We start from the raw sequence: 42,035 nt of genomic DNA, 5'->3' as shown, positions 1-42,035 counted from the left end.
ACCCGCGGCAGCTCTTGCTGCTCGCGAGCTTAGCGCCAGCGTCGGGGCGCCAGGACCACACGACTTCGCCGTCCGCGTTCATGCGCTCGTCAGTCGCACGCATCGCGTCCACCGCATCTCACCGCAACGTTCGTGACGATCGCGAGCCGCCCCTCTCTCGGGTGAGACGCGCCGAGTTAAATCACTGATTTGCCCGACGGCGAAAGCGGAATGTTTTTTCCGCAAGGGCTGGACGAGGCAAATCACATTGATTGGCTTAAGGAAAATCGCGCGAATGATATGGCGCCGTCATGCCCGGGCAAAAAGCGCGAAGCGCGTCTTCGCGCAGACGTCCCGGGCATCCACGTCCTTTGCCTCCGTGCACGGGAGAGACATGGATGGCCGGGTTAAGCCCGGCCATGACGGAGGAGAGGATTGCGCGAATGCGTCCCCCTGTCATTCCGGGGCGTCCGAAGGACGAGCTTCGCGCGCCCCGGAATGACGGAGAGAGCCGGCTGCGATCTCAACCGGCCTGCATCGCGTGGGCGGCGGCGGTGTGGCGGCGGATCAGGTCGGTAACATCGAGACCGGGGATGGCGCCGTCGATCACAGCCCAGTTGCCGCCGACCATCACGCGGTCGGCGCGGTGCGCGCCGCACAGCACCAGCGCGGCGAGCGGGTCGCCATGGCCGGAGAAGCGGAGTTCGTCGAGCTTGAACAGAGCGAGATCGGCGACCTTGCCGACGGCGATCTCGCCGAGCTCGGGACGGCCGACGCAGGCGGCGGAGCCCTTGGTGGCCCAGCGCAGCGCATCCTTGTGACTGACGCGATCGACACCATAGCGCGCCCGCTGCACCAGGAAGGCCGCGCGCACCTCCTGCATCAGATTGGAGCCGTCGTTGGAGGCCGAGCCGTCGACGCCAAGGCCAATGCCGACGCCGGCCTCCTCCATCTCGCAAACCGGACAGCAGCCTGACGCCAGCACCTGATTGCTGCAGGCGCAATGGCTGATGCTGGTCCCCGCCTTGCCCAGTCGCTTCATTTCGCCGGCGTTGAAGTGGATGCCGTGTGCGAGCCAGGTGCGCCCATTGAGCCAGCCGCATTGCTCGAGATAATCGAGCGGCCGGCAGCGATGCATCTGTTCACAGAACCGGTTCTCGTCCTCAGTTTCGGCGAGATGAGTGTGCAGGCGCACATCGAGCTTGTCGGCAAGCTCGGCAGTCCTCTGCATGAGCGAGGTCGTCACTGAGAACGGCGAGCATGGCGCGAGCGCGATCTGCACCATCGCATCCTCGCCGCGTTCGTGATGCTTTGCGACCACGCGCGCGCTGTCGGCCAGGATCGTATCCTCATCCTGCACGACACTATCGGGCGGCAGGCCGCCGTCGCGCACCGACAGATTCATCGAGCCGCGCGTCAGCAGCACGCGCAAGCCGAGCCGTTTTGCGACGGCCACCTCGATATCGACGGCTTCCTCGAGCCCGGCGGGAAACACATAGTGGTGATCGGTCGTCGTGGTGCAGCCCGACAGCAGCAGTTCCGACATTGCAACGGTAACACCGAGCTGAAGCGATTCCGGCGTCAGCTTCGCCCAAACCGGATAGAGCGCCTTGAGCCAGGGGAATAGCTCGCGGTCGAGGGCGGCCGGAAGTGCCCTCGTGAGCGTCTGGTAGAAGTGATGATGAGTATTGATCAATCCCGGCAGGACAACGTGTTCGCCTGCGTCGAACACCAGCGGCGAAATGGCGGTCGGCTCCTTGCCGCGGCCGACCAATTCGACGATCTTGCCACCCTGAACCACGACGCCGCGTTCGGCGCCTTCGGCTAAGATGGATAGCGGATCCTTGATCCAGGTCGGCTGCGTTTGGTCCATGATCCCACCATCTATCGAGAAGCACCGGCATTTGGCTTCGATGCAAGGACCGTCCCAATTGTGGCCAACGATTGGCGCCGGTCTTGCAAGGCTTCTTAAGTGAGCAAGACTCTTAAGCTAGGATGCATCCTGTTGAAAGCGTCGGCGTATCGATGGACTTGAACACGATTACGGAAGTCGCCCATCCGAAATCCCGGGCGCAACTGCCTGTTTGGACAGCAGGCGATGCTTGGCTGGCGGGCGGCACGTGGCTGTTCTCGGAGCCGCAGGCGCACTTAAGGCGGCTGATCGATCTCACCGACCTGAAATGGCCGGCGCTGACGATCGGCAACAGCGACTTCACCATCGCCGCCACCTGCACCGTGGCGCAGCTCGACGGCTTTGCCGGCCCGCCGGACTGGATCGCCGCACCCCTGATCAACCAGTGCTGCCGCTCGTTCCTCGCCTCCTTCAAGATCTGGAAGACCGCGACCGTCGGCGGCAATATCTGCATGTCGCTGCCGGCCGGGCCAATGATCTCTCTGACTTCGGCACTCGACGGCATCGCCACGATCTGGCAGCCCGATGGCGGGGAGCGGAAGCTTCCCATCACCGACTTGGTCACCGGCAGTCAGCAGAATTTGCTTCGACCCGGCGACCTGCTGCGGCAGATCGATATTCCGCTCGCGGCGCTGCGGCGACGCTCGGCATTTCGCCAGATCTCGCTGACGCCGGTCGGGCGCTCGGCAGCGCTCCTGATCGGAAGCATCGACAGCGAGGATGGCTTTGCGCTGACCGTGACCGCCTCGACGATACGGCCGATCAAGCTCCCCTTTGTCACCATCCCGGAGCAGGAGGAATTGCGCGAGACGATCCTGCAGCGCATCCCGGACAATCTGTATCACACCGACATCCACGGCAAACCGATCTGGCGCAAGCACATGACGCTGCGGCTCGCGGAAGAGATCCGCGCTGAACTCGGGGCGCAACCATGACCTTCGACATCAACGGCAAGACATTCTCGGAAACGCCGCGGGCCGGACAATGCCTGCGCACCTTCCTGCGCGACCTCGGGCATTTCGGCGTCAAGAAAGGCTGCGACGCCGGCGATTGCGGCGCCTGCACCGTGCTGCTCGACGGCGAGCCAGTGCATAGCTGCCTGATCCCCGCGTTCCGTGCCGAAGGGCATGCGGTCACCACCATCGAGGGATTTGCGCCTGACGGCGGCACCCATCCGCTGCAGCAGGCCTTCCTCGACGCGCAGGGATTCCAGTGCGGCTTCTGCACCGCCGGCATGATCCTGACCTGTGCGTCGCTGAACCAGGCGCAGCGGCAGGACCTCGGCGCCTCGCTCAAAGGCAATATCTGCCGCTGCACCGGCTATCGCTCGATCGAGGACGCGCTCGACGGCAAGACAAACATAGAGGACGCGGACGCAGGCACGGCTTTCGGCCGTAGCCTTCCGGCGCCGGCCGGGCCGCTCGTGGTGCGCGGAGCGGCGCGCTACACTTTCGATACCAAGTTGGAAGGCCTGCTGCACGTCAAGCTGCTGCGCTCGCCGCATCCGCACGCGAAGATCGTCAGGGTCGACAAGAGCGCGGCGCTCGCGGTACCCGGCGTGCACGCCGTGCTGACCCATGAGGACGCGCCAAAGCTTCTGTTCTCGACCGCGCGGCATGAGAAGGACTGGATGGACCCCGAGGACACCCGCGTCCTCGACGACGTCGTCCGCTTCATCGGCCAGAAGGTCGCCGCTGTCGTGGCGGAGACCGAGGCCGCCGCGGAAGAAGGCTGCCGCCGCCTCAAGGTCGACTACGAACTGCTGCCCGCAGTGTTCGACCCCGCGGAGGCGATCGCACCGCGCGCCCCGGTCCTTCATGGCGACAAGACGGTCGAACATCGCATCACCAACCCCACGCGCAACCTCGTCGCGGAAACGCATGGCGAATATGGCGACGTTGCGAAGGGCCTCGCCGAGGCCGCCGTCACCTATGAGGGGACGTTCACGACCCAGCGCGTCCAGCATGCCGCGCTGGAGACCCATGGCGGGCTCGCCTGGATCGACACTGAGGGCATCCTCAATGTCCGCTCCAGCACGCAGGTGCCGTTCCTGACACGGCGCGGGCTGTCGCAGATCTTCGCTCTGCCGCCCGATAAGATCAGGGTGTTCTGCGAACGCGTCGGCGGCGGCTTCGGCGGCAAGCAGGAGATGTTCGTCGAGGATATTCTTGCACTGGCCGCGCTCAAGACCGGACGCCCGGTCAAGCTGGAATTCACCCGCGAGGAGCAGTTCATCGGCACTTCGACGCGGCATCCGATGCGCGTCACGGTCAAGGCCGGCGCCGACAAGGACGGCAAGCTGACGGCGCTGCAGCTCGATGTGCTGTCCAACACCGGGGCCTACGGTAACCATGCAGGGCCGGTGCTGTTTCATGCGGTCGCCGAATGCATCAGTGTCTACAACTGCCCGAACAAGAAGGTCGACGCCGCCGTCGCCTACACCAACACGCTGCCGGCCGGCGCCTTCCGCGGCTACGGCCTGCCGCAAAGCCTGTTCGCCGTGGAAGCGGCGATCGACGAATTGGCAAAACAGCTCGGCATCAACCCGTTCGACTTCCGCCGCCGCAATGTCGTGAAACCCGGGGATCCCATGCTGTCGCCGCCGCCGTCCGAATATCATGACGTGCTCTATGGCTCGTATGGCCTCGATCAGTGCCTCGACCTGGTCGAGCGCGCGATGGCCGAGGACACGCCGCGATATGGATTGTCGGCGGAGTGGCTGGTCGGCGACGGCATGGCGCTGACGATGATCGACACCGTCCCGCCGGCCGGGCACCTCTCCGATTCCAAAATCGCGTTGCGCGAGGATGGTGGCTTCGAGCTGACGGTCGGCACCGCCGAGTTCGGCAACGGCACCAGCACGGTGCATCGCCAGATCGCGGCCAGCGCGCTGGCGACGACGGTCGATCGCATCGTCCTGAAGCAATCCGACACCGCGCATGGCGGCCACGACACCGGCGCCTATGGCAGCGCCGGCATTTTTGTGGCCGGACGCGCAACGCAGCATGCAGCGCAAAATCTCGCCGACGCGATCAAGGCGTTCGCGGCGGAGATGAGCGAAGCGGATGCCGAGTCATGCTTGCTGGACAATGAAACTGTTGTCTGCGGCAAGCGGCGGCTGTCCTTCGCCGAGCTGGCGAAAGCGGCGAAGGCGCGCGGCAACCTGCTCGAAGCCAGCGGCAGCGCGCATGGCACGCCGCGCTCGGTCGCCTTCAACGTGCAGGGCTTTCGCGTCGCCGTGAACAAGGGCACCGGCGAAGTCAGGATCTTGAAAAGCGTGCAGGCGGCCGACGCCGGCCGCGTCGCCAACCCCATGCAATGCCGCGGCCAGATCGAAGGCGGCGTCGCGCAAGCGCTGGGCGCCACACTTTACGAAGAGCTCGTGATCGACGACGGCGGACGGGTGATCAATCCGAGGTTCCGCGACTATCATTTGCCCTCTTATGCCGACGTGCCGCGCACGGAAGTATTCTTTGCGGAGACGTCGGATGCGGTTGGGCCGATGGGCGCGAAGTCGATGAGCGAGAGTCCATACAACCCCGTCGCCGCCGCACTCGGCAACGCCATCGCCAACGCCACCGGCATCCGCTTCACCAGCGCGCCCTTCAAGCCGGACCGTTTGTTTCCGGCGCTGCATGAGAAGTATGGCGCCGCGTAGGGTGGCCACGCTTACGCCGACGCTCGTGGACGGGTCGCGGCAAGTGAGTCGCTTTGCTCACCCTACGGGAGAGAACCCCTACCCCCGCCCCACCGTGCACTCGATCTGGCCGTGCGGCTCGTCAGTCGGCAGGAACACCTGGTTGTTGTTGTCGAGCCCGAACGCGGAGAGATTCATCGGGATGAAATGCATGTTCGGACAGGCCATGCTGATCTCGGAAATCTCCGGCACCGATGCGAGTGCGGCCTCGCCCATCCGGTAGAGGCTGTCCTGCACGCTCCAGCTATAGGTGGTCGAGAACACCTCAAGAAGCACATCGAGGATCTTCGCATTTGTCGCCGGATAGCTCACGGGTTTGCCCGACCATTTCCACGACGCCACCATGCTGGTCGCGCAGATGCGGTCGTGGGTCTCGGCAAGCGTGGTGTAGCGGTCCTTGACGTAGTTCTCCCAGCCGGACTGGGTCGCCTTCATGAAGGCGAAGCCGTCGATACCCGAGGCGAGCGCCGTCGGTCCGCCCCTGACAGCGGTGAGTTCGACGGTCGGCTTGCCGTTGCCGTCGAGCACGAAACTGTGCGGATGCGGCTTGCCACCGAAGCTCAGCCTGTTCCACCTGGTCTCGTGCGAGGTGATGGATACCGACGACACCTGCGGATAGGTGTCGAAATATTTCTGCGCCAGGACCTGGCAGAATTCTTCCGCCGAGAGCCCGGTATTCTCGCGGGCGACGACGTTGACGACGTTCTTGATGGTGTCGGTCGACACTGTGTTGGAATTGTCCGCGTGCGTATAGGTGCGGGCGAAATCGCCCTCGAGCATCGCCTTGATGTTGAGCTGGCTGACCTCGTGCCTGTCGCCATCGCGATGAATGCGCATCACGCGCACGCGGCCCTTACCGTAGCGGTTGTTGATCAGCGGCACGTCAAAGCCTCCACCGGTAAGTTTTGCGGGCGCGATCGCCCTGTCAGCGTAATAATGAGCAACGTTTGTGCCACCGGGCAAGCTGCAGGCACGGCAAAGTGAGTTGGTGTGACCTGCGATCGTTGCCACAATCTGCGCCATCCTTGCCGTAGCTTTCAGCAGCGGCGCCACGTGCCCAGGTCCTCATCCTGAGGAGACCGCGCAGCGGTCGTCTCGAAGGATGGCCGCGGGAGAGATCAGGGCCTCATGGTTCGAGACACGCTGCGCGCTCCTCACCATGAGGGGCGACGTCAACTGCCGCGATACGTCGCATAGCTCCAGGGCGTGACCAGGAGCGGGACGTGGAGATGGCCCTCGGGTTCGCTCACGGCAAAGCGCAGCGGGATGCGGTCGAGGAAGGGTGGATCGGAGAGCGGCACTTGCCGGCCGGCGAAATAGTCGGCGACGCTGAACAGGAGCTCGTATTTTCCAATCGGTACGGGACGGCCGCCGATCAGCGGCTGATCGGTGCGGCCGTCGGCGTTGGTTACCGCGCGCGTCACCACGCGGCTTGAGCCGAGATCGGACAGCTCGATCAATTCGACCGCGATGCCGGCGGCGGGCTTGCCGCTATGGGTGTCCAGCACATGCGTGGACAGGCGGCCATGTACGGCGAGGCGATCCTCGGCCGTCACGAGCTGGTCGAGCCGCAGCGCGGCGATGCGGCAGATCTCCTCGACCGATCGCTGCATCTCGGCCGGCACGTCGTTCGGCAGCCGCCGCTCGAAATCGCGCAGGATCGAATCCTTGGTATGGCGGCGGACCGAGACGATATAGGGAAAACCGAATTTCGTGCGATAGGCGTTGTTGACGCGCTCGAACGCGTCATATTCGGCATCCGACAACCGGTCGAGGCCGGCGCTGTTCTGCTCTGCATCGGATTCGGCGGTGAGGCCCGCGGCGCGCTGGGTCTTGTCGGCGAGATCGGGATGCGCCTTGATCAGCGCGAGCCGTAGCTCAGCCGGTGCGCGCTCCACCGCGGCCTTCATCGCCGTGAACAACACGTTGATGCCGGCGAACGGCCGCAGCAACGCCACTTCTTCGGCGATCCACGGCGAATGCTCGAAGATGTTGGCAAGCGCCGCGACAAATTCGTCGCGGCTCTTGTTGTTGAGATCGGCGATTGTGATCGACATCCGCCTATCCGATGCTGAAGGCATGTTCGGCGAACTGCTTGTGATGGGCGTACCAATGCTCAGCGATCTGCAGCCGGGTCGGCACCCAGACGCGGTCGTGCTTTCCGATGTAGTCGAGGAAGCGCATCAAGGCCGCGGCGCGGCCGGGGCGGCCGACCAGGCGGCAATGCAGGCCGATTGACATCATCTTCGGCGACGTCTCACCTTCGGCATAGAGCACATCAAAACTGTCCTTCAGATAGTTGAAGAACTGATCGCCGCCGCCAAAGCCCTGCGGGTTGACGAAGCGCATGTCGTTGGCATCGAGGGTGTACGGGATCACCAGATGCGGCTCCAAGCCCGCCGCCTTGATCCAGTAAGGGAGATCGTCGGCATAGGAATCGCAGAGGTAAGCGAGGCCGCCCGCCTCCATCAAGAGCCGGAGCGTATTGATCGAGGACCGCCCGGTGTACCAGCCGAGCGGCCGCGCGCCCGTCGCCTCGGTGTGCACGCGGATCGCTTCCGCGATCTCGGCGCGCTCCTCGCTCTCCGACATGTCCTTGTGCTCGACCCATCTAAGACTGTGGCTCGCGATGTCCCAGCCCGCCTCCTTCATCGCGGAAACGATCTCGGGATTGCGCTTCAATGCCATCGCGACGCCAAACACGGTGGTCGGCAATTTGCGTTCGCCGAACATACGCCAGAGCCGCCAGAAGCCGGCGCGCGAGCCATATTCGAACATCGATTCGATGTTGGCATGGCGCTGGCCCGGCCAGGGCTGCGCGCCGAGCACATCCGACAAGAACGCTTCCGAGGCGCTGTCGCCATGCAGGATGTTGTTCTCGCCGCCCTCTTCGAAATTCACCACGAACTGCACGGCGATGCGGGCATTGCCCGGCCATTTCGGATCGGGCGGGTTGCGGCCATAGCCGCGAAGATCGCGCGGATATGCTTCGGTCACTAAACTTCCTCGAAACGAATCTTCTGCGCGCCCTTCCAGAGCACGGTCTTGCCGAAGGTAACGAGGTTCTCGAGCCCCGACGTCAGCGTGATGAAATGGTTGCCGGCGAGCTGACCCATCTTGCTTGCGAAATGCACGCCGCCATAGGCGAGCAGGATCTCGGTTTCGCTGATGCCGCCGGGATAGAGGATGATCTGGCCGGGCGCCGGATAGCTGGTGTGGTTCTCATAGGAGACGCCAAAGTCGAGATCGCCGAGCGGCATCCAGACCCCCTCGCCGCTCCAGCGGACATGGATCGCCTGGCTCTCGAACGGCATCGCCTTGCGAAACGCTGCAACCGTCTTCGGCGCCAGCGCCTCCTCAAAGCGCGCGTCGAATTTGAAGTCACCGGCATGGACAATCAGTTTGCTCATTGATCTCTTCTCTTGAATCTCTGCTGTTGTGTAGCTGGGAACCGCCTCTCGCTACCGCATTGCAGCGCGGCATCGGAAGCAAGGACCATTCCAGAGGCAGCGTTGGCCTAGTTTCTCCGATCGTACGACCAGCCGAACAGGCCGCTGCGCTGCGTCTCAGGCTCGGGCGGCGGCGCCTCCTTGGCCTCGGCCTGCGGCGGCGGTGCAGGCGGCGCCGGCAGGTTCTCGCATTTCAAGGAGTAGACCAGTTCGCCTTTCGCAGTGCGGCCGATCGGAGCGCAATCGTCCGCCCGCGCGACCGCGCCTTTTGTCGCACCTTTGGTCTCCTTCGGCGCCAGTTGGGTCTGCGCCACGGCCAGCGAGGAGACTGGCGCGGCGACCAACAGCAACACTGGTAAAAACTTCTTCATCGGCCTCACTCGTTGGGAATCCTTTGCCTTATTGAACCGGACCGGCACCGGTCAGTCCATGATAGCGCGAACCGCCTGTAATACCTGCTGAATATTTAGCCGTGACCAAGAAATTTGCTCGCCGCTTCGTGATAGGCGCAACCGTACTAACCGTCAGCGCACATCGCTATCTCCCTCTTTAGCGCTGAGGTGCGAGCCGCACAGGCCTCGCAGACGAAGCGTAATAAAGCCGGGAGAACCACATGAAGACATTCCTCACCATCTTTGGGTCAGTTTTGATTATTGCGTCATCCGTCCAGTTCGCTGCGGCAGCGCAGCGTCCTCACCACTACAAATCGGACCGCGTCGTGGTGCGCCAGCAGCCGTGTCCCTGCAATTCCTATGCGGCCTGGCCTGCTCCGTCCCCTGAGATGTACGACTACCCGCCGAGCGTCTTCACTGGTGGCTGGTCGGCACCCGCCGGCCGCTGAGCCGATCGAGGCTGAACGCAACAAAGGCCGGCCGCGAACATCGCGGTCGGCCTTTTCGTGTAACATGACCTCGCAACCTTCAGACGGGAGAGAATGATGACGACAGCGACATTGCGCGGGCATGTGGCACTCGTGACCGGAGGTTCGCGCGGCATCGGTGCCGCGATCGTGCGCGCGCTGGCAGAGCAAGGCGCGGCCGTGGCGATCAACTATCGCGAGCGCGCGGGCGAAGCGGATGCGCTGGCAAAGGAGATCACGGCCGCGGGCGGAAAGGCGATCGCGATCGGCGCGGATGTTTCGCAAGGGCCGGCGGTTGCGGAGCTGGTGCAGCGTGCCACCGCCGAGCTCGGCCCGATCGACATCCTCGTCAACAATGCCGGCATCGCGATCACGCGCGGGGTCGACGATCTCACCGAAGCCGATTTCGATTCCACCATCGCGGTGAACCTGAAATCGGTGTTCCTGTGCACGCAGGCGGTGCTGCCGGCGATGCGCGCCAAGCAATGGGGCCGCATCGTCAACATCTCCTCGGGAGCGGCACGCGGCGCCGGCGCGATCGGGCCGCACTACAATGCATCGAAGGCCGGTATCGAAGGATTGACGCGCGGCTATGCCGCACGCCTTGTCAAGGAAGGCATCACCGTCAACGCGGTCGCGCCCTCGCTGATCGAGACCGACATGATGAAGGGCCAGCCAAATCTGGTCAGCCGGATTCCGCTCGGCCGTTTCGGCACCGCCGACGAAGTCGCGCAGGCCGTCATGATGCTGATCGGCAACGCCTACATGACCGGCCAGACCGTCGCCATGAGCGGCGGCATGGCGTTCAACTAGGCAGTAGACTCATGAACGGCAGCCAACCAGGTACTGCGATGGCGAGATCGAGATCGTAGCGAACTCCCCTTGGCCTCTACCTGGTCCGAGGCTCTTTTGCGTTTTGAGTTTCCTCGTTTGTAGGCTTGAGCATCGCTTTGAGCTGTTCTTCGAGCGATCGCGGCGAAATTCCGAGCACGGCAAATCCTGGCCGGCTGCCCGAAGCCGTCGTGTCGATCTGCATAAGCTCAACCTGATTGCGCGTGAGCGGCGGGTGCGGCAGGATTTCACCGAGGCCTGCGACGGCATGCCAGAAACCAAAGGGTATGCGCACCAAGGCCGGTCGCAATCCTGCGGTGCGCGCAATCGTCCGCAGGAGCTCCTCGTACGAGTAAATGCGCGGACCGGCCAGTTCGTAGATAGGATACGGTCTTTGTGGTTGCCGCAGGACTTGTGCGATCGCCGCGGCGACGTCGTCCACGTGCACCGGCTGAAGCCTCGTCCTGCCGTCGCCGAATAGCGGATAAGCCGGCAACGTCCGAAGCAGCCCAAGAATTGTGGTGAGAAAGGTGTCGTCCGGTGCGAACATGACCGCCGGGCGGATAACGACTGCGCCAGGGAATGCGGCTTGCACGGCCGCCTCACCCTCACCGCGACTGCGAATATAGGGCGAGCGCGAGGCGGCATCAGCGCCTATTCCCGATAGGTGCACAAACCGTTTGGTCCCGGCCCGCCGTGCCACAGCAGCGATCCTGGCGGCCGCTTCGACGTGCACCGAATGATATGTGTCGCCTCCATGCTCGAGGTACAGGCTGATCGCGTTGATGACGCCGTCGGCACCCGCAATTGCAGCCTCTATGGACCGCTCGTCATGTGCATCGGCGACGATCTGCTCCACGTTGTCACCTTCGGTCCGCGCGGGATGCCGCGAGGCCATACGCACTGTAACGGTGGAGTCGCTCAAATGGCGCACGACGCGACGACCAACAAAGCCCGTCCCCCCGAACACGGTCACGCGGTTCATGGCCTGGCCCATCCCACGATCCTGTGCGACGCTCTTCATTGACCCGCCGAGCGCCGCGCGCACCACCTCAGCGGCCTGCGCCGGCGAACTGCCTTTGTTGAGATGATGTGAGATCACCTCAATCAATATTTGCGCTGCAGGGCCGACCGCTTGCCACTCGATCCTGGCTTCATCGATCAGCGGCTGCGCTTCATTATAGAGCGCTTGTGCCTGTTCGATGATCGGATGTGCCTTGTTGAAAAGATCGATCAGCGCCCTGGTCGCTGGCAATGACTGTTCAATTTGCTCAAGCTGCGCATCGCTGAGACCGGAAGCGTGACCAATGACCTCAATGAGCAAGTGTTTCAGCATTGCGCACTCTCCTTCTGGCGGCCGCGCTCGCCACCCAAAGTTCCCATGAAGCCGCCGAGTTCTACAAATCGGCCGCAACAATTCTGAAGGGTCTATGAATGCACCGTTCAGTCAACATTGCAAAAACGGAGCTGATAATCCGCAGGAGCATTTTGCCACGACGGACGAGGCACCAAATGAAGCGGCTTCTGATGATCGGACTTGCCTGCTGTGCCTTTGGGCTCGCGCCAACGACGCCGGGGTCGGCTATGCCCGCGGCAACGCCTTATACGCTGGGCGGCGCCGATGGGGCAGTGATTCAGGTCAGAGGCGGACATGGACATGGGCATGGGCATGGGTGGGGCCATCACGGCGGTCGCGGCCACCACTACGGCTGGTATCGGGGCCGCCACCATGGCTGGCGGCATCATCGCCATTGGTGGTGATTTTTACCCGAAGGCCAAAAAGGGGCTGCAGTTGGTGGCCCGCTTTTCCGCTCAATGTCGCAATCAAGGAGTTTCGCAGTTCGGTCGCATCGCTGATAGAACCAGTTGGGAGCCGATGAGCGGACCTTGGTTGCGTGGGAGGAAGGTCATGACGACTTCCATGTCGAAATTCAGGTCAAAGTTCACCGCATGCGCTGCCGTGCTGGCTTGCGCGATGGTCCTGTCGGTCGCGGCATATGCCAGAGGCGGTGGTGGCCACGGCGGCGGCGGTGGCTTTCACGGCGGTGGTGGCTTTCACGGCGGCGGCTTTCACGGCGGTGGCGGCTTTCGTGGCGGCGGCTTCCATGGGGCAGGCTTCCATGGGGGAGGCTTTCGTGGTGGCGGCTTCCACATCGGCGGAAGACACTTCGGTGGCGGCCGTGGATTCGCCGCAAGACCTCATTTTGCCCCGCGGGTAGGCCGTTCGTTTGCGCGGCCGAGCTTCCATGGCGGCCGTTCGTTCAGCCAGCGATCGTTCGCGCCGCACAACAGAACCGCAGCGGTCGGCGCCTCGGCGCTAAGGGCGAGGCCCGTCAACGTGGCGCGGAACGCCAACGCCGTGCGGCGTTCACTGAACGCGCGCCCGATCAACCGGGCGCTGAACAACACCGGCGCGCTGCGCGATCCGCGCACCCGCGCGTTCATCACCGCGAGCGTGGCCACGGCGGCGTGGCATGGTGGCAACTGGTCGTGGTGGCGCCACCGCAATGGCGGTTTTGGGTGGGTCGGCCCCTTGTTCTGGCCGTTCGCTTTCTATGACATTTATGATTACGCTTTCTGGGGCTATCCCTATGATGATGCGTTCTGGGGCTATGGCTACCCGGACCTCTATGCCGGCATCTTCGGCCTTTACGGCTACGACGACCTGATGGGCTATGCGGGCTATCTGCCGGGCCATGCCAGCCGGCGCGGAGGCAACCTCGACACCTATGCCTATGCGCCGTCGAACGGCCGGACCAATCTCGCGCAAATGTGTGGCGACGATGGCCGCGTGATCGCTGGGCTGCCGATCGAGGCATTCCAGAATGCAATCCAGCCGAACGAGGCACAGCGCGCCGCGCTCGACGAACTCGCCAATGCTTCGGAAAAGGCCGCTGCAGGCCTCAAGGCCTCCTGCCCCACCGACGTTGCGCTCACGGCCCCAAGCCGGCTTGCAGCGATGCAGCAGCGCATCGAGGCGATGATCGTCGCGGTGCAGACGGTGCAAGGGCCGCTCGATAAGTTCTACGGCCTCCTGAGCGATGAGCAGAAGGCGCAGATCAACGCACTTTCCATTACGCGCCAGCGTCCGGGCCGGACCGCGGCGAGAGCCGGCCCGGCTGGACCAGCCTGCGATGTGACGCAACCGACGCTGAGCGAGTGGCCGACCGCCACAATCGAGCAATCGGTCAGGCCGACCGACCAGCAGCGCCGATATCTTGACGCGCTTCAGGGCGCCGCTGCCCAGGCTGCGGACACGCTGAAGGCATCGTGTCAGATCCGGCCGGAGGACGCGCTGACGCCGCCGGCACGCCTCATAGCCGTCGGCCAGCGGCTCGACACGATGCTGCAAGCGGTGAAGACCGTGCGCAAGGCGATGGATGACTTCTATGGATCGCTGACCGACGAGCAGAAAGCGGCCTTCGACGCGATTGGTCCGCAGCAGGCTGGCGGGCGCCGACACGTCCGCGGGCGGGCGTCGGCGGACGACGCGCGGTGGGGTCGCCTAGGATAAGTCTCCGCGCCTCGCGGACGTAGCCTTCGTCCGCGTCACGCCGAGGGTTTATGGGTACGCGGCCCAGCGAGACGGATGCGATAGCTCAGCGATCGGCTCGCACCGGGCGCGATCTGCATCAGGCCGGGCTTGCCTGTGAACTCACCGTCAAAATCCACCGGGCTGGCATAGCCGTGCCACGGCTCGATGCACAGGAACGGCACGCCGCCGGGCTTTGACCAGATGCCGAGTTCGCGGAAGCCGTCCCACGCAACTTCGATCGACGGCCCACGATCGGCGGCATAGCGCACCGAGGTGCTGGCGAGCTGGTCGAGGATCACAGCGTCATCGTCGAACAGCCGCTCGGAGAGTGCGAGCGTTCCGCCTTCGACCGGGGATGGCTGCGCGTCCGGCCGCATCAGACCGCCCTCGAGCCGGCGGATCGGCGCGGGCTCGTCATCCGGGAAGGTCAGCATGTAGGCTTGCTTCGCAAGGCCCGGAAGCAGCGGCCAGCCGAACGCGGGGTGTCCGCCGAGCGACGCCGGCAGCGTCTCGTTGCCGGGGTTGGCGATCTCGAACGTCACCTCCAGATCGGCGCCCCGTGCCGCGTACGTCACCTCCAGGCGGAAGGCGAAGGGATAGCTGGCGCGGGTCGCATCATTGTCCACGAGCACCAGCTTGCAGGACGCGTCCTCGCGCGAGACCCATTCAAACCGCTGATCGCGCGCAAAACCGTGCTGCGTCATGGGGTAGGTCTTTCCCTTGTGGCGCAGCTCGTCGTTCTTCAGCCGCCCGACAATGGGAAACAACAGCGGCGCATGTCGCGGCCATTCCGGCCCAGCCTGCCACAACAGCTCGAGCCCGTCCGCACTCTTCAGCGAACACAGCTCGGCGCCAGCGGCCTTGATCGTCGCGGTAATCGCGTCACTAGCGATGATGTGGGTGTCCGTGCTCATGTCTGACCTCGCGGGAAAGCGCGCCAATCCCTGTATATTTTTTGGGCTGACGATGTCGAGACTTTCATCTTGCCGCGACAATCGCGGTTATGTGAGCCTCCCCGGGACAGCCGCTGTTCGGAAGCGAATTTGCGGCTGTTCCGATGCGAGCAGAGCTCGTTCCAAGAAAGTCAGGTCATGTTCAAACGGCTGTTGTTTGCCTTCCTCCTTACCACCGCAAGCGTCGGCACCGCGATGGCGCAGGAATCGCCGAAGATGGGAGGCGTGATCAACACCGTGATCCAGCCCGAGCCGCCCGGCCTGATGCTGGCGATGATCCAGAACGGCCCGACCCAGATGGTGTCAGGCAATATCTTCGAGGGGTTATTGCGCTACAGCCCGAAGCTGGAGCCGCTGCCCGGCCTCGCGGAAAGCTGGACGGTCAGCCCGGACGCCAAGGTCTACACCTTCAAGCTCAAGCCTGATGTGACCTGGCATGACGGCAAGCCGTTCACCTCGGCCGACGTGCTGTTCTCGATCGACATGTTGAAACAGACCCATGCGCGCGCCCGCAACAATTTGTTGCAGGTGGAGAAGGTCGAGGCGCCCGACGACCTCACCGTGGTGTTCACGCTCAAGGAACCGTTCGGACCGTTCCTCGGCATTTTCGAGGTCGGCTCGATGCCGATGATCCCGAAGCATCTCTATGCGGGCACCGACTTCAAGACCAACGCTTACAACAATGCGCCTGTTGGCACCGGTCCCTTCATGTTCAAGGAATGGAAGAAGGGCTCGTTCATTCACCTCGTGAAGAACCCAAACTACCACGAGAAGGGCAAGCCCTATCTCGATGAGATCTATTGGCAAATCATTCCCGACGCCGCGGCGCGTTCGGTGGCGTATGAGACCGGAAAGGTCGACGTGTTGCCCGGCGGCTCCGTGGAGAATTTCGACGTGCCGCGCCTGTCGAAGCTGAAGAACACCTGCGTGACCGGCGCGGGCTGGGAGTTCTTCAGCCCTCTCGCCTGGCTGTGGCTCAATAACCGCCAGGGTCCGACCGCGAACAAGAAGGTGCGTCAGGCGATCCTGTATGCGATCGACCGCAACTTCGCCAAGGACGTGATCTGGAACGGGCTCGGCAAGGTCGCAACCGGCCCGTCATCCTCGGCCGTCAAGTTCTACACCGACGACGTGCCGAAATATGACTTCAACCCCGCCAAGGCCAAGGCGCTGCTCAAGGAAGCCGGCTACAATGGCGAGAAGGTCCGCCTGCTGCCGCTTGCCTATGGCGAGACCTGGCAGCGCTGGGGCGAAGCCGTGAAGCAGAACCTGCAGGACGTCGGCATGAACATCGAGATGATCGCAACCGACGTGCCCGGCGGCAACCAGAAGATCAGCGATTGGGATTACGATATCGCCTTCACCTACCTCTATCAGTACGGCGATCCAGCGCTGGGCGTCGGCCGCAACTACGTCTCCAGTGCCATCGCCAAGGGCCAGATGTTCAACAATGTCGAGGGATATTCGAACCCCGAGATCGACAGGCTGTTCGCTGAAGGTGCGGTCGCAACACCCGACTCCAAGCGCAAGGAAATCTACGAGAAAGCGCAGAAGATCCTGGTTGAGGATGTGCCGGTTGCCTGGATGCTGGAATTGCAGTTTCCGACCATCACGCGCTGCAAGGTGAAGAACCTCATCACGACAGCGATCGGCGTCAATGACGGCTTTCGCGACGCCTGGATCGAGAAATAACGATCTCGAATGAGATCATGTCAAATTGCGTCCGCGATGGACACTGTGCTCCCTCTCCCGCTTGCGGGGGAAGGCTAGGCCAGGTCGGGGGCATCTTCGCGTATTCACACTGTCCGATCGTGGGAAAGAGCCAACCCGCAATAGCCTATGGCGACGCCGCTAATGGCCTGAATTTACTTCCGCTTTCGGCGGCATAGCGGACATGGCCGGGCTGGCTGCCATTTCGCGCGAATGTGAAGGGTTTCGGATGCCGGCCGCCGAATACGCGGCGCCGTCTATCAAGCGGCCGGCGTCCGAAAGCCTTCCCAAAGGAGGAAACCGCGCTGGGGGGACGTAGGACGATGCCGCGTGATCGAGCTAAGTCGTGTCAAACAACCTTCAGACGATCAATAGGGTCGTCGATGGGGGGTTTAATGTTTGGCGGCACTCGTACTTTCAAGGACTTGGCCGTAGTAAAAATACCACACCACACAATCTAAACGTGAGTTCTTCGATATTCGAATCTCATGAGGCAAACTGATCTCTATCAATCTGGAAAGCCTCCGGAGCCACTGAGCCGAAACTGTTTTGAGTTGCTCGTCAAGAGCATCACGCCATTTGTAACTCTGCTTGCGTCGAGATTCCTGGACTGGGTCCAACAAGCGCGATGGTGCACACAATCACGGTCGAGAATGCCGGTTTCGAGTTGGCTCTTGTGCAATGGGGATGCTTCGCCACGAACTTCCAGATCGGCAGACCCTCGATCATCCGATCATTGCCAACGGGCTAATTGCACCGCTCATCACGATGACCTGTCGCCTATTGCTTCGCCGTGTCGCCAGCCGCGGCGTTCTACCGCGCGAGCGGTTTAGTCCCCTGACCCAAAGCGGTCATAAATCGGCGCGCACCATAACTCTGACAGAGTCCCCAACATCGCGATATAATCCAATCCCGCCCTGCCCGGTTGGGAGGGCGAATGCAATTCCAGCAACTGAAACGGAGTGAGTTAGTTAGGAGGTGTCAAATGGACGCTACTCGACGTGCTCTTTTAGGCGCAGCCGCGCTTGGCGCTAGTGGGCTCGCACTGATGCAGAACGCGGCTGGAGCAGCCGCAAACGATCGGGGCAATCCAGGCGACGGCGGGTATGGCCGAAACGCAGTGCAGCTTCCGCCGGGCGCCAAGGTCGCGTACCACGACCCAAAAGACATTGAGGCCATGCCGAACTTCAAGTATCCGCTCGACGGCAGCGTTCCGAAACTTACATCGGGCGGCTGGGCAAAGGAATCGACGGAACATCAGCTCCCGGTAAGCAAAGGGATCGCGGGCGTTCACATGTTCCTTAACCCGGGAGCATCGCGCGAACTACACTGGCATGCCATAGCAGCCGAATGGGCCTTCGTCATTGACGGCCGATGCCAAACAGTGGTGGTCGAGCCTTCGGGCGCGAGCGAGATCAACAACTACGAGCCGGGCGATCTTTGGTACTTCGCCAGGGGCCACGGCCATTCGATCCAAACCATCGGCGACAAGCCTTGCCACTTTGTTCTGTCCTTCGACAATGGTGCGTTCTCCGAGCACGGTACCTTTTCGATCACCGACTGGATTGACATTACGCCGAAGGACCTCGTGGCAGCCAACTTCCATCTGCCGACGGACTTGTTCGACGCCTTTCCCAAAGGAGAGACCTACATACAGGCGGGGCCGATTGTGCCTATTTCGCAAGCGCTCGACGCGCCCTGGCCGAGGGAGTCGACACACAAATTCAGGCTGCTGCGAGACCAAAAGGCAGTACGTGACTTCGAGGGCGGCACGTTTCGCCTCGCCTCCGTTGACGAGTTCCCGGCCTCCAAGACCATGTCCGGCGGCCTGATGATCATTGAGAAGGGTAAGCAGCGCAATCTGCATTGGAACACCAATGCGAACGAATGGCACTACTATCTGCGCGGCAAAGGGCAGGTCGCGTTGTTCGGATCGGGCGGGCGCGGCAAGGTCACTGACGTCAGTCCGGGCGATGCGGTTTACATCCCTATGGGTTTCGGCCACGCGATCAGGAATGTCGGAGACGAAGACCTTGAAATCGTGCAAACGTGGGACAACGGCAAATTTGAGGAGATCGACCTCGACCATTGGGTGCGGTCGAGCCCAAACTATTTGCTGGCGAACAATTTCGGGGTCGTGCCCGAGTCCACGATCGGCAAGATGAAACAGCCCTAGAAGCCATAAGTCGGTTCAGGGCAGCTTGGGAACATTCATGGGTTAGGTGCGAAGTCTGCTCCTGTGAAGGGTTTCGGATGCCGGCCGCTTGATAGACGGCGCCGCGTATTCGGCGGCCGGCGTCCGAAAGCCTCCAAAGGAGGAAACCGCGCTGGGGGGGGGACGTAGGACGATGCCGCGTGATCGAGCTAAGTCGTGTCAAACAACCTTCAGACGATCAATAGGGTCGTCTATGGGGATTGAATGTTTGGCGGCACTCGTACTTTCAAGGACTTGGCCGCAGTAAAAATACCACACCACACAATCTGTGAGTTCTTCGATATTCGAATCTCATGAGGCAAACTGATCTCTATCAATCTGGAAAGCCTCCGGAGCCACTGAGCCGAAACTGTTTTGAGTTGCTCGTCGCGCGCCAAGGGCGATGCGAATGGAGGAAACGATTGCTGCGAATGCTCCACCTCGCGAAATGCGCCCCTGCGTTTTTGATGTGTGCTGCCTTGTTGTTGGTGAGTCTGCCTCTGGGGATGACTACCGCTTGGGCGCAGTTGCGCGGCCATGGCGGGCCGGTGCGGGCATTGGCGATTTCGTCTGACGGACAAACCGCGATCTCAGGAAGCTTTGATTCAACCGCAATCCGCTGGTCGCTGACGCTCAATGCGGCCGAACAGGTGCTGCGGTTCCATGCCGGCGCCGTCAATGCAGTCGTGCTGCTGGGGGACGGGCGCACCGCGACCGCAGGCGCCGACGGGCGCATTGCAATCTGGAGTCCCGGCAAGGCGGAGCCCGATTCCGTCTTGGAAGGCCATACGGCGCCGATCGCCGCCCTCGCGCTGTCGCCCGACGGCACAACACTGGCTTCCGCGTCGTGGGATCATACGGTTCGGTTGTGGCCGCTCGCGGGCGGTGCGGCGCGTGTGCTCGAAGGGCAAACTCAGAACGTCAATGGCGTTGCATTCGCTCCGGACGGTCGCACAGTGGTCAGCGTGAGCTACGATCAGAGCGTGCGCATCTGGCCGTCAGCCGGCGACACGCCGACCGTTGTTGCAATGCCGAGCCCGCTCAACGCTGTGGCAATCGACAGCAATGGCGAAATCGCGACCGGCGGCGCCGATGGTAAGCTATATTTTCTGACAGGAGCCGGTGCAGCTGCGGGTGAGATCGCAGCCGGCCCGAGACCAGTGACCTCGATTGCGATCTCGCCGGACGGCGCGCTGGTAGCTGCCGCGAGCGTTGGCGGATCGGTCGCAGTGATCGATCGCAAGACGCGCACTCTGGCGCGCAAACTGGCCGGTCCCGAGCTGCCGGTCTGGTCGGTCGCGTTTATGCCGGACAGCCGCACCCTGCTCACCGGTGGCGCCGACAACATCATCCGCCGCTGGAACGTGGTGACGGGAGATCCTATCGATCCACTTCTCCTGGAGACGACGGGAGATCCGCTGGCCGCCTATGCCGGCGACCATGGTGCGGAGGTGTTTCGTGCCTGTGTGGCCTGCCATACCCTTGGCGCCGAGCAAGCCAACAGGGCGGGCCCAACCCTGTCCGGCATTTTCGGCCGACGGATCGCAACCGTGCCGGGCTATAATTTTTCCGAAGCACTCAAGCGCCTCGATATTGTCTGGACGCCGGAGACGGTTTCCAGATTGTTCGAGGTCGGACCTTCGGCCTACACCCCGGGCACCAAGATGCCCGAGCAGCGCATTGGCTCGGCACAGGACCGCGCCGCACTGGTGCAATTTCTCGAGCGCGCGACAAAGAGATAGATGCTTGATAGGATACGTGGAGATTACAGTACGATGAACGCCTGCAAATCATCGCTCTGCCGGATTTTCCGCTGTTCAGCTCCATCGCGGTCGGCGACGCCATATTCCAATGGTGAGTTGGCAGCCTTCGAGAATCATAACCGACACGAGCAGCGCAAACGCGGCGATGACTAAACACCACCCTGCCATCGCACACACCTGCGAACCGCGTCCTTGCCACGCATACGCCGTTGACTCGGGTCCTGCCCGGTAGGTGTGAAAGAGCTGTTCGAGTGTTGTCTCAGCTTCGGGAGCGCTGGTCGATTCTCGGATGAAAGATCAATGGCGGTTGGTCCGTAGAGAGGCGGCTCCAAATAACCGCCTCTCTCCCTACGTCTATAAACAGCGCTCAACGCGCACGGCGACCGCCGCACCTCAACAACCCTTACCTCACCCCAAGATGCTGTCATCCCAGCTTGAGGTGAGGGCAAGACGAAGATGGACGACGAGAGCCCAGACGCTATTGATTCACGATGGTCCCGGTCGCGTTGAAGTCCTTCTTCTTATCGTACCCGGAGTCGCGTAGATTTCGGAAATACAGGTCGCGGTCTCCGCTGCTCATACCGCCCTGCCAGCCGGCCGGAGCCGGACCCGCAAATGCGTTCGAGTACATCGGACGGGCATAGGCACCGTAAGCGCCGCCTCCATAGTAGCCTGTCCCTGCGTAGTAAGGGCCGCCTCCCCATCCCCAGGCGGGTGAGGTGGCACCGACCGCCGCAGCCGTTCCGATTGCCGCGGCGGTTCCGACCGCCGCGGCGCCGGCCATACCGGCACCGTATGCGGCCCGCCGCGTTTGCCGACGCGCAACACCCGCAGCGCTCACAGGCGTCAACGGGCGACCGACCCGCGCCTGGGCGCTCTCGACCGACAGCGTCACTCCGCGCTGTTCAGACCAGTTGAATGAAAGCAGCGCCGCACAGGCGAAGGCCGGGATCGCAATGGCAACTTTTGTCACAGTGGTCTGCGTCATATTGCTTCCTCCATTTTTTCTGCCCCATTTTTTCGACGTCTTGTGGTTGGCACGCATTGGGTGGGTCAGAGAGATTGCCCGCACAGAGTTGAAGCAATGAAGGTTCAACTGGAAAAGCTTGTACTCGACGGGATGAGCCGGCATCGGCGTAAATCTCTGCATGTTGGTACGGCAACAGCAGACTACTTGCAGGACCGCCATTATATACTTCTGCGCTTCAGAATCCGGCGAAAAAACTGACAGTGAGACTGTCATACTTCGAGCCTTGTTGAAGTTTCGAGGTACTTCTTCGGACCGTGAGCCATCTCAGAACTTTGCCGAAAGACATCCTGAAGTTTGAAGATACCCAAAGACACGTCGTCGTTCCGGATGTTTGTGTCGTCTCGCGCCAATGTGATGCAGGCGGCTAACGCACCGCGCGACACTGTTCGCGGGTGCGACGCATTGCTGCTTGATCTGGCGCAATGTCTATTTGACAGCCCGCCGTCAAAAACCATTTGATCGAGGCAGGAACCGCCGGACGAGGATTCGCGGGTCCTCATCCGGGACGTGAGCCACTTATGAAGCGATCGAAAAGGTCCGCGAAGGAGCGTATTTTCCGCCCCAAGCGGACCCGTGCACGGCTGAGCGGAGAGATGCCCTGCGCGACCGTGTTTCGTCTCGTGGGCTCCGCCTGCCTCGAAGACGTCAAGGCTCATCATCGCGGCGCCCGTAACGGCGACACCGTCGCCGTGCATCAGACGCGTGTGGCGCTGACCCGTTTTCGCGCGGCGATCGCTTTCTTTGAGCCCATGGTGCAGGATTCCGAATGGCCGCGCCTGAAGTCCGAATTGAAATGGCTTAACGGATATCTTGGCGCCACGCGCGACCTTGATGTCGCGATCGGGAACGCTCCCCGCGAACGGCTGTTCAGGACAGCCCGGGCCGAGAGCCAGCGCCAGTTGAGACGGGCGCTGACATCAGATCGCTATCGCCGCTGGTTCAAGGACATGGTCGATTGGGTCAACCATGGCCCATGGTCTCATATGAGCGAGCACCGCCTGGTGCGGCTCCGCGCATCGCGGGCCTCCGAGTACCACGCGCGCCGGCTCGCCGGCTGGCATGAAAAGCTCGTCAAGAAGAGCCGCGGCCTGCAGGGAATGAGCGGGCGCAAGCAGCACCGCGTTCGCCTGGCCAGCAAACGGCAGCGCTATGCGATCGAGTTCTCCGAAGACGTGCTGGCAAAGAAGGACTTCGCCCCATGGCGCGCGATCGTGAAGCAGCTACGCAAGGCGCAGCAGATTCTCGGCGAACTGCACGACGCCGAGGCTGCGCGGGCGCTTGTGGCAGGCCTACAACAGCGCGTCGGGACGCGCCCTGCGGGCCGCCAGCGGAAACCGCTCGAGCTGCTGGACAAGAAGGAAAAACAGCGGCTGCTGCGGCGCGCTGCGGTCGCATACCGGAGGATTGCAGCCTAAAGTTTCGGCTCTGATTGAATCAAAACCGAAGCTCTAGATTCTAGTTTTGACGCGTTTTCTTCACGCGAACCGGTATCCACGTCGCTCGAAAACGCTCTGGACGGGATTCTGCGGTCAACCCCGTATTTGTCCGGGCAGGATTGTTGATCGAGCGCATTTTCTTGCCCTGCTCGATTCGGCTAGTTTGCATTCAAGAAACTCGCATTTCTCCTGGTTGACACCATGCCCGACGGTTCTTCGACGGCCCATCTCTATCGCCCCAAGCTCATGACCGCCCTGGGCGAGGGCTACAGCCTCGACAAACTCCGCCAGGATGCCGTTGCGGGCCTCACCGTGGCCGTGGTCGCGCTGCCGCTCTCGATGGCGATCGCGGTGGCCTCCGGCGTGACCCCGGAACGGGGGCTTTTCACCGCCATCGTCGGCGGTTTTCTGGTCTCGGCGCTCGGCGGAAGCCGATTTCAGATCGGCGGACCGGCAGGCGCCTTCATCGTGCTGGTGGCGGCGACCGTCGCTCAGCTCGGCGTCAACGGCCTGTTGCTGACCGTGCTGGTGTCCGGCGTGATGCTGACCCTGGTCGGCGCGACCGGTCTCGGCTCGCTGATCCGTTACATGCCGCATCCCGTGACCGTCGGCTTCACCTGCGGAATCGCGGTGACCATTTTTGCGAGCCAGATCACGGACCTGTTCGGCCTGACGCTTGCCGGTCCCGAGCCGGGGTCCCTGCTCGCAAAGCTGATTGTGCTTGGCCGTGCGCTTCCGACCCTGAATTGGGCCGCACTCGGCATTGGTGCCGGGACGGCGGCGATCATCTTCGCGGTGCGGCAGTGGCGGCCGACCTGGCCGGGAATGCTGATCGCCATTGCAATCGCCTCGGTCGTGGCGCTGGTGCTGCAACTGCCGGTCGAGACCATCGGCACCCGTTTCGGTGAAATCCCGCATAGCCTGCCGGCGCCGCAGGTGCCTGATATCTCCTACGACCTTCTGCTGAAGGTTTTGCCGGCGGCGTTCTCGTTCACGCTGCTCGGCGGCGTCGAGAGCCTGCTGTCGGCAAAAGTCGCCGACAGCATGACCGGTCGCAGGCACCGTTCCAACATGGAGCTGGTCGCACAAGGCATTGCCAACATCGCCTCCGCCTTGTTCGGCGGCATCAGCGTCACCGGCACCATCGCGCGCACGGCAACCAATATCCGCGCCGGCGGCCGCAGCCCGCTCTCAGGCATGCTGCATTCCGTCTATCTGCTGCTGTTCATGCTCGTGGCGGCCCCCCTGGCGCGCTACATCCCGCTCGCGGCCCTTGCCGGCGTGCTGGTCGTGGTGTGCTGGTACATGGCGGAGAAGGAGGAGTTCGTCCGCCTGGTGAAGGACTGGCGCAGCGGCGTGGTGCTGGTGCCGACCTTCGCACTGACGATATTCAAGGATCTCACCTTCGGCATCGTCGCTGGATGTATCCTCGCCGTGCTGTTCGCACGGCTCGGAAATCCGCAGAAGCCTGAGGACGCGTAGAGCGCGGCTCCGAGCTCCCCGTCATTGCGAGCGAACGAAGCAATCCACCTCTCCGCTTGTTGCGGCATGGATTGCTTCGTCGCTTCGCTCCTCGCAATGACGGGCAATCAGCCCAAGCGCATGCCAAAAAGATGATCGGCGGTGGGACTTCGCATCGACCGGACGTCCGCCTATATCAAACCCTCTTGTATTATGCCCGTCATTCAAAGCCAGGGGAACATATCATGGCCAGCCCATCCATTCTCGAACCGACGGCGCCGCAGGGCAGCGTGCTGATCGCGGGCGTCGGCGCGTCCCAGGGGGTGGGCGCGGCGATCGCTCGCCGGTTCGCGGCGGGCGGGTACCCGGTCGCAATCGCAGGCCGCAATGCCGAAAAGCTCACGGCAACCGCCGCGGAGCTTGCTGCCGCCGGCGCCAAGATCGCCCATGTCGTCGGCGATGTCTCCAAGCCCGCCGATGTCGCCCGCTTCGTGGCGGCGGCGCAAAAGCTCGCGCCACTTGCGATGGCGGTGCACAATGCCGGCTCGAACCGGTGGGCGCCCTTCCTGAAGATAAGCGAAGAGCAGTTCGAGTCACATTGGCGCGAGCATGCGCTCGGCGGTTTTCACCTGGCGCAGGCGGCAATCCCCGCGCTGCTATCGCGTGGCGGCGGCACGCTGGTGTTTACGGGAGCGAGCGGCTCGCTTCGCGGCAAGGCCCATTTCGCCCCCTTTGCCGCCGCCAAGGCCGCGCTGCGCGCGATGGCGCAGAGCATCGCGCGGGAATTCGGATCCCAGGGCATCCATGTCGGCCATGTCGTGATCGACGGCGGCATCGCGGGCGATCGGCTCATGAGCCTGCGACCGCAATTGAAGGAGGAGCGCGGGCCGGACGGCCTGCTCAACATCGCCGCCATCGCCGACGCCTATTGGGTGCTGCACCATCAGCACCGCAGCGCCTGGACCCTCGAACTCGACCTCCGCCCCTGGGCGGAGTCGTTTTAGCGGTGTTCGCTCGTAGCCCGGGTGGAGCGCAAGCGTAACTCTACGATGCCCATGCAGGCGTCCCGGGTTACGCGTTCGCTCCACCCGGGCTACGGCCGCACAAGACCTCTACGTCATGCTTCCCGGCATGAAGCAGCGGATCGTGATTCCCGTGGTGCCCTTCATCGGCCAGACCATGGTCCGGCCAGCGCGGTTCGGCTCGGTGATCACGGCCTCATCCGGCACCATGATCCATTGTCCCTCCAGACGGACCCGGTAATGCCCATCCTTGGACTCCCAATCCGGATCGGCCACCGCGACGCCGTCGGCGTCCGAGCAGCAAGGGCCGAGTTTGCTCTTCAGGCTATCGAACCAGGGTTTGAGTGGCGAGTTGGAATAGCGCCCGTCATCGCGGGCCATCGAGGCTCCCGCTGGAACGACGAGGAGAATTGTCAGGATTGACGTCCGAACCAAATTTTTGCGAGCCATGTCCGTGCCGTGACAAGATGCCCGTCCCCAGCTTTGACAAACTGGGAACTCGGCACAAAGTTCCATTTATGGACCCGATTGGGACAGCTCTCCACAGGACAGGCGTGTCAGCGCTGGACGGCACAGCCTTCGAGGAACAAAGTCGCGCAGGCCTCAGCGCGGCGCTCGAGTTCGGCACGGTCGGGCGGTGCTTCACGGCCGAACAATACAGCACGCTGCGGCGCGAAGACGACCATGCCAAGCAGCATGCCGGCCGCGGCCTCCGGATCGATCTCCCGAAGCGCGATCAGGCCGCGCTCCTGTTGCGTCCGCAACCAGTTTGCCAGCGTAGTCACCGTTCGCCGCATCGCACTCTTGTAGAAGCTCTCCGCTATATCGGGGAATTTGTCGCTGTCGGCGAGGACCAGGCGCTGCAGCGCGATCACCTCGCCATCCAGGATCAGTTCGGCGCAGGCAAGACAGGCCTCGCGTAACGCACCTTTGATGTTGCTGCCGTCGCAGGCGCGCAGCCGCACGCCCGAAATGAACCGGTCCATCCGGTCCGCGACCATCCCCTCGAACAGGGCCTGCTTGCCGGAAACGAGCCGGTAGAGCGTCTTCGTCGAAACGCCGGCGCGGCGCGCCACGTCATCCATGCTGGTCGCCGCGAAGCCGCTGGCGGCGAATTCCCGCCGCGCGGCATCAAAGATCACCATCCGCGTCTCGTCATCGGAACGCAGCGGCGGCCTGCCCCGGCTGCGACGCTCGGGTGCCGCAGCGCCTTTGTCCGCTCTGCCCTGTCTTGTCGTGACCGTCATGCCATTGAGCCATGCTTTAAGATGACGCCTGTCATTCCATTGACAGACCCAATATGGCGCCTATTTTGGAAAATATCAAGTTTCCTAATTGCCTCATGCCCGTGACCTGGAAATTATCCAGTCTTGGCAAGGGGATAGAAAGTCAGGAGGGCCGTCATGAACCAGCATTCCCCGACGCTAGAGGTCGAACGCCCGCTCTCGGCCGCCGAAGTGCAGCGGCTCGCGCCGACGCCGGAGCCGGTCGTACCCGCCCCGGTTGCCTCGGCATCGATCAAGGGCAGGCTGCGGCGGATCGCTTTCGCGGGCATCGCCGTCGCCGCGCTGTCGGGCGCCGCCTGGTACGGCTGGGACTACTGGACCGTCGGCCGCTTCCTCGTCTCCACCGATGACGCCTATGTCAAAGCCGACAACACCACGATCGCGCCGAAGGTGTCGGGCTATCTCAGCGCGGTGCTGGTCGGCGACAATGAGCGCGTGAAGGCCGGCCAGGTGCTGGCGCGGATCGACGAGCGTGATTTCAAGGTGGCGCTGAACCAGGCCAAAGCCGATGTCGAAGCCGCCCGGGCCGCCATTGCCAGCAAGCATGCGCAGCTCGACGTCCAGCAGGCGGTGATCGAGGCCGCGAAGGCGACGCTCGACGTCGACACCGCGACGCAGACCTTCGCCGCGCAGGAGAACAAGCGCTACACCGACCTCGCCACCACAGGCTATGGCAGCGTGCAGAACGCGCAACAGGCGCAATCGCGCCACGCCAGCGCGCAAGCCGCCGTCCAGCGCGACATCGCCAACCTCGCTTCGGCGCGAAAGCAGGTCGAACTGCTGAAGGCGGAGATCACGCAGGCGGTGGCGGCGACCGCGCGCGCCGAGGCCATCGAACAACAGGCCGAGCTGAACCTCGGCTACACCACGATCACAGCGCCGATCGACGGCGTGGTCGGCAACCGCACGCTGCGCGTCGGTCAGTTCGTGCAGGCCGGCACGCAATTGATGTCGCTGGTGCCGGCGACCGGCGCCTATGTGGTGGCGAACTTCAAGGAGACCCAGCTCACCGACGTCCGCAAGGGACAGAAGGCGGACATTTCCGTCGACATGTTCCCGGGCCAGGTCGTGCACGGCCACGTCGATTCACTCGCGCCGGCCAGCGGCCAGGAGTTCGCATTACTGCCGCCGGACAACGCCACCGGCAATTTCACCAAGGTGGTGCAGCGCATCCCCGTGAAAATCCTGCTCGACTCCACGCCCGTCGAATTGCGCCCCGGCATGTCGGTGATCCCGACGATCGATACACAGTCGCACAGCGACGCCTTGCAGCAGCCAGTCGCAACGCCGAAGCCAACGACTTCGATTGCTCAGAGGTGACGTCATGTCGGACCTCACATTGTCGGCCACAGCCCCCCTGCCGCGTGCGGCTGTCGACCCGAACCGGGCCAGCGCCACGGTGTGGATCTCCATACTCGCGGCGATGATCGGCGCCTTCATGGCGATCCTCAACATCCAGATCACCAACGCCTCGCTGCTCAACATCGAGGGCGGCATCGGCACCGGCGTCGACAACGGTTCCTGGATCTCGACGTCATACCTGATCGGCGAGATCGTGGTGATTCCGCTCACCGACTATCTCAGCCGCGTGTTCTCGTTCCGCAACATCATGATCGGCCACGCCACGCTGTTTGCCATCTTCTCCGTCGCCTGCGCCTTCACCCATGACCTGCCATCGATGATCGCGATGCGCGCGCTGCAAGGCTTTTTCGGCGGCGTCCTGATCCCGATGGCGTTCACGCTGGTGTTCACCAAGCTGCCCAAGGCGCAGCAACCGATCGGCCTTGCGATGTTCTCGATCGCCGTGACCTTTGCGCCGGCGATCGGCCCGACCATCGGCGGCTATCTCACCGAGAACTACGGCTGGCAGACCATCTTCTTCGTCAACGTGGTACCGACGGCGGTCATGGTGACCATGCTCTATTTGACTCTGGAACGGCAGCCGATGCAGCTCGGCCTCTTGCGCGAGGGCGACTGGCTCGGGATCGCGACCATGGCGATCGGCCTCTCGGCGCTGCAGACCGTGCTGGAGGAAGGCAACAAGGACGATTGGTTCGGCTCGCCCTTCATCGTGAAGCTTGCCATTGTCGCCGCGGTCAGCCTGTCGCTGTTCGTGATGATCGAACTCGTCGTGGAGAAGCCGCTGATCCGGCTGCGGCTGCTCGCCCAGCGCAGTTTCGGCTTCGGCACGATTTCGGCCGTGTTCGTCGGCTTTGCGCTGTTCGGCTCGGTCTATCTCTTGCCGGCCTATCTCGGCCAGGTGCAACTCTACAACGCCGAGCAGATCGGCCAGGTGCTGGCGTGGACCGGCCTGCCGCAGCTCATCCTGATCCCGCTGGTGCCGAAACTGATGCAGCGCTTCGATGCCCGCTATATCGCGGCCGTAGGGATGGCGCTGTTCGCGGCAAGCTGCTTTATGAACACGCAGATGTCGCTCAACTATGCCGGCGACCAGCTCTTCGTCCCCAACATCATCCGCGCTATCGGCCAGGCCTTGATGCTGGCCCCGCTCAGCGCCGTGAGCCTCGGCAGCGTCGCGCCGCAGGATGCAGCGGCCGCTTCCGGCATCTCCAACATGATGCGCAACCTCGGCGGCGCGATCGGCACCGCACTGCTTGCGACCATCGCCACCAAGCGCGAGCAGTTCCATTCCAACATCATCGGTCAGTCGGTCGACCTCGCCCGCGAGGAGGTGCGTCAGCGCCTCGCCGAGATGACGAACTACTTCATGGCCCACGGCATGGCCGATCCGGCAGCCGCAAGGCACCAGGCGATCATCGCGCTCGGCAACGCCGTGAAACGCCAGGCGCTGGTGATGGGATACAGCGATACATTCGCCGTGCTGGGCTTCGTGCTCGTGCTCGCCGCCATCGCGATTCTCTTGACCGGCAAGCCGAAGGGCGGCGGCGCCGCCGGCGGCGCGCATTGAAGATTGCCGTACTCCTCTCTCCCGCGAGCGGGAGAGGTGACCTCGCGGCCTACACCGCGATCGGCACGAAGTGGTTGATCGCGACCAGGATCATCAGCGCCACCACGCCGATGCAAAGGCTCCAGCCGATCAGTTGGTTCTCGACCGGCAGCAGTGGCTCGCCACACATGCTACGAACCCGGCAGCCTTGTCTTGCGGTCATGATCCGTCCTTTCATGTGCGGTCAGAATGCCGTTCGATTGTCGGGGCGTCGCCGCCGCTCGATCAGCGCCCGTGCTGCGCGTTCCGCGGCGCGGGCCGAGCCGAAATGGCCGCCCTCGAGACTGTCGAACGCGCGTTCGGAAGAGAAGAAGCGGAAGCCGCGCTCGTCACCCACGACGATGCCGGCGGTCTGGTTGGAAACTTCGATGACATAGGCTTTGGACATGCGTGCTCGTTCGCCGCTGCTGCGGCGCTCCCGTCTGATTCATGGTTGAGGTCGGTAACTAGGCGGGAATCAGCAACAGGCTCCGGTCGCCGCCGAGACACAGCGACGGGTCATGCGCTTGCGCATGTCGCCCACCACTTTCCGGTCTCTTGCTCTCATGCGGTAACCCCGAAGCAGCACAATCTGCTGCATCGAATATCCCGGGAAAGCCCGTTTTGGTCAATGAAATGGCTATCCAAATTTTTGAAGCACGGCGCGGGGCGCCTTCTACGCCGATCATCAAAAATGGACGGAATGATCCCGCGCCGCTCGCGCGCCTATCCAGCGAACACGATATCCGCCACGACGGGGAGATGATCCGAGTAGCGCCTCGCTTCGCGATCGGTCCAGGCTTTGAGGATGTCGCCGTCACGATCGACATAGATGCGGTCGAGACGAAGAAGCGGCAAGCGGGAGGGAAAGGTCCGCAGCCGTGTCCGCACCGGACAAGATCGGACCAGCACGCGCCGCACCGATTTCACCCAGAACCAATCGTTGAAATCGCCGAGCACGATGGTCCGCGGCGCCTTGGCGAGATCGGCCAGCGCCAGCGCCTGGGCGTGCCTTTCATGGATGCTCAATCCAAGATGCGTCGCAACGACCGACACGTGACCGAGGGGTGTATCGACCGTTGCGGAGATCGCGCGGCGCGGCTCGCGTTCCTGATAGGATACGTCGGTGATGATGGGGGAGCCAATGAAAGGATAGCGGCTCAGGAGGACCTGACCATAATCGCCATCCTCGGTGACGATCGAGCGCGCTTCCACGCGATGCACGCCGATGACGCCGACGAGCCGCAGGAACGGATCCTCCGTCGCACCACGCGAATCGATCTCCTGCAGCGCCACGATATCGGGCGACCATTTTCGTAAGATAGAACAGACGCCATCGAGGTCGAACCTGCTGTTCAGGTTGAACGTGCCGTGCACGTTCCACGTCATCACCCGGATCACGTCGGTCATCTGCGCCGCCCGGCAAACCATGTCACGACGAATTGCGCTGCCAGGCAGAGCGGCAGCCAAATTGCGATGATCAATCCAAGCTGCAGCGCGCCCCACCAGGAGGCGTGCCTCGCAAAGTCCGCAATCTGCGCACCAAGCGCGGCCATCGCGATGATCCCGGGCGCCATGCCGAGCGCGGTTCCGATCAGGAAATCGGTCAGCCTGAGACGGCTGGCGCCGGCCAGCACATTGATCACTGAAAATGGCGCCACCGGCACCATGCGAATCATCGCGATCGCGAGCACGCCTTTGCCGATGATGCGTTCCTGGACCCGCAGGGCGCGACGTCCGAGCATCGATTGCAGGCGCTCCTGGCCAAGAACGCGCCCGATGAAGAACAGCAATGTGGCGCTCGATAGCACGCCGATGGCAGCCGCGACAAACCCTTTGACGGGCCCAAGCGCGGCGGCGGTCGCGGCGATCAGGACGACGACAGGGAAGATCACGAGGCCGCCGACGAGGAACGCAAGAACGGCAGCCGGCGGACCTAGCGGTGATTGCGCATATTTTCCGATCAAGCCCGCCACGTAACCGACATCCGTATAGCTGCTCAGGAACGAGTAACGCCAGGCCAGCGTCAGCAGCACGAGCGACGCGATGATTCCCAGGACGCCCGCCATCGTCCTTGCCGTCCACGTCCGATCCGCCGCGCGCTGCAGATCGAGCGGCTCCTTCGGATCGGCGATCGGCTGCAGGATCTCGGTGAACGGACCAAACCGGGCATCCTCCAGATCCACGGGAAGCAGCACCTTCTCGGCGCGCGATGCGGCATGCGCGTCAAGGAATTCAAGCAGACATTCCTCATTGGCCGCGATCGCGCTTTCGCTTAACCCGCAGTGATGCGCGAGCAGCCGATGGCGGACATTGCGGATGAACCGGCGATGTCCGTCATCGGTGGCCTCGAAGCACAGGTCGCATTCGGTATCCGCCCCCATCGAGCGGTTGTTGATATTGGACGAGCCGATCCGCAGGAATTCATCGTCGATCGTCATGAGCTTGCTGTGGACCATGACGGGAACAGCATCGTCATTGTCTCTTGTCAGCGGATAGAGCATGCGAATGCGCGAGGCGACCTCGGCGCGATGGAACGGAGCGACAAAGTCGCCGCGACCGCTTTGCATGGTCCGCGACTCCAGCCATGATGCGTGCCGCTTCGGGGTGACGATCAGGACGCGCAGCTCCGGTACCTCGCGCATCCGCCTTGCGAGCGCCTCGGCGATCTCGGCTGAGCTGGTGAACTGGTTCTCGATGTAGATCAGGTTTTTTGCCGTGGCGATCGACGCGTAAAACAGCCGCTCGACCTCGTGCACCGGGGGCTCAAAGCGCGTTCCGAGTTCCGTTCGCGCGATGCCGAGCGGAATGTTTTCGGCTTGCGAAGCGACCGAGTCTGGCCATCGCTCTGCATGGTAGATCGCGATCGGCATCGTGCCGCAGCCCGCCGCGTTCCAGCGCCGGATTGCGAGTTCGCCAAGCGCTCTCGCCGCGGCGCCATCCACCATGCACTGCACGTCGTGGAACGGCGGATAGGCAACACCGACCGGATCCTTGCGGAAGGAATGATGTAGCGCATGTTCGGATGTGTCCCAGCGCCGGATCGTGAGGTCGAGCCCGCCGACGAAGGCGAGCGAATTGTCGATCACGACGAATTTCTGGTGCTGCGCCGAGCCGAGCGGCAGGCTGGAATCCAGGCAGATGTGGACGCGGTTGGTGGGGCTGGCCAATTTCCTGGCCGAATGGCGCTCCCGCTCCCGCGCATAGAGTGCCGCGAAATCCCAGACCAGGATGTTGATGTCGAGATTGTCCTTCTGCTCGACCAGGGCCTTGAGGAACGGACCAAGCGTATCTGGCAAGCCGTCGTCGGCCACGCCGGATGGCCCGACAAGCGGAGTCTCGGAGTGGATGTCCCACCCGATGATGAAGACCTGCCTCTCGGCGAGCAGCAGCGCCTCCCGCAAGACACCAAAATATTCCGCGGCGTCGTTCAGGACTGCGACGCGACCGGCGTCGCATTTTCTCCAGATGGTGTCGCCCGGAACGAGTACGGATGAGCTGCGGGGCAGCAATATTGTCTCGGCCGATTGCACCTTCTCCATCCGAACGTTCATCTGCTCCCACCGCTCGGTTGAAACGCCTCAGCGGAAGTCAGGTTCCTGCCCGGGTGATGACCCATTGGGGTGGCGAGCGCCGATGGTCGGGCATAATGCGGGAAACCAAGCGTTTCGCGGCCTGGCCTTGCCAGTCGCTGGCCAGTCATTATGTCGCAGTTAAGTCTACCAACGCCTGCCCGTCCGGGCCGGCCCTCCCCTTTTCTAAAGATTGGAAGCTCGCGGCGCGCTGCGCCAAGCCGTGCCAAACCGGAATATGACAATGACCACATCGCTGGAATTTGGGCTCGATACCTTTGGCGACGTCACCCGTGATGCCGCCGGCGCACCGCTGCCGCATGCGCAGGTGATCCGCAATGTCGTTGACGAAGCTGTTCTTGCCGACGAGATCGGGATCGATTTCATCGGCCTTGGCGAGCACCATCGCGCTGATTTCGCGATCTCCGCGCCCGAAGTGGTGCTGGCGGCGATCGCAGCACGCACCAGGCGAATCCGGCTCGGCTCCGCCGTGACGGTGCTGAGCTCGGATGATCCGATCCGCGTGTTCCAGCGCTTTTCGAGCGTCGATGCGGCCTCGAACGGCCGCGCCGAGGTGATCCTCGGCCGCGGCTCGTTCACCGAATCCTTTCCCCTGTTCGGCTTCGACCTCAACCAGTACGAGGCGCTGTTCGAGGAGAAGCTCGACCTGTTCGTCGAATTGTTGAAGCAGGAGCCGGTGACCTGGCAGGGCAAGCTGCGCGCCCCGCTGAACAACCAGCTCGTGTTTCCACAGGTCGAGCACGGGCGGCTGAAAACCTGGATCGGCGTCGGCGGCAGCCCGGAGTCGGTGGTGCGCACCGCACGCTATGACCTGCCGCTGATGCTCGCGATCATCGGCGGTGACCCCAAGCGTTTCGCGCCCTATGTCGAACTCTACCACCGCGCCTTCAAGCAGCTCGGCCGCCCGGTCAAGCCTATCGGGGTGCATTCGCCGGGCTATGTCGCCGACAGCGATGAGCAGGCGCGCGAAGAGCTGTTCGCCGACTACAAGGCCATGCGCGACCGCATCGGCAGGGAGCGCGGCTGGCCGCCGATGGGCCGCGACGAGTTCGTGCGCGAGGCCGACCACGGATCGCTCTATGTGGGCTCGCCCGAGACGGTCGCACGAAAGATCGCCGCTACCGTCAAGGCGCTCGGCATCGCGCGCTTCCAGCTCAAATACTCAGCTGGCCCATTGCCGCATGAAAAGCTGATGCGCAGCATCGAGCTCTACGGTCGCAAGGTCGTGCCCCTGGTCCGCGATATGCTGGCGTAGGGGCCAGAGCATTTTCGAGCGAAGCGGACACCGGTTCGCGTGACGAAAACGCGTCAAACAAGAATCTAACGCTTCGGTTCTGATTCCGTCAGAACCGAAGCGCTAAGACTTGGCATAAGGCTGCCGCCGCGGGCCGATCGGACGCCGTAGCCGCGACGACAACGATGGCGAGCTCGTGCCCGCGTCGGCAGGTTCGGGACGCGACGCACGCAATGAGCGGACTTGCGGTTTTGCTTCCGGCTCCCTGCGTGCTGCGCAATTGCTGAGCGCAGCCGCGACTTCCGACGTGACAAGCGGCCAATGCACGACGTCGCTGATGCCGGCGGCCACCAAAGTGTCGGCGCCGATCTCCTCGGTCGATCTCGCGGCCAACACGATCGCAAGCTGTGGCGCCGCTGCATGCAGCGCCGCCGCCGCTTCCAGCGACGCCGCCGTCGATCCGAAATAGCCGACGATCGCCGCATCGAACCGGTCGGGCTTGGCGCTGCATGCGGCGCACGCCGCCGCAGCGGTGCCGAATCCAACCGGCTCGTAGCCGATCGCCGCCAGCGTTTCCTCGTCCCGCAGCAATCGCGCCTGGTCGCTGGTGACCATCATCACGGTCTCGCCTTTTCCCACCGGCAGCATCGCCGGCTTGATGTCCGAGATCGGCGCGGCCATCGCCACGCAAGGCAGCCAAACCTCGAAGCGGCTGCCCTTGCCGGGAACGCTCTGCACGTTCATCGCCCCGCCATGCTCATGTACGATCTCGCGCACCGTCGCCAGTCCCAATCCGTTTCCGGAAGAACGGGTGGTGAAGAACGGCTCGAAGATCCGCGCCAGTGTCGCATCGTCCATGCCGCGGCCGGTATCGGTGACCACGATACAGACATAGCGGCCCGGCTGAAGCGTGTCGTGACTGAGCGAACGGATTTCGGTGATTTCGCGGATGTCCATCGCTATTTCGACACGGCCGTGATCGCCGATCGCCTGCGCGGCATTGTTGCAGAGGTTGAGGATCACCTGCTGCAACTGCGCAGGCTCGCCCGACACGATCGCGGTCGCCAGCGGCTCGCGGATCGCGAGATCGACGTTACCGGGCAGCGAAACGTTCAGCAGCGAAACCGCTTCCGTCACGAGGCTATGCGCACTGAGCGGCCTGCGCCGCGCGTCGCGGTGCCGTCCGAACAGGAGGATCTGCTCGACCAGGTCGCGCGCCCGCTCTGCCCCGCGGCGGATCGCACGGAGATTCTGCGCGAAGCGGTTGTTCTGGCCGAGCTGTTCCTCGATCACTTCGGAGTGGCCGAGGATCCCGCCGAGAATATTGTTGAAGTTATGGGCGATGCCGCTTGTGAACGTGCCGATCCGCTCCATGCGGCGCGCCTGCTGCAGGCGCTCCTCGAGGCGCCATCGTTCCCGTTCCATCGCGTGCCGCCCAACGGCGTACATGATGATATCGAGCGCCATGCGCAAAAGACTGAGTTCGACGGTATCCGTCACCCGGCAGGGGCGGCCAATCGTGTCAAAACCCAGCGCGACGCTGGTGCCCTCCTGGTCGACGCCGGTCACGCAGGCCCACGCACCGAGGCCAACATCCATCAAGGCCCTTCTGTCTGCGCCGACCGGCAACGAATTGACGTTCGGGACGTGGACCACACCGTCCACGGTGGGCGCGAATCGAGCCGCAAGTGCCGGCGCGCCTTCCGGCCAGCCGGGAGGAAAGTCCCTGCCCGCCCTCGACCACCCGTACAGCCGAGGGGTAGTCCCGGACCACACAACATAGGTACGATCGCAGCCGGTGCACAGCATCAAGTCGGCAAGGGCCCGTTCGATCTCGCCATCCAGGTTCTCGGGCAGCACGTCGATGAAGCGCATCGAAATGCCCGCGATCACATGCTCAAACGTCGCGCGGCGTTCAAGCGCCCTCGCATGCGAACGCACGCGAAGACCGAGGTGCACCAGGAACGCGACAAGGACCAGCGATGTCACGTAGAGCAGCCAGCGAAACTCCCGTGCCGTGGTTCTCGACTCGTTTTGCCGCACAAGGAGCAGACTGCGGAGCTGATCCTGCTCAAGCCTCGGCTGGATCGCCCGCATCTCCTTCAGCACGCCATCGACCGCGGGCAGCAAGCTCTGGAGCAGCCGTCCATGCGCCAGCAATGGTCCGATGACGTCGCCGTCGAACGGGCGTGCCTGATTGGCGAGGCTGTCCAGCCGATCCTTGACCTCACGCACCGCACTGTCCGACGTGTCGAGGGTGAGCTGCAGCATCGCCGCCGCGGCGGCGCTGATCGAAGGCCCGAGATCGCCCGCCGTCGCGTGAAGGCTGAAGCGCTCGAAGAACGTCAGCGAATTGTGCAGGAGTGCATTGTCGCTCTTGAATCGGTCAACGAGCTCCTCCTGTCGCGCAAGCGACGCCTCAAGGCGGCCCACCGCTTCGCTCGTTTCGGCGTCGATGGCCGCCGACTGTCGCAAGCGGTCGAGCGATTTGTGCATCGCATTGATCTCACGGACCAGCGGATCGTAGTTGCGCAGGGTGCCGGCGCGCGCGGTGAAAACGTCGCGATAGAGCGAGCTGTCCAGCATTGCAAAACGCTCAAGCTCGGCGAGCGCGCGATCGAACTGCTCGGCCTCCGGATTGATCGCGCGCAGCGACAGCCAGGTCAGCAGCAGGACGAGCGCGAATACGATCGCCAGGGCCCGAAGCGGCGTCATGGCGGCGATCCCTTGACGGGTATGCCACGGTAGTTTCCGGTCAGCGTCTGCAGGAACGCGACGAGCGCGGTGACCTGGTCATCCGTCAAGCTGCGGTCGAGCTGCGCCGCCGCCATCTTGCGCACCGCCTCCTCGAGCGTGGCCGCACTGCCGTCATGAAAATAGGGCGCCGTCGTCGCCACATTGCGCAGGCTCGGCACGCGGACGACATCAGGCTTCGCGTGGACCAGCGGACGGAATATCCCCTGGCGCTGGAACAGATTGCCACCGATATTCACTCCCTGGTGGCAGGAAATGCAACCAAACGACTTGAATATTTCGTAACCGCCAAGCTCCGCGGCTGACAATGCGGACGTATCTCCGGCGAGCCAACGATCAAAGCGGCTTCCCGGCGTAATCAGCGATTTCTCAAAGGTCGCCAATGCGTCGAGGACGCACGCGCGGTCCGGCGCGCGGCCGTAGGCGGCGCGAAATTGTCGCACCATTTCGGGATCGGCATTCAGCCTGGCGACGATGTCCTCCATGCTGGTCGCCATATTGGCCGGATTCTCCAGGGACGATTCGGCCTGCGATTCGAGCGTGCGGTAATTGCCTTCCCAGTTCAGGCGGAAGCTGAGCGCCGCGTTGAAGATCGTCAATGTATCAAATGGAGCATCTGAACCGTCATGTCTCACCATCGCGGAATCGCGGCTGGCGCCATTGGTAGTGATGTCATGACAAGAGGAGCACGCCAGCTTCCCATCATTCGACAGGCGGGTGTCCGCAAACAACCGCTCTCCGAGCGCAAGCTTGAGCGGATCGGTCGCGGTAGGCTCTGGAATGGGCGTGATCGGCTCCTGATCGGCGATAGGAATTGGGCGCGAAGCGGGAGCGGTCGGGATGGTTTGCGTGGCTGCACCGGTGGCGATCAAGAGGAGCGCTGCGCAAGCCCATGGCGGCCAGCGGCGCGCACGCAGCATTTCCGGGAGAGCGGAGGCCTGCGCAGCCGCGAGATTCATTCGGCTTCGCCGATATCCGACCAGCGACCATAACCGCATCATTGCCGACGATTCCCGCGGCTTTCCAGGTATGCGATGTTGCTATTCTCGGCATCGCCGCGGCTTTCGAGGCTTCGCAATTCGATGATGGCAGGCGGATGGTGGCCGCGCAGCTCGTCGGGGTCCAGCGCGTAAGGATACATGCCTTGCGCGTAAGCGGCGCACCCCTCCAACACCTGGGCGACCGTCCAGGACATCAGCGAGAGAATGACGCTGTGGAATGCAACGTCGCTGCAGACGGCGAACGTCCCGACGGCTTTCAGCATCAGCCTTGAGGGCCACCACAAGGCATCATTCACGGACGGCCGCTCGCTGGCGGGACTTGCGTGCGTCGTCACCGCGCGCATCGGGTACCGGCGCACGACGCTCGTGCGACGGTCGGTCCGCCATCGGCTGGCGGGCAGTTTCTTCCTGTCCAACTTCATTGACATCTCCCGAGGATTTTTCACCCTCGTGAGATTGCCGTTTGCATGTTGCGACAGCATTCCAGCCCCGGAATTAAGGGCTACCATTGTAATGGAACCCGCTGCGCCCGCGGCCCCGACTGCGAGATGCGTCGAAGCAGAACTTGCGACCATCCGCCGCACGGCGCGATTGGCCATCGTCAGAGCCGCTCGACCGAAAGCGCGAACACATAGCCGACGCCGCGTTCGGTCAGGATGACCTTCGGCGTGCTCGGATCGCCTTCCAGCTTTCGGCGCAGACGCAAGACCTGCACGTCGATGCTGCGGTCGAAGACATCCTCGTGCACGCGGGTGGCCTGCAAAAGCTGCTCGCGCGAGAGCGGCCGTTGCGGCGCGTCGAGGAAGGCAACCAGCAGCGCGTATTCGCCCTTCGTCAGCGCCACCTGCGTGCCGCTCGGATCGGAAAGACGCCGGCTGCGCCGATCGAGTTGCCAGCCGCCGAATCGATAACGGCCTTTCTCCGGATCGCGCGGCGCGGTCTGTCCGGTCTCGCGCCGGCGCAGCACCGCGCGGATCCGTGCCAGCAGCTCCCTCAGGCCAAATGGCTTCGTGATGTAATCGTCGGCGCCGAGCTCCAAACCGACCACGCGATCGATCTCGTCGCGGCGATGGCCGGTCGTGATGATCACCGGCACGTCGGAGTGTGAACGGATTTCGCGCAATAGATCGAGACCATCTTCCTGGCCAAGCCGCAGGTCGAGGATGACGAGATTAGGTTCGCGCGTAACCAAGAGACCAGTGACCTCGTCCCGCCCCGACGCGGACAGCGCACGAATGTCGTGCTCCTCGAGATAGTTCATCACGAGGTGCCGCATGGTGCGATCGTCCTCGACCACGAGGCAGGTCGGCTGGCCGCGCTCCGCACTCGGGTTCTGATCGGACCGCACGTTCGGATCGGATCCGTTTCCACCGGCTCCGTTTGCTTCACTACGTTCGGGCCGACCATTACGGTTAGCCGCGGCAATTGCGGCATTCAAATTCATTTGCGTCACTCCCGACGCCCCCTGGCCGCGGGGTATAGAGCACAGTATTGCACGCCACAGCACACATTTCAGCGAGCGCATCCGGCATCAAATATCATTGAATGCGTCGGTGACGACGCTGTCCTTCACAATGTTGTGGCCGCGCTGAACCAGAGCATGATTCGGAGGCACTCAACGCGTCGACGCTCCTCGGCCCGTTCTATCTTACAGTCTTAGAATCGTTCAAATCAGCCGACCCTTGATTGGGCTTCCCTTCGCTCCCGTTGAGCGAAGCTCTGCTGTTCTGAGGCTCAGCTTTCTGCTCGTCCGATAGCTCGAACGGCGTCCGAGTGGCTGCGGCGTTCGCCAACGTGCGCTTTTGCAAAAATGCCTCTGCACAAAAATCATCGCTCCGATTTTCGAATGACCGTATTGACTGGATTGCTATCGACGGCTGCGGCGCTAGCGTCCGTCAGCTCTTCGTGAAGACCTCGCCGATTGCTTATTCGTTACTTCTCACGGTCCATACCAATGTATGACACCATCGTGAGACAAAGCGGTCCATATTGTTAGCCATCCGATAGTCGACGCCAGTCGAGCTTGAGATTTCAGGAGGCCAGATATGTCGTGCCATCCCGCCCAGCTTCTTAGAGAACGATCCGTATCGATATCCGCTGCCGAACTTTTGGATAACCGTTCTGCAGTCCAGCAATCGCCAGAGCACGCAGCACGGCCGGATACCCCGGTCATTGGCATCGATCTCAAGCATCTCGGCGTTTCTGTACGCGTCGTGCCGAATGCAGGTGCGCCTGAGACCGAGCGCGCCCTTCAAATCGAAGGCGTGGGAAGGAATGTCGAGGCGTCACTGAGCTTCGATAGTCTCGTGAGCAAGGCAATCCGGGAGATGCCGAAAGCGCGAATGGACCAAGATCCGGTGGTGCGCCGGCTCTCCGAGGCGCTTGCTGCCGCGGAGCGAGATCAGTCGGAGTTCGGCGGGATCTACGCGGACGCGATCAGGCTCGTCACGGTGGCGAGGATGATCAGCGCCGATACGAAACCGGCCTCGCCTGTGCAGGCCAACCGGGACGGCGGACTGTCAAAGTGGCGCCTCAAGCGCGTCGTGGAGTACGTGGCCGCGCATCTCGATGAGAAAGTGACGTTGGCGGACATGGCCGGTGCAGCCCGGCTGAGCCGAATGCATTTTGCCGCGCTGTTCTTCCGCGCAACCGGACTGACGCCGCATCAATATCTGCTGAAGCAGCGCGTCTCCGCTGCGCAGGACATGCTGCGAACGACCGACAAATCGATCGTCGACATCGCGCTGAGCGTCGGCTTCAGCACCCAAGCGCACTTCACCACCGTCTTCAAGCGCATCGTAGGACAAACGCCCTTGAAGTGGAGGGAAGGCAGGCCGGCGGAGCCGCTGCTGCCGTCATACAGGAGAATTGGCGCTGACGAGCGAACCGTCGAGGGACCACGGCCGCTCTGACGAGCCGGCGCCTCGACATAAACCTTGGTGTTAACCGTGCACGCCGCGAGAACTGCGCGACTTAACCAACCAGTATAATCGACGATATCCCGCACCCTTCGTAAAACACAACATCGAAGCATTGCAGTGACCCGGCGATCGGGATTGTGGAAGCCATGAACCGTCGACTGAAAAATTTCATTCTCAGACGCCTCGCGGTTCTCCTGGTGTCGTGGCTGCCCGCGTCGTCTCATTCGTTTGGAATCGAGAGCAGGGCTGACGCTGCGCTACGCCACGTTCACCAAGCTCCCCTGAATTCGCTGGTAAAACAAAGCACGTTGCTTTCTCTGGATACGAAGTGCTGCTCGAAGGCAGTCTTGCAGCGGCAATACGATCGCATTGTAAGACTGGACGCAAATCAGGCCCGCATCACTGTCTAGAGCCGTGAAAGACGGCTCGCGCACCGAAGGCCGCTGACGCGGCCCTCAGTTGTCCCGG

Annotated in this window: 34 protein-coding genes and 2 pseudogenes (1 of these 36 only partly in view); 15 read left to right on the top strand and 21 right to left on the bottom strand. The window is 63.0% G+C overall.

The features are described 5' to 3' along the window. Window positions 1-502 precede the first annotated feature (502 nt). On the bottom strand, window positions 503-1,852 hold the full coding sequence (locus AC5ZG5_RS27855; protein ID WP_456643963.1) for an 8-oxoguanine deaminase: 1,350 nt from the start codon (window positions 1,850-1,852) through the stop codon (window positions 503-505). 152 nt (window positions 1,853-2,004) lie between these two features. Between AC5ZG5_RS27855 and AC5ZG5_RS27850 the strand changes: the two genes are divergently transcribed. Both AC5ZG5_RS27850 and AC5ZG5_RS27845 read left to right on the top strand, forming a co-directional pair. After that, complete coding sequence (locus AC5ZG5_RS27850; protein WP_456643962.1) at window positions 2,005-2,826, top strand: FAD binding domain-containing protein; 822 nt, start codon at window positions 2,005-2,007, stop codon at window positions 2,824-2,826. Continuing rightward, a complete protein-coding gene (locus AC5ZG5_RS27845) occupies window positions 2,823-5,549 on the top strand; it encodes a molybdopterin-dependent oxidoreductase (protein ID WP_456643961.1) in 2,727 nt (908 codons plus the stop codon). Before AC5ZG5_RS27850 ends, AC5ZG5_RS27845 begins: the two co-directional genes overlap by 4 nt. A 78-nt stretch (window positions 5,550-5,627) precedes the next feature. On the opposite strand, the gene pucL is transcribed toward AC5ZG5_RS27845, so the two are convergent. From pucL to AC5ZG5_RS27820, 5 genes are all read right to left on the bottom strand, one after another. Then, a complete protein-coding gene (gene pucL, locus AC5ZG5_RS27840; protein WP_456643960.1) occupies window positions 5,628-6,470 on the bottom strand; it encodes a factor-independent urate hydroxylase in 843 nt (280 codons plus the stop codon). Between the two features lie 290 nt (window positions 6,471-6,760). Beyond that, window positions 6,761-7,645 (bottom strand): 2-oxo-4-hydroxy-4-carboxy-5-ureidoimidazoline decarboxylase, encoded by an 885-nt coding sequence (gene uraD / locus AC5ZG5_RS27835; RefSeq protein ID WP_456643959.1) that lies wholly within the window; start codon window positions 7,643-7,645, stop codon window positions 6,761-6,763. A 4-nt stretch (window positions 7,646-7,649) separates the two neighbouring features. Beyond that, a complete protein-coding gene (gene puuE, locus AC5ZG5_RS27830) occupies window positions 7,650-8,585 on the bottom strand; it encodes an allantoinase PuuE (RefSeq protein ID WP_130230110.1) in 936 nt (311 codons plus the stop codon). Next, complete coding sequence (locus AC5ZG5_RS27825; RefSeq protein ID WP_027579045.1) at window positions 8,585-8,998, bottom strand: DUF3830 family protein; 414 nt, start codon at window positions 8,996-8,998, stop codon at window positions 8,585-8,587. Before AC5ZG5_RS27825 ends, puuE begins: the two co-directional genes overlap by 1 nt. A 107-nt stretch (window positions 8,999-9,105) precedes the next feature. Next, entirely contained in the window at window positions 9,106-9,408 is a 303-nt protein-coding gene (locus tag AC5ZG5_RS27820; RefSeq protein ID WP_456643958.1) for a hypothetical protein, read from the bottom strand. A 242-nt stretch (window positions 9,409-9,650) separates the two neighbouring features. Here AC5ZG5_RS27820 and AC5ZG5_RS27815 point away from each other — a divergent pair, with 242 nt between their 5' ends. Beyond that, complete coding sequence (locus AC5ZG5_RS27815; RefSeq protein ID WP_456643957.1) at window positions 9,651-9,878, top strand: hypothetical protein; 228 nt, start codon at window positions 9,651-9,653, stop codon at window positions 9,876-9,878. Window positions 9,879-9,974: 96 nt separating this feature from the next. Then, complete coding sequence (locus tag AC5ZG5_RS27810; RefSeq protein WP_456643956.1) at window positions 9,975-10,709, top strand: SDR family NAD(P)-dependent oxidoreductase; 735 nt, start codon at window positions 9,975-9,977, stop codon at window positions 10,707-10,709. A gap of 76 nt (window positions 10,710-10,785) precedes the next feature. Here AC5ZG5_RS27810 and AC5ZG5_RS27805 read toward each other — a convergent pair whose 3' ends face one another. Further along, complete coding sequence (locus AC5ZG5_RS27805; RefSeq protein ID WP_456643955.1) at window positions 10,786-12,063, bottom strand: complex I NDUFA9 subunit family protein; 1,278 nt, start codon at window positions 12,061-12,063, stop codon at window positions 10,786-10,788. A 303-nt stretch (window positions 12,064-12,366) separates the two neighbouring features. Further along, window positions 12,367-12,555 (bottom strand): hypothetical protein, encoded by a 189-nt coding sequence (locus tag AC5ZG5_RS27800; protein ID WP_456643954.1) that lies wholly within the window; start codon window positions 12,553-12,555, stop codon window positions 12,367-12,369. 81 nt (window positions 12,556-12,636) lie between these two features. On the opposite strand from AC5ZG5_RS27800, the gene AC5ZG5_RS27795 reads away from it, so the two are divergent. After that, window positions 12,637-14,241, top strand: a complete 1,605-nt coding sequence (locus AC5ZG5_RS27795; RefSeq protein ID WP_456643953.1) for a Spy/CpxP family protein refolding chaperone — start codon at window positions 12,637-12,639, stop codon at window positions 14,239-14,241. A 35-nt stretch (window positions 14,242-14,276) separates the two neighbouring features. Here AC5ZG5_RS27795 and AC5ZG5_RS27790 read toward each other — a convergent pair whose 3' ends face one another. Continuing rightward, window positions 14,277-15,176: an aldose 1-epimerase family protein gene (locus tag AC5ZG5_RS27790; RefSeq protein WP_456643952.1), complete on the bottom strand. Its 900-nt coding sequence runs from the start codon at window positions 15,174-15,176 to the stop codon at window positions 14,277-14,279. 177 nt (window positions 15,177-15,353) lie between these two features. Between AC5ZG5_RS27790 and AC5ZG5_RS27785 the strand changes: the two genes are divergently transcribed. The 3 genes from AC5ZG5_RS27785 to AC5ZG5_RS27775 all read left to right on the top strand — a co-directional run bounded on the left by AC5ZG5_RS27785 (window position 15,354) and on the right by AC5ZG5_RS27775 (window position 20,861). Beyond that, the gene (locus AC5ZG5_RS27785; RefSeq protein WP_456643951.1) at window positions 15,354-16,907 is read left to right on the top strand and encodes an ABC transporter substrate-binding protein; all 1,554 of its coding nucleotides are present in this window, start codon (window positions 15,354-15,356) and stop codon (window positions 16,905-16,907) included. A 1,066-nt stretch (window positions 16,908-17,973) separates the two neighbouring features. Further along, window positions 17,974-19,101, top strand: coding sequence for a cupin domain-containing protein (locus AC5ZG5_RS27780; protein ID WP_456671211.1), 1,128 nt, complete (start codon window positions 17,974-17,976; stop codon window positions 19,099-19,101). 524 nt (window positions 19,102-19,625) lie between these two features. Further along, entirely contained in the window at window positions 19,626-20,861 is a 1,236-nt protein-coding gene (locus AC5ZG5_RS27775) for a c-type cytochrome (RefSeq protein WP_456643949.1), read from the top strand. 819 nt (window positions 20,862-21,680) lie between these two features. Here the strand turns inward: AC5ZG5_RS27775 and AC5ZG5_RS27770 are convergent. Next, a pseudogene (locus tag AC5ZG5_RS27770) lies at window positions 21,681-21,870 on the bottom strand (hypothetical protein); the annotation flags it as partial. Window positions 21,871-22,505: 635 nt separating this feature from the next. Here AC5ZG5_RS27770 and AC5ZG5_RS27765 point away from each other — a divergent pair. The 3 genes and pseudogenes from AC5ZG5_RS27765 (at window position 22,506) to AC5ZG5_RS27755 (ending at window position 25,813) form a co-directional block, all read left to right on the top strand. Then, window positions 22,506-23,327, top strand: a complete 822-nt coding sequence (locus AC5ZG5_RS27765; protein WP_456643948.1) for a CHAD domain-containing protein — start codon at window positions 22,506-22,508, stop codon at window positions 23,325-23,327. 222 nt (window positions 23,328-23,549) lie between these two features. After that, window positions 23,550-24,791, top strand: a pseudogene (locus AC5ZG5_RS27760) (SulP family inorganic anion transporter); the annotation flags it as partial. Window positions 24,792-25,054: 263 nt separating this feature from the next. After that, entirely contained in the window at window positions 25,055-25,813 is a 759-nt protein-coding gene (locus tag AC5ZG5_RS27755) for an SDR family NAD(P)-dependent oxidoreductase (RefSeq protein WP_456643947.1), read from the top strand. 108 nt (window positions 25,814-25,921) lie between these two features. Here AC5ZG5_RS27755 and AC5ZG5_RS27750 read toward each other — a convergent pair whose 3' ends face one another. Together AC5ZG5_RS27750 and AC5ZG5_RS27745 are read right to left on the bottom strand one after the other, a co-directional pair. Then, window positions 25,922-26,281 (bottom strand): hypothetical protein, encoded by a 360-nt coding sequence (locus AC5ZG5_RS27750; RefSeq protein ID WP_028165689.1) that lies wholly within the window; start codon window positions 26,279-26,281, stop codon window positions 25,922-25,924. Between the two features lie 107 nt (window positions 26,282-26,388). After that, window positions 26,389-26,976: a TetR/AcrR family transcriptional regulator gene (locus tag AC5ZG5_RS27745; RefSeq protein WP_245287387.1), complete on the bottom strand. Its 588-nt coding sequence runs from the start codon at window positions 26,974-26,976 to the stop codon at window positions 26,389-26,391. A 258-nt stretch (window positions 26,977-27,234) separates the two neighbouring features. Between AC5ZG5_RS27745 and AC5ZG5_RS27740 the strand changes: the two genes are divergently transcribed. Both AC5ZG5_RS27740 and AC5ZG5_RS27735 read left to right on the top strand, forming a co-directional pair. Next, window positions 27,235-28,437, top strand: a complete 1,203-nt coding sequence (locus AC5ZG5_RS27740) for an HlyD family secretion protein (protein WP_456643946.1) — start codon at window positions 27,235-27,237, stop codon at window positions 28,435-28,437. Between the two features lie 4 nt (window positions 28,438-28,441). After that, complete coding sequence (locus AC5ZG5_RS27735) at window positions 28,442-30,046, top strand: DHA2 family efflux MFS transporter permease subunit (RefSeq protein ID WP_456643945.1); 1,605 nt, start codon at window positions 28,442-28,444, stop codon at window positions 30,044-30,046. Window positions 30,047-30,095: 49 nt separating this feature from the next. Here the strand turns inward: AC5ZG5_RS27735 and AC5ZG5_RS27730 are convergent, their stop codons facing one another. From AC5ZG5_RS27730 to AC5ZG5_RS27715, 4 genes are all read right to left on the bottom strand, one after another. Beyond that, complete coding sequence (locus AC5ZG5_RS27730) at window positions 30,096-30,248, bottom strand: hypothetical protein (RefSeq protein ID WP_456643944.1); 153 nt, start codon at window positions 30,246-30,248, stop codon at window positions 30,096-30,098. Window positions 30,249-30,269: 21 nt separating this feature from the next. Beyond that, a complete protein-coding gene (locus AC5ZG5_RS27725; RefSeq protein WP_130225046.1) occupies window positions 30,270-30,473 on the bottom strand; it encodes a hypothetical protein in 204 nt (67 codons plus the stop codon). Between the two features lie 317 nt (window positions 30,474-30,790). Continuing rightward, a complete protein-coding gene (locus tag AC5ZG5_RS27720; protein ID WP_028165693.1) occupies window positions 30,791-31,474 on the bottom strand; it encodes an endonuclease/exonuclease/phosphatase family protein in 684 nt (227 codons plus the stop codon). After that, window positions 31,471-33,618, bottom strand: a complete 2,148-nt coding sequence (locus tag AC5ZG5_RS27715) for a VTT domain-containing protein (RefSeq protein WP_456643943.1) — start codon at window positions 33,616-33,618, stop codon at window positions 31,471-31,473. Before AC5ZG5_RS27715 ends, AC5ZG5_RS27720 begins: the two co-directional genes overlap by 4 nt. Before the next feature lie 262 nt (window positions 33,619-33,880). Between AC5ZG5_RS27715 and AC5ZG5_RS27710 the strand changes: the two genes are divergently transcribed. Beyond that, entirely contained in the window at window positions 33,881-34,912 is a 1,032-nt protein-coding gene (locus tag AC5ZG5_RS27710) for an LLM class flavin-dependent oxidoreductase (protein ID WP_456643942.1), read from the top strand. A gap of 102 nt (window positions 34,913-35,014) precedes the next feature. Here AC5ZG5_RS27710 and AC5ZG5_RS27705 read toward each other — a convergent pair whose 3' ends face one another. From AC5ZG5_RS27705 to AC5ZG5_RS27690, 4 genes are all read right to left on the bottom strand, one after another. Beyond that, window positions 35,015-37,606, bottom strand: coding sequence for a two-component system VirA-like sensor kinase (locus AC5ZG5_RS27705; RefSeq protein ID WP_456643941.1), 2,592 nt, complete (start codon window positions 37,604-37,606; stop codon window positions 35,015-35,017). Continuing rightward, window positions 37,603-38,604 (bottom strand): cytochrome-c peroxidase, encoded by a 1,002-nt coding sequence (locus AC5ZG5_RS27700; protein ID WP_456643940.1) that lies wholly within the window; start codon window positions 38,602-38,604, stop codon window positions 37,603-37,605. The genes AC5ZG5_RS27705 and AC5ZG5_RS27700 overlap by 4 nt, the downstream gene beginning before the upstream one ends. 38 nt (window positions 38,605-38,642) lie before the next feature. Next, the gene (locus tag AC5ZG5_RS27695; protein WP_456643939.1) at window positions 38,643-39,068 is read right to left on the bottom strand and encodes a hypothetical protein; all 426 of its coding nucleotides are present in this window, start codon (window positions 39,066-39,068) and stop codon (window positions 38,643-38,645) included. Window positions 39,069-39,247: 179 nt separating this feature from the next. Then, on the bottom strand, window positions 39,248-39,994 hold the full coding sequence (locus tag AC5ZG5_RS27690; RefSeq protein WP_282531312.1) for a response regulator: 747 nt from the start codon (window positions 39,992-39,994) through the stop codon (window positions 39,248-39,250). A 994-nt stretch (window positions 39,995-40,988) separates the two neighbouring features. Between AC5ZG5_RS27690 and AC5ZG5_RS27685 the strand changes: the two genes are divergently transcribed. Further along, window positions 40,989-41,558: a helix-turn-helix domain-containing protein gene (locus AC5ZG5_RS27685; RefSeq protein ID WP_456643938.1), complete on the top strand. Its 570-nt coding sequence runs from the start codon at window positions 40,989-40,991 to the stop codon at window positions 41,556-41,558. A 464-nt stretch (window positions 41,559-42,022) separates the two neighbouring features. Here AC5ZG5_RS27685 and AC5ZG5_RS27680 read toward each other — a convergent pair whose 3' ends face one another. After that, window positions 42,023-42,035, bottom strand: the final stretch of a protein-coding gene (locus AC5ZG5_RS27680) for a response regulator transcription factor (RefSeq protein WP_456643937.1). 653 nt of this gene lie beyond the right edge of the window; the window shows 13 of its 666 coding nt (coding positions 654-666); its start codon lies off the right edge, out of view; the stop codon is at window positions 42,023-42,025.

The sequence above is a fragment of the Bradyrhizobium sp. Ses1 genome (assembly GCF_059512365.1).
This window is presented reverse-complemented; position numbering and strand designations above follow the sequence as displayed.

Coding starts and splice junctions, on each gene's coding strand:
- AC5ZG5_RS27855 (WP_456643963.1), bottom strand. CDS start 1,852: ATGGACCAAACGCAGCCGACCTGGATCAAGGATCCGCTATCCATCTTA.
- AC5ZG5_RS27850 (WP_456643962.1), top strand. CDS start 2,005: ATGGACTTGAACACGATTACGGAAGTCGCCCATCCGAAATCCCGGGCG.
- AC5ZG5_RS27845 (WP_456643961.1), top strand. CDS start 2,823: ATGACCTTCGACATCAACGGCAAGACATTCTCGGAAACGCCGCGGGCC.
- uraD (WP_456643959.1), bottom strand. CDS start 7,645: ATGTCGATCACAATCGCCGATCTCAACAACAAGAGCCGCGACGAATTT.
- AC5ZG5_RS27825 (WP_027579045.1), bottom strand. CDS start 8,998: ATGAGCAAACTGATTGTCCATGCCGGTGACTTCAAATTCGACGCGCGC.
- AC5ZG5_RS27820 (WP_456643958.1), bottom strand. CDS start 9,408: ATGAAGAAGTTTTTACCAGTGTTGCTGTTGGTCGCCGCGCCAGTCTCC.
- AC5ZG5_RS27815 (WP_456643957.1), top strand. CDS start 9,651: ATGAAGACATTCCTCACCATCTTTGGGTCAGTTTTGATTATTGCGTCA.
- AC5ZG5_RS27810 (WP_456643956.1), top strand. CDS start 9,975: ATGACGACAGCGACATTGCGCGGGCATGTGGCACTCGTGACCGGAGGT.
- AC5ZG5_RS27805 (WP_456643955.1), bottom strand. CDS start 12,063: ATGCTGAAACACTTGCTCATTGAGGTCATTGGTCACGCTTCCGGTCTC.
- AC5ZG5_RS27795 (WP_456643953.1), top strand. CDS start 12,637: ATGACGACTTCCATGTCGAAATTCAGGTCAAAGTTCACCGCATGCGCT.
- AC5ZG5_RS27790 (WP_456643952.1), bottom strand. CDS start 15,176: ATGAGCACGGACACCCACATCATCGCTAGTGACGCGATTACCGCGACG.
- AC5ZG5_RS27785 (WP_456643951.1), top strand. CDS start 15,354: ATGTTCAAACGGCTGTTGTTTGCCTTCCTCCTTACCACCGCAAGCGTC.
- AC5ZG5_RS27780 (WP_456671211.1), top strand. CDS start 17,974: ATGCAGAACGCGGCTGGAGCAGCCGCAAACGATCGGGGCAATCCAGGC.
- AC5ZG5_RS27775 (WP_456643949.1), top strand. CDS start 19,626: ATGACTACCGCTTGGGCGCAGTTGCGCGGCCATGGCGGGCCGGTGCGG.
- AC5ZG5_RS27765 (WP_456643948.1), top strand. CDS start 22,506: ATGCCCTGCGCGACCGTGTTTCGTCTCGTGGGCTCCGCCTGCCTCGAA.
- AC5ZG5_RS27755 (WP_456643947.1), top strand. CDS start 25,055: ATGGCCAGCCCATCCATTCTCGAACCGACGGCGCCGCAGGGCAGCGTG.
- AC5ZG5_RS27750 (WP_028165689.1), bottom strand. CDS start 26,281: ATGGCTCGCAAAAATTTGGTTCGGACGTCAATCCTGACAATTCTCCTC.
- AC5ZG5_RS27745 (WP_245287387.1), bottom strand. CDS start 26,976: ATGGTGATCTTTGATGCCGCGCGGCGGGAATTCGCCGCCAGCGGCTTC.
- AC5ZG5_RS27740 (WP_456643946.1), top strand. CDS start 27,235: ATGAACCAGCATTCCCCGACGCTAGAGGTCGAACGCCCGCTCTCGGCC.
- AC5ZG5_RS27735 (WP_456643945.1), top strand. CDS start 28,442: ATGTCGGACCTCACATTGTCGGCCACAGCCCCCCTGCCGCGTGCGGCT.
- AC5ZG5_RS27730 (WP_456643944.1), bottom strand. CDS start 30,248: ATGACCGCAAGACAAGGCTGCCGGGTTCGTAGCATGTGTGGCGAGCCA.
- AC5ZG5_RS27725 (WP_130225046.1), bottom strand. CDS start 30,473: ATGTCCAAAGCCTATGTCATCGAAGTTTCCAACCAGACCGCCGGCATC.
- AC5ZG5_RS27720 (WP_028165693.1), bottom strand. CDS start 31,474: ATGACCGACGTGATCCGGGTGATGACGTGGAACGTGCACGGCACGTTC.
- AC5ZG5_RS27715 (WP_456643943.1), bottom strand. CDS start 33,618: ATGAACGTTCGGATGGAGAAGGTGCAATCGGCCGAGACAATATTGCTG.
- AC5ZG5_RS27710 (WP_456643942.1), top strand. CDS start 33,881: ATGACCACATCGCTGGAATTTGGGCTCGATACCTTTGGCGACGTCACC.
- AC5ZG5_RS27705 (WP_456643941.1), bottom strand. CDS start 37,606: ATGACGCCGCTTCGGGCCCTGGCGATCGTATTCGCGCTCGTCCTGCTG.
- AC5ZG5_RS27700 (WP_456643940.1), bottom strand. CDS start 38,604: ATGAATCTCGCGGCTGCGCAGGCCTCCGCTCTCCCGGAAATGCTGCGT.
- AC5ZG5_RS27695 (WP_456643939.1), bottom strand. CDS start 39,068: ATGAAGTTGGACAGGAAGAAACTGCCCGCCAGCCGATGGCGGACCGAC.
- AC5ZG5_RS27685 (WP_456643938.1), top strand. CDS start 40,989: ATGGACCAAGATCCGGTGGTGCGCCGGCTCTCCGAGGCGCTTGCTGCC.